Raw genomic sequence first — 56,731 nt, forward strand, 5'->3', positions numbered from 1 at the left:
TCTACAGCGAGGGCAAGGACAAGATCAGCCAGTCCAAGCTGGGTGAGAAGCTGAGCACCAACGGCAACGGCAACGGCACGCAGGATCTGACCGCCGCCGACAAGCCGTTCGCCGGCACGCCGGCCGCAGTCGGTGCCAAGGCGGGCAACAGCTCGTCCGGCACCACCTCGACGGGGCCGACCCCGAGCACTGCCGCCCGCCCCAAGCCGTCTGGCACGGGGACCAACGGCAGCACGCTCTGACCGACCGTACGACGACGGGCCGGCCGCCTTCGGGCGACCGGCCCGTCTGCTGTCCCTCAGGCTCAGTCCCGGCTGCTGCTGAACGCCGCGTCGAACGCGGCGGCCGGGGCGTCGAAGGCCAGTCGGCGGACGAACTGGAGCGCCTCGGGCGCCCCGACGAGGCGGTCCATCCCGGCGTCCTCCCACTCGATGGAGATGGGGCCGGCGTACCCGATGGCGTTCAGCGCGCGGAAGCAGTCCTCCCACGGCACGTCGCCGTGGCCGGTGGAGACGAAGTCCCAGCCCCGGCGCAGGTCCGCCCAGGGCAGGTGGGAGGCGAGCCGGCCGCGCCGGCCGTCGCCGGTACGCACCTTCGCGTCCTTGCAGTCGACGTGGTAGATCCGGTCGGCGAAGTCGAGGATGAAGTTCACCGGGTCCAGCTCCTGCCAGACGAAGTGCGACGGGTCCCAGTTCAGCCCGAACGCGGGCCGGTGCCCGATCGCCTCCAGGGCCCGCTTGGTCGTCCAGTAGTCGTACGCGATCTCGCTGGGGTGGACCTCGTGGGCGAACCGGACCCCCACCTCGTCGAAGACGTCGAGGATCGGGTTCCACCGGTCGGCGAAGTCCTGGTAACCGCGCTCGATCATGGCCGGCGGCACCGGCGGGAACATCGCCAGGGTGTGCCAGATCGACGAGCCGGTGAACCCGACGACCGTGTCCACGCCCAGCCTCGCCGCCGCCCGGGCGGTGTCCTTGATCTCCTCGGCGGCCCGTCGGCGGACCCCCTCGGGCTCGCCGTCGCCCCAGATCCGGGCGGGCAGGATGCCCTGGTGCCGCTCGTCGATCGGGTGGTCGCAGACGGCCTGGCCGACCAGGTGGTTGGAGATGGCGAAGACCTTCAGGTGGTGCTTCGCCAGGGTCTCCCGTTTCCGGTCGACGTACGAGTCGTCGGCGAGCGCTCTGTCGACCTCGAAGTGGTCGCCCCAGCAGGCGATCTCCAGCCCGTCGTAGCCCCACTCGGAGGCGAGCCGGCAGACCTCGTCGAACGGAAGATCGGCCCACTGGCCGGTGAAGAGCGTGATGGGTCGCGCCATTGTCCTACTCCCCTGAGGTGATGGGGGATTCCGCGTGCGGGACCGGGGCGAGGGCGACCGGCCGGGGCCGGTGCGTGGCGGACGTGGCGGGACGCCGGTGGGCGCGTGAAGGAGCGCCTGGGCCCAGCGGGTTGCGCCTCCCGTCGGGTCACCGGCCACCGCGCACGGTCGCCGCCCCCACTCTAGGACGGCCCTGACCGGTTAGGAAGGGGCCACTGCGTCATCCGCCCTCCTCCTCAGGAGGTGGGCAGCTCGGCGCGGACCGCGGATCCCCGCCGGGGCGGGGCCGGCGGCGCTCCTGGCGGTGGGAGGGGCCTCAGCCGATGGCCGGGGCCCCTCCCACCAGCTCACTTCGGCTAGGGCAGGGTCCACTTCTGGTTCGCGTTGGTGTGGCAGGTCCACAGGTGCACGGGGGTGCCGTCGGCGGAGGTGTTACCGGAGACGTCCAGGCACTTGCCCGACCCGACGTTACGCAGCGTCCCGTCGGCCTGCGCCGACCAGTTCTGCGCCCCCGAGCCGTTACACGCCCAGAGCTGGATCTTCGTACCGTCGGCGGTACCCGCCCCCGACACGTCCAGACACTTCCCCAACGCCTTCACCGTGCTGTTCGACGTCACCGCCCACACCTGCGCGGCACTGCCGTTGCAGGCGTAGATCTGGACCTGGGTCCCGTCGGCGGACGCGCCGCCACGCACGTCGAGACACTTGCCACCCAGGCCCCTGACCGGGCCGGTGCCGTTCGTGGGGGCTGGCGACCGGATCAGGGTCACGTCGTCGACGTCGAACAGGCCCGTCCCGGTGCCAGCGAAGGTGAGGTACAGGTTCTGGGTGCCGGCCGGCACCCCGGTCAGCGGGGCGCTGACGTCGGCGTACGTCGTCCAGCTCCCGGTGTTGGGCACCGCCACCTGGCCGAACACGGCGCCGGTGGCCGAGCCGGTGCGGAACTGGATGGTCCCGCCGGGGCCGCCGGAGACCACCCGGGCCCGCACCGAGGTCACCCCGGTCAGGTCCAAGCCGTGGTATCCCGCCCAGTCGCCCGGGTCGACGTACCCCAGGGTCTGGCCGCCGTTGGCCCCGACCTTGGGGTACGCGCTGACGCCGCTCGCGGCGCTGTACGCCTCGGCCTGGAAGGTGGTGTTCCCGGTCGTCGGGCCGCCCAGCTCCCTGATCCGGATGTTGCGGAACGCGGCGTCGTCGCCGGTGCCGTGGTTCTGGATGCCGATGTGGCCGGCGAGCGAGCGGGCCGGATCGGTGTTGGTGAAGTCGTTGATCTTCACCCCGTTGAGGAGGACCTGGAGCCGCTCCCCCTCGACCAGCAGCTCGTAGGTGTTCCACTCCCCCGGCGGGTTGAGCGCGGCGTCCCGGGCGGCCAGGTCGGCGGACTTGAAGGTGTAGACCGCGCCGGTGGTGCGGTCGGCGGCGTCGGTGGCGTCGATCTGCACCTCGTAGCCGTTGTTCACGGCGGAGTTCGGGTCGGTCGACGGCGGGAAGCCGACGAACACGCCGGAGTTGTCGTCCCCGGCCAGCTTCCAGTCCAGCTTGAGCGAGTAGTTGGTGAACTGCTTGGCGCTGTACCAGTACAGGCCCATCCCGCCGACCGAGGTGAGGGTGGCGTCGGCGTTGGTGAAGCTCCCCGGCCCGGCCTGGGACCAGCCGGCGACGGAGCCGTTGTAGAGGGGGGTGTAGCCGGTCTCGGGCCGGCAGTCGGCCTTCGCCCGGCCGGCCGCGTACCGGATGCCGCCGAGCAGGTGGGAGCGGAAGGCCGGCTCGGCGTACGACGACTGGGTGTGCCCGCCGCCGGTGTAGAAGGACCGGCCGCCGGTGTACGTCTTGCACCAGGCGTGCGGATGGTCGCCGCCCATCGACCCGCCGGAGTACGACGACTCGTCGAGGGTCGCCAGCACGCGCGCGGTGGAGCGGGCGTTGGTGCGGTAGTTGTACCACTCGTCGGTGCGCGGCCAGGACTGCGGAAGGTGGGCGGTGGCGGCGTGCGTCCGGTCCTCGACCTTGACGGTGGCCTGCTGGATGGCCGGGTGGGAGGCGAACCAGGCGCCGACGAGGTTGCCGTAGAACGGCCAGTCGTACTCGGTGTCGGCGGCGGCGTGCACGCCGACGTAGCCGCCGCCGGAGCCGATGTACGACTCGAAGGCGGCCTGCTGGTTCGCGTCGAGCACGTCGCCGGTGGTGTTGAGGAAGATCACCGCCTCGTACCTCGCGAGGTTGGCGGTGCTGAACGCGGCGGCGTCCTCGGTGGCGGTGACGGTGAAGCTGTTGGCCGCGCCGAGGTCACGGACGGCCTGGGTGCCGACCGCGATGGAGTCGTGCCGGAAGCCTGCGGTCTTGGAGAAGACCAGCACGTCGTAGGGGGCGTCGGCGGCCGAGGCGGGGATGGCGGGGATGGTGCAGGCGAGGACGGCGAGGGCCGTGCTGGCCGCGCCGAGGACGGGACGGAGGAGTCTGCGCATGTCGCTCTCCTGGGGCTTCGCGCTGCGGGAGGGTGGGGTCGACCGGGCCCCCTGCGCGACGGGATCCGTCGGCAGGGAGCCCTTCCTCGCACCCGGCTAGGGCAGGGTCCACTTCTGGTTCGCGTTGGTGTGGCAGGTCCACAGGTGCACGGGGGTGCCGTCGGTGGCGGTGTTGCCGGAGACGTCCAGGCACTTGCCCGACCCGACGTTGCGCACCGTCCCGTCGGCCTGCGCCGACCAGTTCTGCGCCCCCGAGCCGTTACACGCCCAGAGCTGGATCTTCGTACCGTCGGCGGTACCCGCCCCCGACACGTCCAGACACTTCCCCAACGCCTTCACCGTGCTGTTCGACGTCACCGCCCACACCTGCGCGGCACTGCCGTTGCAGGCGTAGATCTGGACCTGGGTCCCGTCGGCGGACGCGCCGCCCCGCACGTCGAGACACTTGCCACCCAGGCCCCTGACCGGGCCGGTCCGGGTGGTGACGGTGGTGGTGTCCAGGGTGAACGCGTCCAGGTCGTAGAGTGCCCCGGCCCCGCCGGCGAAGGTGAGGTACAGGGTGGTGGTGCCGGCGGGTGCCCCGGAGACCGCCCCGGTGACCGTGGTGAACGTGTCCCACGCCCCGGTGACCGGCACGGTGGCCGAGCCGAGCACCGTCCCGGTCGCCGAGCCGGCCCGCACCTGGAGGGTGCCGCCCGTCCCCGCCGAGGAGACCCGGGCGCTGAACGAGGTCACGTTCCCGAGCTGGTACGGCTGGAACGCGATCCAGTCCCCGTTCTCGATGTTGCCGACGGTCTTGCCGCCCTCGGCGGTGCCCTTGTCGAAGATGGCGATGCCGGCCGAGGTCTTGAAGTGCTCGGCCTGCCGGTGCCGGGGCTGGAGGGTGTGCTGGGTGTGCGTGGTCAGCCCGCCCCGGTCGGTGTACTCGGCGTCGAAGACGGCGAAGATGTTCGCCGCGTCGTCGTGCTCGCCGTCGACCGGGATGGCGATCGAGCCGGAGCAGCCGTTCGCCGAGGTGATCTGGTGGCCGTGCTGGTCGTGGCCGAGCACGTAGGTCATCTTGACCTTGGTGCAGTCGATCGCGCCGTCCTCGGGGTCGGTGACGGTGATGCTGAACGGCACGGTGTCGCCGAAGGAGAAGAGCTTGCCGTTGCCGGGGCTGTTCACGGTCACCGTCGGGGCGGTGTTGCCCACCGTGATGGTGACGCCGGCGCTGCCGGTGGCCCCCTGCGGGTCCCGCACGGTGAGCGTGGCGGTGTACGTCCCGTTCGCGGTGTACGTCTTGGCCGGGTTGGCGGCCGTGGAGGTGGTGCCGTCGCCGAACGCCCACGCGTAGGTCAGCGCCCCGCCGTCGGGGTCCGTCGACCCGGCCGAGGAGAAGCTCACGGCCAACGGGGCCACCCCGGACGTCCGGTCCGCGCCCGCCCGGGCGGTCGGGGCCCGGTTGCCGCTGCCGATGTGGTCGAAGCGGTAGAGGGCGGAGTTGGCGTCACCGTTGAAGTAGCCGGTGCCGTAGTCGAGCACGTAGTACGCGCCGTCCGGGCCGAAGGCCGAGTCGATCACCTGCTTGCCGGTCCACGGGAAGGCGTCGATGGTGCCGGGCGAGCCGTCGGCGTTGACGTGGATCGGCTTGATCCAGCCGCGGCCGAACTCGGTGGCGAAGAACTGCCCGTCGAAGGACTGCGGGAACTTCGTCGTCGAGGTGGAGGCGGCGTTGTACCGGTAGACCGGGCCGCCCATCGGGGACTCGGAGCCGCCGCCGAACTCGGGCGGGGTCCCGGCGTCGCCGCCGTACCGGATCCAGGCCGGCTTCGCGGCCGGCAGCTTGCCCAGGCCGGTGTTGCGGAACGAGTTGTTGGTCGGCCCGCCCGCGCAGTCGTACTTGGCCCCGCCGGTGCCGGCGGCGAAGTCCCACTCGTTGTACGTCTCGGTGGCGGTGTTGGTGCCGGTGCAGTACGGCCAGCCGTAGTTGCCGGGGCCGGTGACCCGGTCGAACTCGACCTGGCCGCTGGGGCCCCGGGTGGCGCTGGTGGTGCCGGCGTCCGGCCCGTAGTCGCCGACGTGGACGATCCCCGTGGCCCTGTCGACGCTGAGCCGGAACGGGTTGCGGAAGCCCATCGCGTAGATCTCGGGGCGGGTCTTCGCGGTGCCGGGCGCGAACAGGTTCCCGGCGGGGATCGAGTACGACCCGTCCGTGTTGACCTTGATCCGCAGGATCTTGCCGCGCAGGTCGTTGGTGTTGCCGGCGCTGCGCTGCGCGTCGTACGCGGGGTTGCGGTTGGTCCGCTCGTCGATCGGGGCGTACCCGGCGGAGTCGAACGGGTTGGTGTCGTCGCCGGTCGACAGGTACAGGTTGCCGGCGGCGTCGAAGTCGATGTCCCCGCCGACGTGGCAGCACATGCCCCGGTCGGCCGGGACGTCCAGCACGTCGACCTTGCTGGCCTGGTTGACGGTGAAGTCGGCGTTCAGGGCGAACCGGGACAGCCGGTTGACGCCCTGCCAGGCGGAGAAGTCGGTGCCGGTGGCGGGGGCGTCCCCGGCGGGGGTGGACAGCGGCGGCGCGTAGTAGAGATAGATGTGCCGGTTGGTGGCGAAGTTCGGGTCGACCCCGACGCCCTGCAACCCCTCCTCGTCGTGGTTGTAGACGGGCAGGGTTCCGACGACCGTGGTGGTGCCGGCGGAGTCGGTGCGGCGCAGCGTGCCGTTGCGGGCGGTGTGCAGGACCGACCGGTCCGGCAGCACGGCCAGTGACATCGGCTCGCCGGTCTCCGCGACGCCCCGGGCCAGCTCGACCTGTTGGAAGTCGCTGCCGCTGATCACGTGCGCGGCGGCCGGGGTGGGGCCGCCGAGGGCGGCCGGGCCGGCGCCGAGGCCGACCGCGCCGGCAGCGGCGACGAGCAGCAGCGCTGCGGCGGCGGTGGGCCATCGTCGGGGGTGGTGGGTCTGAAAGTCCTTGGTGGACATGGTTGTGCGGTCCCTTCCTGACTTCTGACTGCCAGGCGGGCGCGCGCCGTCGCGCCGAATGCCGTAGCCGGGGGGTGCGCTCGGGCCGTCGGGTGCCTGCCCGACCGCCGCGGCCTCCGGGCGGGACGGGTGCGCGCCCGGAGGTCACCAGTCGATGGGTCACCGCGCCGCCGGTTCACCTCGACGAGACATCATCGCGATACCCCAGACATTAAGGTCCGCGAATGAACCGTGTCCATACCTTCCGGCCACTCAACCTGAACTTTCGCTCACGTCAGCAAAAGTTCCGCCCGCGCCGCCCTCTTCGTCGCGAGTCGCGGGGGTTCGCCGGGGGTCGCGGGGGTCGCGGGACCGCTGGGTCGAGGGGTTCGCTGCGGCGTCAGGCGGGGACCGCGAGCGGCAGGTCGCGGCGTCGCCGTATCGGGCTGGCGAGGAGGACCACCACGGCAGCCACCAGCCCGACTGCCATGATCCACATGGTCGCACGGAGCCCCAGGCTGGTTCCGAGCACGCCCGCAAGCAGTGCCCCCAGGGGAATCGTCCCGTAGTTCAGCAGATGCATCGTCGCGACGACCCTGCCCAGCAACGCCGCCGGGGTGTAGCTCTGCCGAAAGCTGCCCTTGATGACATTCCCGCAGACGACGCCCACCCCCACCCCCACGCCACCGACAACCGCCACCCAGAGCCCCGCTCCGGGAGCTGACAACGGAATCAGCAGGGCGAAGGGAGCGCCCAGGCACTCGACGAGGAGAAGCCCGCGCGCCGTTCCGAACCTGCGGGCGACAAGCGGGGCCATCGACGCGCCGAGAACTCCGCCCACACTCATCGCGGAGATCAACAGCCCGGCCGTGGCGGCACTCGTGCCGACTTCACGGACCAGGAAGACCACGAGAATCGCCTGGTAGCCGGTGAGGGCGATGTTGCTCAGCGCACCGAAGAGCGTGAAGGTCCGGATGTATGGATCTCTGCGGACGAAGCCCAGCCCGACTCTGATCTCCTTCATCATGGACGCCCGGTGACCGCCGACGGCGTGCACCTCGTCCTTGGCTTTGATCAGGAGCAGACACCACGACGAGACCAGGAACGTGATCGCGTTGCCTCCGAGGCCGAACACCGCCCCCACCGCCTGCGTGATCGCCCCGGCCAGGCCCGGCCCCGCCACCTGGGCGACCGACTCGCTGCCCTGCAACGCGGCGTTCGCTGCGGGAAGCTGGCGATTGTCGTCCACCACCGAGGGAAGGAACACCTGGTAGCTCGTCTGGAAGAACACGCTCGCCGCGCCGGTGAGCAGCGCGACCACCAGGAGGTGCCCGATGGTGAGCACGCCTGCCCAGTAGGCGATCGGGGCGCTCAGGACGGTCGCGAGGGAAACGACGTTGCAGGCCAGCATCAGCGACCTGCGCGGGAGCCGATCCACCCAGGCACCGGCCGGAAGCCCGAGCAGGAGCCAGGGCAGCCAGGCCGTCGCGGTGAGCAGGCTGACCTGGAAGGTGCTGGCGTCCAGGGTGACGACCGCGATCAGCGGTAGCGCGACACGACTGACACTGGTCCCGAAGGCACTTGTCGTCTCGCCGATCCACAGCAGCCGGAAGCCGCGGTTGCGCAGCACGGACTTGGGCGCCTCCGGCACGACCGCAGCGTCCGCGTCCGTGACGTTCTGGCCCGTCACGGCTCTCCCGGCTGCCCGTAGGCGAAGACGAAGACGGGCCTACGCTCGTCGTCCTCGCCCGAAGGCGGGCGATTTGACCACCGATCCAGCACCGCGCCGAGCTCGCCGGACAGCTCGGCCAGCTCCTGCGGCGTCAGATGGAGCCAGTTGCTGATCGAGAACGCCGGGCCCGCCCAGTCTCCCCGGCTCTCACCGCTGCGCGACAACCAGGCGCGGACGATACGGACGTGGTGATCGAGGTTGAGCGACTCGGCCGCCTCGGCCACGGCCGCACCGGCGGGGTCCGTGGCGAAATCGAGGCTCGACCATCGCCGCCCCGTGGACGCCAGCTTCCACCACCGTTCGCGGCCGTCGCGAGCCAGCTCGGGCGCCGCCTCGACCAGTCCACTGCGGTGCAGCACGCGGAAGTGATGACTGACGTTCGCCACGGACTGCGCGGTCAGGCCCGCCACGGCACTGACGGTGCACGGCCCGTGGACCTTCAGCACGTCGAGCATGCGCCGACGCAACGGATGCGACATGGCCGCCAGAACACGGGAGTCGGTCACCTGGCGAATGTCGGCTGTGTCCACGCCTGCACGGTTTCAGGTAAGCGCATGTTGCGCAAGAGTTGTCGCACAACTTGGCCGCCCCATCGTTACGCCGCTGACAGGGCACCGGAACGCAACCGCCCCGCTCTCGACTCAGGCGTACCCGGCACGCCGCCGGGCCCGCCCCGACCAGAGGCCGAGTTCGGTGCCGGGCACGCCCCGCCCGACCGCCCGCCCGAGGGCGCGTCCGGCGACGAAGGCGGCGACGACGCCACCGGACGACCCCCGGGACGGACGGGACGGGCGGGGCTGGCAGGCAGGGCCGGTCGGCGTACCGTCCCTGCCTCCCCCGCGTCCGTGGTGCGTGGTGCCGTGGTGCCGTGGTGCGCGGCCTCCGGTGCGGCCGGGGAATCCCGGTCCGGCCGCACCGGACGACCGTCCTGCTCTCGTACGACGCGGGCCGCAGCCCGTCGTCGCACGCCCTCCGGAGCCGACCTCGTCCCCGCCACGGGGCGCAACCGCAGCGGGTCCCTCGCCGGTCGGTCCGGAAAGCCTCTCGGGCGGTGGCGACGGCACACGCCGCCACCGCGGTTCCTCCACCGGCCGACGGTCGTCGCCGGTGCGCTCGGCGTGGCGACCCGGGGCCGCCCCCGCCGAGGCGGGCTCAGGCGGGGACCGCCTCCAGCGTCGGTTCCACGTCGGTCCACGAGGAGCCCAGCTCCGCCGAGCGGATCACCGCGTCCAGCACCAACTGGACCTGCAACCCGTCGGCGAACGAGGGCGCCGGGTCGACACCGGTGGCGACCGCCTCGACGAAGTCCCGCATCTGGTGGGTGAAGGAGTGCTCGTAGCCGATGATGTGGCCGGGCGGCCACCACGCCGACATGTACGGGTGGTCCTCCTCCGTCATCAGGATGCGCGTGAAGCCCTGCTCGGCGGCCGGCCGGGTGGCGTCGTAGAACTCCAACTCGTTGAGGCGTTCCAGGTCGAAGGCCACGGTGCCGAGCGAGCCGTTGATCTCCACCCGGAGGGCGTTCTTGCGCCCGGTGGCGAACCGGCTCGCCTCGTACGTGGCCAGCGCCCCGCCGTCGAGCCGGGCGACGAAGACCGCCGCGTCGTCCACGGTCACCGTGCCGGTGGCCGGGCCGTGGCCGTCGACCGGACCGGTGCCGTTGGTGGCCTGCGCGGCCAGGCCGCTCGACGCCGCCGACAGCGGACGCTCCTTGACGAACGTCTCGGTGACCGCGCTGACCCCGGTGATCCGCTGACCGGTGACGAACTGGGTCAGGTCGATGATGTGCGCGCCGATGTCGCCCAGCGCGCCGGAGCCCGCCCTGTCCCGCTGCAACCGCCAGACCAGCGGGAACTGCGGGTCCACGATCCAGTCCTGGAGGTACGCCGCCCGGACGTGCCGGATGGTGCCGAGCCGGCCGTCGGCGATCAGCCGCCGCATCATGGCCACGGCGGGGACCCGGCGGTAGTTGAACCCGCACATGGACCGTACCCCCGACGCCCGCGCGGTTTCTGCGGCGGCGGCCATCGCCCGGGCCTCGGCCACCGTGTTGGCCAGCGGCTTCTCGCAGAGCACGTGCTTGCCTGCGGCCAGGGCGGCGAGCGCGATCTCGGCGTGGCTGTCGCCCGGTGTGCAGATGTCGACCACGTCGATCTCGTCGGACTCGACGAGGCGACGCCAGTCCGTGGTGTGCGCCTCCCAGCCGAGCCGGTCGGCGGCGGCGGACACCTTCGCGGTGTCCCGGCCGCAGACCAGCGACATCCGGACCCGCGCCGGCAGGTCGTACACCCGGTTCACGGTGCGCCACGCCTGTGAGTGCGCGGCGCCCATGAACGCGTAGCCGACCATGCCGACCCGCAGGTGACTGTGGTGAGTGGACAAGGTGGGTCTCCCCCCGTGTTTCAGAACCCGAGCTTGAGGTAGCTGCTCGCGTTCTCCTTGGTGATCGTCTCGGAGGCCAGCACGATCTCCTTGGGCACCTGGAGCTCCACCAGGTCGGACATCCCCCTGCCCTGGCCGATGAGCCGGGCCAGCGAGATCGCGGAGGACGCCATGGACGGGCTGTAGGTGACGGTGGCCTTCAGAACGGTGTTGTCGGCCTGGATGTCCTCCATCGCCTTCTTCGAGCCGGCGCCGCCGACCATGAAGAACTCCTTGCGGCCGGTCTGGTTGACCGCGGCGAGCACGCCGATGCCCTGGTCGTCGTCGTGGTTCCAGATCGCGTCGATCTTCGGCAGGGCCTGGAGCAGGCCGGTGGCCGCCTGCTGGCCGGAGTCGGCGGTGAACTCGGCCGGGCGGCGGTTGGCCACCTTGAACCCGGCGGCGGCGAGGGTGTCGGCGAAGCCCTTCGACCGTTGCTGGGTCAGCTCCAGCGAGTCGATGCCGGGGATCTCGCCGATGATCGGGCTGCTGACGCCCTTGGCCTTGAGCTGCGCGACGATGTAGTTGGCGGCGGCCACGCCCATGCCGTAGTTGTCGCCCATGATCTGTAGGCGGTAGGCCAGCGCGTCCGGAAACGCCCGGTCCAGGTTGACCATCGGGATGCCGGCCTTCATCGCCTCCAGGCCGGCGGCGTTGAGCTCCTTGCCGTCGTGCGGAAGCATGACGATGACGTCCGGCTTCTGGGCGATCAGCGTGGACAGCGCCGCCCGCTGGGCCGCCGCGTCCGCGCCGGCCTCGACGGTCTTGAAGTCCACGTCGGAGTACGCGCCGGCCTGGGCCTTGGCGTTGGCGGTGATGGCGGCGAGCCAGCCGTGGTCGGCGGCCGGGGCGGAGAAGCCGATGGTCACCTTCTTGCCGGGGGTGCTGTTGCCGCCGGCGGCGTTGTCGGCCGCCTTGGTCTGCGCCGCCGTGGGCGCCGCCTCGTTGCTGGTGCACCCGACGAGCAGTGCGCCGGCGCCGAGGGCGGCCCCGCCGAACAGCATCCGGCGGCGCGACAGGTCCCGACTGTGCTGGGTCATGACGACCTCCTGGGAAAGGGGTGGTGGTGGGTGGAAAAGGGTGTGCGGGGCCCGGCCGCCGTCGGTGCGACGGCGACCGCTGTGGTGCGGGATGGAATCCGGTGGTGGTGACCGGTCGTTGGATCAGCCGGTGGTGAGCCGGTTGCGGCTCAGGAACTGGGTGAGGCTGCGGAACTGGAACTGCTGGACCAGGACGGCGGCGACGATGATGCCGCCCTTGACCATGTTCTGGGCCTCGGTGGAGAGGCCGTTGATGGCGAACAGGTTGGTGATCGTGGAGAAGATGATCACCCCGAGCAGAGAGCCGACGATCGTGCCCCGCCCGCCGCTGAGCAGCGTGCCGCCGATGATCGCGGCGGCGATCGCGTCCAGTTCGTAGAGGTTCGCCATCGCCGCCTGGGCGGAGGTGGCCTGCGCGGTCAGCATGACCGCGGCGATCCCGCAGCAGAGGCCGGAGAGCGCGTAGAGCAGCACGGTGTGCCACCGGACGTTGATGCCGGCGAGCCGGGCGGCCTCCGGGTTTCCGCCGACGGCGACGGTGCGCCGGCCGAACGTCGTCCGGTTCAGCAGCACCCAGCCGGCGACCACCACGGCGGCGAGGATGTAGACCAGCAGCGGGATGCCGAGCAGGTCGGTGCTGGCGATACCGTTGATCGTCGCGTTGTCCGACACCTGGGTCTGCTTGCCGGAGATCTGGGCGGCCAGCCCTCGGGCGGCCACCATCATGGCCAGCGTCGCGATGAACGGCACCAGCTTCCCGTACGAGATGAGCAGGCCGTTGACCAGACCCACGCACAGCCCCACGAGGAGCGCGGTGAAGATCATGCCGCCCGCGCCGTAGCTCTGGGTGGCGAGCGTGGTGGACCAGACGCCGGCGAGCGCCACGATCGCGCCGACCGACAGGTCGATGCCGCCGCCGATGATCACGAAGGTCATGCCGACGGTGACCACGCCGACCACCGAGGCGAGCTTGAGGATGGTGAGGATGTTGTTCCACACCCAGCCGGAGTCGCCGTACAGGTCGGGCCGGGTGGCGATGCCGATCAGGATCAGCACCACCAGGACCCCGATCAGGGCCAGGTTGCGCCGGGCGCCCTCGCCGCCGTCGCCGCGCCACCAGGAGAGCCGGCCGGCTCCGCCGGATCCGTGGCCGGGCCCCTTGCCGACCGCCCCGGTCACGGCCGGGTCCACCGGCGGGGACTGGGCCGGCAGCGCCCCCGGCCGGTCCGGTGTGGCGGTGGGTGCGCTGTCGCTCATGCGGGTGCGCCTTCCATCAGGGACCCCGCCATGACGAGGTCGAGCACCGTGTTCTCGTCCAGTTCGTCGGCGGGCGCCTCGCGCACCGTCCGGCCCTCCCGCAGCACCAGCACCCGGTCGGCCAGGCCCAGCACCTCGGGCACCTCGCTGGAGACCAGCAGGACCCCGACGCCCCGGGCGGCCAACCCCCGGATCACCTGGTAAAGCTCGGCGCGGGCGCCGACGTCCACCCCGCGGGTGGGCTCGTCGAGCAGCAGCAGCCGGGTGTCACCGAGCAGCCAGCGCCCGACCACCACCTTCTGCTGGTTGCCCCCGGACAGGGTGCGCACCGGCCGGCGCACGTCGCGGGGACGCAACTCCAGGGAGTCCGCGATCCGGTCCGCCTCGGCCCGTTCCCGCCCTTCGTTCGTGAAGCCGAGGCGGGCGTACCGGCCGAAGGTGGCCAGGGTGACGTTGCGGTAGATCGGCTCGCCGAGCAGCAACGCCTGGCTCTTGCGTTCCTCGGGTGCCATTCCCATGCCGGCCCGTACCGCCGCGCCGACGCTGCCCGGGCGCAGCTCGCGCCCGCCCATCCGGACCGTCCCGGCGTGCGCGCGACGCGCCCCGTAGATGGTCTCCAGCAGCTCGGACCGGCCGGAGCCGACCAGCCCGGCGATGCCGACGATCTCGCCGGCCCGCACGCTGAGCGAGACGTCGGCGAACTCGCCGGACCGGGTCAGGCCGTCGACCCGGAGCAGCTCCGCGCCCGCCCCGGAGGCGGCCGGGCGGTCCGGGAAGACGTACTCGATGGTGCGGCCGGTCATCCGGGCGACCAGGTCGCGGGTCGGGGTATCGCGCGCCGGCAGGTTCGCCGCGGTGGTCCGGCCGTCCTTGAGTACGGTGACCCGGTCGCCGATCTCCCGGATCTCCTCCATCCGGTGGGAGATGTAGATGACCGCGATGCCCTGCGCGGTCAGCTCCCGGATGATCCGGAACAGGTTGCCCACCTCGTCGTGGGCCAGCACCGCGCTCGGCTCGTCCATGATGATCAGCCGGGCCTCGTGGGACAGCGCGCGGGCCATGCTGACGATCTGCTTGCCGGCCGCCGGCAGCGCCCGGACCATCCGCCCCGGCGGGATCTCGCCGTGGCCGAGCCGGCCGAGGATCTCCCGGGTCCGGCGGGCCATCCGACTCCGGCGGACGAAGCCCGCCCGGCGCGGCTCGTGGCCGAGGAAGGCGTTCTCCGCCACCGACAGGTCCTCGACGAGGTCGAGCTCCTGGTAGATGGTGGCGATGCCGGCGCGCATGGCGGCCTGCGGGTTGGCGAACTCGGCGGGCTGCCCGCGCCACTCGACCTGGCCGGAGTCGGGGCGGTGCACCCCGGCGAGGACCTTGATCAGGGTGGACTTGCCGGCCCCGTTCTGCCCGAGCAGGCAGTGCACCTCGCCGGCCCGCACCTCCAACTGCACCCCGTCCAGCGCCCGTACGCCCGGGAAGGTCTTCACCACGTCGGTGAGGCGCAGCACCACCTCGCCGGGCACGGCGTCGGCGGGCCCCTCGACCAGCGGGCCGGCGGGTGCCTCGACCAGCGGGCCCTCCGGGCCGGCGGCGTCGGCGGGCGTGGTCATGACGCCTCTCCGAAGGCCACGTCGCTGGCGAGCACGGCCGCGCCGGCCACCCCGGCACGCGGGCCCAGCTCCGACAGGACGACCGGCAGGTTGCCGGTGGCCAGCGGCAGCGAGCGGCGGTACACCACGCTGCGGATCTCGGCGAGCAGGATGTGGCCGAGCTGGGCCAGCCCGCCACCGATCACGATCATCGACGGGTTGGTGAAGCTGACCAGGCCGGCCAGCACGCCGCCGACCCGCCGGCCGCCTTCGCGGATGAGCTGGATGCAGGCCACGTCCCCCTCGACGGCACCCTCGGCGACGTCCCGGGCGGTGACCACGCCCCGGTTGGCGAGCCGGTCGGCCAGGGCCGGGGACGCCCCGCTGCGGGCGGCGACGTTCGCCTCCCGGGCCAGCGCGGCGCCGCTGAACAGCGCCTCCAGGCAGCCGGCGTTGCCGCAGGAACACATCGGACCGTGCGGGTCGACCTGGATGTGCCCGATGTCGCCGGCGCAGCCGTCGGTGCCCCGGTAGACGCCACCGCCGAGGTAGATCCCGCACCCTATGCCGGTGCCGATCTTGATGAACAGGAAGTCGTCCACCGAGTGGGCGACCCCGCCGTGCCGCTCGCCGATCGCCATGATGTTGACGTCGTTGTCGACCACCGCCGGGCAGCCGTGCTCGCGGGTCAGCAGCTCACGGACCGGGAACCGGTCCCAGCCGGGCATGATCGGCGGCGAGACCGGCACCCCGTCGCGGAAGCTCACCGGCCCGGGCACCCCGACGCCGACCGCGTGCAACCGGTCGTACGCCCCGTCGACCCGCGCCTTGTGCAGCAGCTCGTTGACCCGGTGCAGGATCACCTTGGGGCCTCTGCGGATGTCGGCCGGCTCCGCGTACGCGGCGACCGTCTCCAGCCTGCCGTTGACCACCTCGACGTCGATCGAGCTGGCCCCGAGGTCGACCGCCGCGAAGCGCAGTTCGGGGTGCAACTCCACCAGCGTGGACCGACGCCCACCCCGGGAGGCCGCGAGACCGGCCTCGGCGACGTAGCCGAGGCCGACGAGCCGTTCCAGCTCGGCGAGCAACCGGGGACGCGGCATCTGCAACCGGTCCCCGAGCTCCGCCCGGGACACCGCCCCCTCGTCGCGGAGCAACCGCAACAGCCGCAGGTGCAGGGGCTCCACCGTCCGCACCGGCACTCACCTCCACCTCGATTCAGATCGGCAAGTACGCCGATGTGTTGTGTCCGACACAGTAGGAGGCTTCCGTACCGCCTGTCCATAGCTTCGGCCAGCCTGGCTCCAACTTTTGTCCGTTCGAACAAAAGCCGGCAGTTGATCTGGGCAGGCCGACGGGTTCACGCAGCCGCCCCGCCTCGCGGGGCGAGACGGGGCGGCGGGCTCCGATGCGGCGGGCGACGGCCCTGGTGGGAGGGGGACCTCAGCGTCCGGCGGCGGAGTTGCGCTTCTTCTTCAACTTGCGGTCGTCGCGCAGCTCGACGTACGGCTCGACCTCGGCCGGGTGCCCGGCGGCGATCGCCCGGCTGCGCTCCAACTCCGCGTCGAACTCCGCGCCCAGCAGGATCGCGATGTTGCTCAGCCACAACCAGACCAGGAAGATGATCACACCGGCCAGCGCCCCGTACGTCTTGTTGTACGAGCCGAAGTTGCCGACGTACAGGGCGAACAGCCCGGAGACCAGCAGCCAGATCAGCACGGCCAGCACCCCGCCGGGGCTGACCCAGCGGAACCCGCCGTGCCGGGCGTTCGGCGACGCCCAGTAGAGGATCGCGAACATCAGGCTGACCAGCACCAGCAGCACCGGCCACTTCACGATGTTCCACACCGTCACCGCGGTGGAGCCGATCCCGATGGCGCTGCCCGCCTCCTCGGCGAGCCGGCCGGTGAAGACCACGATCACCGCGCTGGCCAGCAGCAGGACGCCGATCACGGCGGTCACCCCGACCCGGATCGGCAGGGTCTTCCAGATCGGCCGCCCCTCCGGGACGTCGTAGATGCTGTTGGAGGCGCGCATGAACGCGGCGACGTACCCGGAGGCGGACCAGAATGCGGCGAGCAGACCGATGATGGCGGCGACGCTGGCCAGCCCACCGGCACCGGACGCCTGGTCGATCGCGGCCGAGATGATCTGCCGGATGTTGCCCTCCGGCACCGCCTGGTTGACGGTGTCCCTGACCCCCTCGGTGGCGCTCGGTCCGAGCAGGCCGAGGATCGAGATGAGCACCAGCACGCCGGGGAAGATCGACAGCACCCCGTAGTAGGTCAACGCCGCCGCCCAGTCGGTCAGGCTGTCGTCCTGGAACTCCCGCACGGTGCGCTTCAGCGTCGCCAGCCAGCCGGTGCCCGACAGCTCCGTCGGGCTGTCCGGCCCCTCGTCCGGACCGACCGGCCGGTCCCGGACCGAGCCGCGCCGGTCGCGGTCGGCGTCCCGCTGGTCCCGGTCCGAGCCGCTGTGGTCCCGGCCCGAGCCGCTTCGGTCCCGGTCCGCGTCCCGCCGATCCCGGGCCGCGTCCTGCCGGTCCTGGTTGCGGCCGTTCCCCGCCTGATCAGCGTCGATCCGGCTGTCGGCGCCCGGCCGGGCCGCGCCCGCGGTGCGGGCGCCGTCCCGGTCGCGTCCGGCGCGGACGGAAGTCTCGTCGGAGGCCATCGCCCCTCCTCATGGTCGCGGTGTCCACTCGGACATGCCCCGGGAAGGAGGCCACTAACCGCTGACGGTGGAGCAGCCGTTCCATCCGGCGGGCCGCCACCACCAGCCCCGGCACGGTCGCCGCCGACAGGTACGCCACGTTCAGCGCCCAGGACGGCGTCAGCCGGCCGACCGGGGCACGGTGGCCAGCGTCCACACCGCGTACGCCCAGAGCAGCAGTCCGGCGCCGACGCCGACGACCAGGCCCGGCGCCACGGCCGAGGCGAGCCCGGTGACCAGGCCGGCGAGCGCGACCAGGCACATCGCGACGCCGAGCAGCCGCAGCCGGGGGTCGCGCAGCAGCGGGGTGAGTGGGAAGAAGTGGGCGCCGACGACGGCGCAGACCAGCACCGGGGCGTACGCCGAGCGCCCGAGCACCGCCAGCAGCGCCGCGCCGAGCCCCGCCGCGGCGAACTCGGCCACCACGATCAGCAGGTACCGGCGGTCCGACGCCCGGTCCCCGACGGCACCCGCCTCGGGGCGGCTGCGCACGGCGACCACGGCGCCGACCACCGCCGTGCCCAGGGCGGCCACGCTCGCGACGATCAGCAGCGTTCGCAGTGGCTGGCCGGCTGCCGGCACGCTGAACCAGATCGTCGCGAAGACGCCGAGGTAGAGGGCGGTGAGTCCGGCCTGGCGCCGGGGGACAGTGAGCACGAGGGGGCTCGTTTCTCGGTAGCGCCATGATCGTCTGTTGAAAACCGACACGACACGCCGTGCCGGTTCTCGCTCAACGACAGACGATCATGAACCCGACGGGGCAGGGCGGGGCGGGGCAGCTAGAGGTTGGTGGGGCTGGTGGCGGCGCGGGCGGCGGCGACCAGGCGGTCGGTCTCGGCGACCACCGGCTCGTCGTCGGCCGGGGTGCCGGGGTCGTAGCGGACCGTCCAGGTCAGGCCGTCCACGCCGGGCACCCGGCGGGCGGCGATCCGGCCGGAGCCGCCGGGCACCGGGTGCTGCTCGGTGTACGCGACCGAGTTGGTCACCCGCGCGCGCACCTGGTGCGGCAGCTCCCCCGGGTCGAGCAGCAGGTACGTCTCGGCCGGGCAGTCGGCCACCACCAGGTAGCCGTCCCGCTCGGCGACCCGCTCGGCGGACGTGACGGTCAACTCCCGGCCCGACCAGCCGGCCTTGAGGATGTCGTGCCAGCCCAGCCGGTGGCCCCGCCCCGGGAGCCAGAGCCCGAGGTTGCTGGCGACCACCACGCCGTCGCCCTCGCCGTCGCCGACCGCCGCCCAGGCGAGCACCCGCTCGTCGTCGACCAGCGGCGGGCGGGCCGCCGGGGGCAGCTTCGGCCTACGGTTGAACAGTCCCATCAGAGCCCTCCCGCAGCCTGCTCGCGCAGCGCCCGGGCGTGCTGCTCCAACGAGAGCAGCTCCCCGAACAGCGCGAAGTACTCGTCCTTGTCGCTGACCGGGTTGATCCGCTGGATCTTGGACTTGAGGTCCTTGATCCGGCCGGTCACCGAGCCCCACTGCAACCGTGCCATGGTCACCGAGACGTACCGCGGGTCGGGCTCGCCGTCGATCCGCAGCGGCTCGACGGCCAGCTCGCCGACCAGGGCCTGGGAGGCAAGGTCGGCGCACGCGTCGCGGACGGCCTCGACCCAGACGGCCCCGCCGGTGGCACCGGCGGCACCGCCGGCCGCCGCGACGGCCTCCCGCACGGCCACGTGCAGCGGGTGGCGGTACTCCGACGCCTCGACCGTGTCGAACATCGGGCCGGCCAGCACCGGCTCCTGGACGGCGAGCTTCAGCGCCTCCCGCTCGACCAGCGACAGCGGGCTGTCCACGGCGGGCACGCCCCGGGCCCCGCGGGCCTGGGGTGGCGACGCCTGCCCGGCGGGCTGACCCGAGGCGGCGGCGAGCACGGCCCGCTGCACCGGCTCGATCTCCATGCCGAGGTCACCGGCGAGCTTGCGCACGTACTCGGGGCGCTTCTCCCGGTCCTTGAGCTTCGCCACCAGGGGGGCGGCCCGGCGCATCGCCTCGACCCGGCCGTCGACGGTGTCCAGGTCGTACCGGTTGATCAGGTGCCGGAGCGCGAAGTCGACCAGCGGCTCGCGGCGGGCGACCAGGTCGCGGACCGCCAGGTCGCCCTTGGCCAGGCGCAGATCGCAGGGGTCCATGTTGTCGGGGCTGACCGCGATGAAGGTACGCCCGACGAAGCGCTGGTCGTCCTCGAAGGCGCGCAGCGCGGCCTTCTGCCCGGCGGCGTCCCCGTCGAAGGTGAAGATGACCTCGCCGGCCACGTCGTCGGTGTCCAGCAGCAGCCGGCGCAGCACCCCGATGTGGTCCGAGCCGAACGCGGTGCCGCAGGTCGCCACGGCCGTCGGCACGCCGGCTAGGTGGCAGGCCATCACGTCGGTGTAGCCCTCGACGACGACCACCTTGCCCTGTTTGGCGATCTCCCGCTTGGCCTGGTCGATGCCGTAGAGCACGTGCGACTTCTTGTAGATCGGCGTCTCGGGGGTGTTCAGGTACTTCGGGCCGTCGTCGTCGTCGAACAGCTTTCGGGCCCCGAAGCCGATCACGTCGCCGGTGATCTCCCGGATCGGCCACATCAGCCGACGGCGGAACCGGTCGATCAGCGTGCCGGACCGCGACGGACGCGACAGCCCGGCGGTGACCAGCTCGTCGTGGCTGAAGCCCTGCTGGCGCAGGTGCTTGGTGAGCAGATCCCAGGCGTCCGGGGCGAAGCCACAGCCGTACCGCTCGGCGGCGGCCCGGTCGAAGCCGCGCTGCGCCAGAAACTCCCGGGCCGCACGGGCGCCGGCGGTGCCGAGCTGGGCTCGGTAGAACTCGACGGCGGCGGCGTGGGCGGCCACCAGGCGCTGCCGCTGCCCCTGCTGCGGGCGGGCGCGCGGGGTGGTCTGGTCGTTCTCGACGTAGCGGAGCTGGATGCCGGCGCGGGCGCCGAGCCGCTCGACGGACTCGACGAAGCTGAGGTGCTCGGCGTCCATCAGGAACTTGATCGCGTCGCCGCCGGCCCCGCAGCCGAAGCAGTACCAGACGTTGCGGGCGGGCGAGACGTTGAACGAGGGGCTCTTCTCGTCGTGGAACGGGCAGAGCCCCTTGAGGTTGCCGCCGCCGGCCGATTTGAGGGTCACCGTGTCCGAGATGACCTCCGCGATCGAGGTGCGTTCCCGGACCAGCGCGATGTCCTCGTCCCGGATCCGCCCAGCCATCCGCCACCCCCTCGGCCCCACATCCTGCCCTGCGCCGACGACGACGTCCGCTCCGGGTGGCGCCGGAGTAGTCACCCGGTCAGTAGATGCAGCTCCCGTTGTCGGGGTTGACGCACTTCGCCCGGCCCCAGAGGGTGGTGAAGTTGGCCCGGTAGCCGGCCGAGACCGTCGAGTGTTCGATCTTGAGGAACGTCTCGTCGTGGTTCACGAGCGACGGGCCGGTCAGGTTGTGCGAGCCGGTGAAGACGATGGTCCGCCCCGACGCGCCGTTGTAGTTGCCCTTCACCACCAGGTACTTCGAGTGCACGGTGACCGTCCGGCCGTCGACGTTGCCCGTCTCGGCGTCCCAGTACTTCTTCAAGGACACGTTCGCCGAGCTGCGCAGGATGCCATACACCTGGTCGCCCATCTCGCCGTAGACCACCCGGACCTTGCAGCCGAGCCGGGCGATGCGCAGCAACTCGCTGGCGACCGCGGGGCGGGCGTCGGTGAACATCGCCTGGGCCACGTCGATCGCGCACCCGCTCTCGTACGTGGTGACGTAGCTCAGCACGTTGTCGACCGTGTCGCCGACGGCCCGCGGCGAGTGGTAGACGGTCACCGCCGTGGTGGGCGACTTGTAGTACCCGTCGGCGGCGGAGAAGAAGTTGTTGTTCTTCCGCTCGGCGCGCAGCTCGTTGAAGTAGCGGGTGAAGTGGTCGTACAGGTCGTAGTCGCCGTGCACGACCACGGCGTTGTTGAACAGGTTGTTCTGCGAGAACGTCAGGTTCTGCGAGGAGACCAGGACCACCCGCTTCATCGTCCCGGACGTGGAGAAGGTGAAGAACTTGTTGTGGTTGATCGAGTTGGCGTGGTTGGCGACGCACGCGCTCGACCCGGCCACCGCCGCCGACGAGGTGCCGCAGAAGACCAGGTCGTCCAGGCCGGCCCCGCGCAGGGTCGAGACGGCCGCGTTGGCCGGGTCGAGGTTGACGTTGCCGTCGCCCTCCCGGTCGACCGCCAGCCGGACCACCACGCCCCGGGCCGCCGCCCGCTTCAGCGCCTCGGCGACCACCGGCGAGGTCCAGCTGAACATCGCCCCCCGGATGTATCCCCCGGCCGGCGCGCCGTCGGCCAGCCGGACGATCTCGTCCTCGATGCTGCGGTCCCGGGTGCCGTCGTCGGCCGGCACGTTGAACACGGTGTACGCGTCGAACGCGGCCAGCGGCGCCGCCTCGCCGGCGAGGTCGCGAGCCACTCCGGCCGACGGGGCGGCGGCCGGGGAAGGGCTGGCGGCGGCGGGAGCGGGCGCCACGGCGAGGGCAGCGAGGGCGGCGAGGGCCAGCAGCCCGGCCCCCCGGTAGCGGTATCTCATGTTCGTGTGTCTATGTCATGACGGCGAATGAAACAAGCCCGGCCGGGGCCCGATTGATCAGCGGGAGCGGGTCGGTCAGGCGACGGTGGCCTCCTCCGCCTCCGTTTGGCGGTTCCAGTCGGCCTTCGTCGAGCGCCAGCCCTCGTCGTCCATGCCGCGCCGCCAGTAGCCGGAGATCGACAGCCGCTCCCGGGGCACGGCGTGCTCGACGCGCAGCAGCCGGCGTAGCTCGCGGACGAAGGTCGCCTCGCCGTGCACGAAGGCGTGCACGTCGCCGGGCGGGAAGTCCAGCGCCGTCACGGCCGCCACCAGCGCCTCGCCGACCGGCCGATCGCCCCGGTGCAGCCAGGTCAGCTCCACCGCGCCCGGGCTGGGCAGCGGCTGCTCGTCGGCGGCGTCGGCCACCTCGACGAAGACCTTCGCCGGGGCGTCGAGCGGCAGCCGGGCCAGGGCGGCGGCGATCGCCGGAAGGGCGCTCTCGTCACCCACCAGCAGGTGCCAGTCGGCCTCCGGGCTCGGCGCGTACGCCCCGCCGGGGCCGGTGAACAGCACCGGGTCGCCGGGGCGCAGCCGGGCCGCCCACGGACCGCCCACCCCCACGTCGCCGTGGTGCACGATGTCGATGGTCAGCTCGCCGGCCACCGGGTCCCAGGCCCGTAGGGTGTACGCCCGCAGCCGGGGCCACTGCTGCGAAGGCAGGTCCCGGCGGATGGCGGCGAGGTCGACCGGCTCCGGGTAGGTCACCCCGGGTGGCGGGAAGACCAGCTTGACGTAGTGGTCGGTGTACTCGCCCACCGGCAGGCCGGTCAGCTCCTCGCCGCCGAGCACCAGCCGGACCAGGTGCGGGGTGGGCCGCTCGGTCCGCAGGACCCGGGCAGCGGTGACCATCTTCGCGCGCTCCGTCATGCTGCTTAGGCTAGCCTAAGTAAGCCCCGGCCTCCTACTGGCAGCTCGGGCCCGTCGGCCAACCCGGGCGGCCGGCGGCTCAGTCGGCGAGCAGCCGCTCGTGCCAGGCCAGCGCGGCCGGGTCGGTGAGCGAGGCGACCTGGTCGATCACCACGCGCAGCCGGGCGCCGTCGTCCGGGGCGGCCCGCCACAACGGGGCGAAGACCTGGTCGAGCGCCTCCGGCGCCCGGTGGGTCAGGGCGGCGACCAGCTCGGCGAGGATCTGCCGCTGCCGCTCGTACCGGCACTGGGACCCAGGCCGGCGCATCACATAGCGCAGTGCGATTCCCTTGAGCAGCGCGCACTGCGCCCGGACCAGGCGCGGCACCACCAGGTCGGCGTCGTACCGGCGCAGCGGGCCGGGGCCGCGGCGCTCCCCGGTGGCGGCCAGCACGGTCGAGACGAAGCGGCCCGTCAGCACGCTGGTGGTGGCCTTCAGCGCGGCCTGGGCGCGGTGGCTGCCGTCGTACCCGAGGAGCGGGGCGAGCACCGGGTCGGCGAGCAGCTCGACCAGCACCTCACCCAGATCGGCCGGGGACTCCCCCGAGTAGGCGGTGGCCACATCGGCGCAGAGCGCGGCCCGCTCGTCGGGGTCGGCGAGCAGCGAGCGCAGGGCGACGTACCCGCCGTGGATGCCGTCCTCGACGTCGTGCACCGAGTAGGCCACGTCGTCGGCCCAGTCCATCACCTGCGCCTCCAGGCAGCGCCGCCCGCCGGCCGGGGCACCGGCGCGCAGCCAGTCGAAGACCGGCCGGTCGTCGGCGTACACCCCGAACTTGCGCTCGCCCGGGCGGCGCGGCCAGGGGTACTTGCCGGTGGCGTCGAGCGACGCCCGGGTCAGGTTGAGCCCGACGGAACGCCCGTCGGGGCCGAGCACCTTGGCCTCCAGCCGGGTGAGCACCCGCAGCGTCTGGGCGTTGCCCTCGAAGCCGCCGCAGGCCGCGGCGAGCCGGTCCAGCTCCGCCTCGCCGTTGTGCCCGAAAGGCGGGTGCCCGAGGTCGTGAGCCAGCCCGGCGGTGTCCACCACGTCGGGGTCGCAGCCGAGCCGGGCGCCCATCTCCCGGGCGATCTGCGCCACCTCCAGCGAGTGGGTCAGCCGGGTACGCAGGAAGTCGTCGGTGCCGGCCACGTGCACCTGGGTCTTCGCGGCGAGCCGGCGGAACGCCGCCGAGTGCAGCACCCGGGCCCGGTCCCGCTCGTACGGTGAGCGGCCGTGCGCGGCGTCCTTGGGCGGCTCGGCGACCCAGCGCGCGGAGTCGGCCGGCTCGCCGCCGGGGACGCCCTCGTGCCGATCGCTCACTCCACTACCCGCGCTGCCGCAGCACGCAGAACTCGTTGCCCTCCGGGTCGGCCAGCACCGTCCAGCCGACGTCGCCCTGGCCGACGTCGACGTGCCGGGCGCCCATGTCGACCAGCCGCTCGACCTCGGCCTCCTGGTCGGCCGGGCGCAGGTCGAGGTGCAGCCGGTTCTTGACCTGGCGGTCGTCGGGGACCGGCAGGAAGACGATGCCGGGGAGTTGGTCGGCGGACTGCCGGATCTCCACCTCGTCGGGCTGGTCGTTGACCACCTGGTAGCCCAGGACCTCGGCCCACCAACGGGCGAGCCGGGCCGGATCCCGCGCGTCGACGGTCAAGCTTTCCCAGACGCTGGCCATACGGTCCACCCTCCACCGGCGATACGACACACTCGCGCGCTCAGGTTACGCCGGAGCGGCCCGCTCGGCTCAGCGGGCAAGGTGAGGATTTTGCAACAGCCGATCAGTCGAGAGTTGTCGACCGATCGCCGACCGTCGCGGGGGTCGCGGGCCGCCATGGCGGCGGGTAGCGTTTCCGGAGCAGAACGTTACCGAAGATCCGCACATCTGAATGCACGACGGGAAGTGACGCTCGTGGACGCTGACGCGGTGCTGGGAACGGAGTTGTGGGGGCTGCGCCGACGCCGGCCGGAGGTCGCCGGCACGGTGCTCGCCGGCACTGACGGCCTGCTCATCTCCAGCGACCTGCCGACGACCGACGCCACCCACCTGGCGGCCCTGGCCGCGGCCAGCTTCGGCCTCGGCAACCGGGTCGCCGACACGGTGCGGCACGGCGAGTTCCAGGAATCGGTGGTACGCACCGCCCGGGGTTGCGTGGTGACCTATCCGGCCGGCCGGCACGCCCTGCTCACCCTGGTCACCTCAGGCGGCACCGACCTGGAGACGCTGCACACGGAGGCTCGGGAGGTGGCCGACCGGGCGGGTTCCGTCTTCGACCGGCAGCGCACGGCGGTCGTCCCCGGCCCGGTGCCGGACCCGCACGCGCCGCTGGCCGTGCGGACCCCGATGGCGACGCTGCCCGGCCGGGCCCCCAACGCGTCCCGCGTCACCGGCTGGCGGCGCCCACCGATCTGAGCCCGTCGGTCCCGGTGGGGGTGCGTGCGGCTCACCCACCGGGACCGGCGCCGATCGGCCGACGCCGCGGGCGGCGGCGCGGGTCAATCGACGCCGGTCGGTCGACGCCGGTCGTCAACGGCTGTCGGAGCCGTTGCTCTCCACCACGGCGCGACCCGCCTCGAGCCGGGCCACCGGGACCCGGAACGGCGAGCAGGAGACGTAGTCCAGCCCCACCTCGTGGAAGAAGTGGACCGACTCCGGGTCGCCGCCGTGCTCGCCGCAGACCCCGAGCTTCAGCCCCGGCCGGGCGGCCCGGCCCTCCTCGGCGGCGATCCGCACCAGCCGGCCGACGCCGTCGCGGTCGATCGACTCGAACGGAGAGATGCCGAAGATGCCCAGCTCCAGGTAGCGCCAGAAGAATGCGCCCTCGACGTCGTCGCGGGAGAAGCCCCAACCCATCTGGGTCAGGTCGTTGGTGCCGAAGGAGAAGAACTGCGCCGCCTCGGCGATCTGGCCGGCGGTCAGCGCCGCCCGGGGCACCTCGATCATCGTGCCGATCAGCACCTCGACCCCGCTGTCCCCGACCACCTCGGCGATGATCTTCTCGGCCTCGGCGCGTACCGTCTCCAGCTCCTGGACCGCGCCGACCAGCGGCACCATGATCTCCGGGCAGGCCACCCGGCCCTCGCGGGTGACCCGGACCGCGGCCTCCGTGATCGCCCGGACCTGCATGGCGAACAGGCCGGGGATGACCAGGCCGAGCCGGACCCCACGCAGCCCCAGCATGGGATTCTCCTCGTGCATCCGCCGGACGGCGGCGAGCAGCGCCTCCTCCTTGGCGACGTCCTCGCCGCGTTCCTGGGCGACGGCGACGTCCACGGCGAGCTGCTCCAGCGGGGGCAGGAACTCGTGCAGCGGCGGGTCGATCAGCCGGACGGTGACCGGCAGCCCGTCCATCTCGCGGAAGATCTCCACGAAGTCGTCGCGCTGCAAGGGCAGCAGCGCGGCCAGCGCGTCCTGCCGCTCGGTGTCGGTGCGGGCCAGGATCAGCCGCTCGACCAGCTCCCGCCGGTCGCCGAGGAACATGTGCTCGGTGCGGCACAGCCCGATGCCCTGCGCGCCGAAGCGCCGGGCCCGGGCGGCGTCCGCGGCAGTGTCGGCGTTCGTCCGCACCGCCAGCCGCCGCCGCCCGTCGGCGTGCGTCATGATCCGGTGTACGGCCCGGACCAGCGCGTTGTCGATGTGTTCCGGGTCGAGGCTGCCCTCGAAGTACTGCACCACCTCGGACGGCATGACCGGCACCTCGCCGAGGTACACCTTGCCGGTGGTGCCGTCGATGGAAACGACATCACCCTCGGAAACGGTGTGCCCGCTGACGGTGAATGTCCTCGCCGGCACGTTGACGTCGATCTCGTCGGCGCCGGAGACGCAGGTCTTGCCCATCCCCCGGGCCACCACGGCGGCGTGGCTGGTCTTGCCGCCCCGCGAGGTGAGGATGCCCTGGGAGGCGATCATGCCGTTCAGGTCGTCGGGGTTGGTCTCCCGGCGGACCAGGATCACCGCCTCCCCCGCGCCGGCCAGCTCGACCGCCCGGGCAGAGGTGAAGACCACCTTGCCGGACGCCGCGCCCGGCGACGCGCCGATGCCCTTGGCCACCGGCTCGAACTCGTGGTCGAGCTGGAACCGGGGAAACATGAGCTGGGCGAGCTGCGCGCCGTTGACCCGGTGCAGCGCCTCGTCCAGGTCGATCAGCCCTTCGTCGACGAGCTGCCCGGCGATGACGAACGCCGCCGCGGCGGTGCGCTTACCGACCCGGGTCTGGAGCATCCACAGCTTGCCGCGCTCGATGGTGAACTCGATGTCGCACAGGTCCCGGTAGTGCTCCTCCAGCCGGGCCATGATGCCGAGCAGCTCGTCGTAGGACTTCTTGTCCAGCCGCTCGAGCTCCTGCAACGGCACGGTGTTGCGGATTCCGGCGACCACGTCCTCGCCCTGGGCGTTGGCCAGGTAGTCGCCGTAGATGCCCTGCGCGCCGCTGGCCGGGTCGCGGGTGAACGCGACGCCGGTGCCCGAGTCCGGGCCGAGGTTGCCGAAGACCATGGCCACCACGTTGACCGCGGTGCCGAGGTCGGCCGGGATGCGCTCCTGGCGACGGTAGAGCACCGCGCGCTCGGCGTTCCACGACTCGAAGACCGCGCGGATGGCCAGGTCGAGCTGCTCGCGCGGCTCCTGCGGGAACTCCCGCCCGGTGTGCTTGGCGAAGATCTTCTTGTACGCGTCGACGAGCCCGCGCAGGTCGTCCGCGTCCAGATCGAGGTCGTTCTGCGTGCCCCGGGCGCGCTTGACGTCGTCGAGGGCCTGCTCGAACTCCTCGCCCGGCACCTCGCACACGGTCTTGCCGAACATCTGGATCAGCCGGCGGTAGGAGTCCCAGGCGAACCGGTTCGCGCCACCGGAGGTGGCCTGGCCCTCCCCGCCGCCCGCCTGGGCGCTGAGCCCGACGACGCTGCGGTCGTTGAGGCCGACATTGAGGACGGTTTCCATCATGCCCGGCATGGAGAACTTGGCGCCGGAGCGGACGGAGACCAGCAGCGGGTCGTCGGGGTCGCCGAGCCGCCGGCCCATCCCGCGCTCCAGCGACTCCAGGTGCGCCTCGATCTGGCCGGCCAGCCCGTCCGGCTCCCGGCCGGTCGCGAGGTACGCCTTGCAGGCCTCGGTGCTGATCGTGAAGCCGGGGGGCACGGGCAGGCCGAGGTTCGTCATCTCGGCGAGGTTGGCCCCCTTGCCACCGAGAAGCTCCTTGAGCTCCTTGTTGCCCTCGGAGAAGTCGTAGACGTACTTGCGATCGACCATCTCTTGCGCTGCCACCAGAGCCTCCCACGTGCGCCGGGACTGACACTTAACGAAGGTTCAGATCCTCAATACCCCGGGGCCGGCCACCGGCAATCCGATGTCGTCGCCGATCGGTGGGCGAAGGTTAAGCGAATATCGCCTGACCTGGGCCCGTTCGGTGACAATCGGCACAGCCTTCCCGACTATGCGTGTCCGTACCGGCTTTTGGGACCGCTTCCACGCGCACTATCACGCAATTTCCCACTCCTCTCGTACTCTTGACGCGGGTTCTGTCGAACCTCACCTTTGCCATATCACTCGCAAATACACCCGGGAGTCGACGCCGTGCCACCCGTCCCGCCCCGCGCCCCCGAGACCGGCCCCGACCCGCTTGCCCCGACCGACCTGGCCGGTCGCCAGCTGGCCGCCGGCGAGCTGGCCCGGGCCGCCGCCCGGGCGGCCGGCGACCGGCTCGCGCCGCCGGCCCCGGTCCGGCTGGGCGACGTGGTGCCCGCGCCGGAACGGGTCGAGCCCCACCCGGCGGCCGACTTCACGCTCCCGGCCGACGCGGTCGTGCGGGTCGACCCGGACCCGGCCGCCCGGGACGTCGCCGAGCAGCTCGCCGCCCTGCTCCGCCCGGCCACCGGCTACCCGGTCCCGGTCGCCGACACCGTCGCGGACCCGGCCGGCGGCCTGACCCTCACGCTGTCCGGTGCCGGTTACTACGCCACGGCACCGACCGACGCACCCGACACCGCCGGGCCAGCCACCGGGCCGGACACTGCTGGGCCAGCCACTGCCGGGCCGACCGCTGCCGGGCCGACCGCCGAAGCCGGCGCTGCCGGGGCCGCAGCCCTCGGCGCGGAGGGGTACCGACTCGACGTCCGGTCCGACGGGGTACGGCTCACCGCCGCCACCCCGGCCGGCCTGTTCCACGGCGTACAGACCCTGCGCCAGCTCCTGCCGGCCACAATCGAGAGCCCCACCCCGGTGACCGAACGCTGGACGCTGCCCGGCGGAACGATCGTCGACCGGCCCAGGTTCCCGTACCGGGGCGCGATGCTCGACGTCGCCCGGCACTTCTTCGCCGTCGCCGACGTGCTGCGGGTCGTCGACCACCTGGCCCGGTACAAGCTCAACCACCTGCACCTGCACCTGACCGACGACCAGGGCTGGCGGATCGCCGTCGATGCCCGGCCCCGGCTGGCCACCGTCGGCGGGGCGACTGAGGTCGGCGGGGGCCCCGGCGGCTGCTACACCGCGGCCGACTACCGGCGCATCGTCCGGTACGCCGTCCGCCGCCACGTCACGGTCGTCCCGGAGATCGACCTGCCCGGCCACACCAACGCGGCGCTGACCGCGTACCCGGAGCTGGCACCCGAGGGGGTCGCGCCGCCGCCGTACACCGGCACCGCGGTCGGCTTCAGCTACCTCGACCCAGCCGACGAGCGCACGTACGCCTTCGTCGCCGACGTGCTCCGCGAGGTCGCCGCCCATACCCCCGGGCCGTACCTGCACATCGGCGGGGACGAGACGTTCAAGGTCCCACCCGACGTGTACGCCCGCTTCGTGGAGCGCGTGCAGGGCATCGTCGCCGACACCGGGAAGACCGTGGTCGGCTGGCACCAGATCGCCCCGGCCGGGCACGCCGAGGGGCGGATCCTCCAGTGGTGGGGCACGCAGGGGAACGACCCCGTGGCCGCCGAGGCCGCCCGGCGCGGCGCCCGGCTGATCCTCTCCCCCGCCAACCACGCCTACCTCGACATGAGGTACGCCCCGGACACCCCGATCGGGCACGACTGGGCCGGGCTGATCGACGTGGCCCGCGCGTACGACTGGGACCCGGGGACACACCTGGACGGCGTGCCGGCCGAGGCGGTGCTCGGTGTGGAGGCCCCGCTCTGGACCGAGTTCGTCACCTCGCTGGCCGAGGTCGAGTTCATGCTGCTGCCCCGGCTCCCCGCCGTGGCGGAGCTGGCCTGGTCGCCCCGGCGTACGCACGACTGGTCCGCCTTCCGCGATCGCCTCGCCGGCCACGGCCCGCGCTGGAGCATCGCGGGCATCACCTTCCACCGCGCCCCGGAGATCCCCTGGCCGGCGGAGCCCCACGGCGCACCCCGCCTCCCCACCCAGGCCCGCCCGGACAGCACGCCCGGACCCACCACAGCCCAGACGGACACGAACCACGCCCCGGCCTGACCGCGTCGATCAAGAGGTTTGTGTCGGGATTCACCGCTTTGACGGACCACGCCCCGGTCCCACCCGGTTGATCAAGAGGTTTGTGTCGGGTGTGTGCCGTCCGGTTGACGTGTACCTCTTGATCGGCGGGGTGGTGGGTGGTTTGGGGTGGGGTATCCGGTGATCGGGGTCACTGTGGTGGTGGAATCGGTGGGGGGTCGGGGGCGTTGTACATGGTTCACCCGGGCGGGACCGGCCCGGGGCAGCTCTCGGGACCGGGGCCGTGTGCGGAATGCGGGGCCGGCCGGGATGGTTACACTCTCCGGACAACGCGAGCAGGTCAGTTCCCCCGAGCCGCCGTGGTTGTCCTTCCCGATCTGATTTCCCCCTTTTTCGCGGTTGCATGTCGCCCTTGGGCGGCTGTTGCCGCGTGTCCCCCGACCAGAGGAGCACGCCATCATGCGTACCGATCTGATCCGTAGGACCGCTCTTTCCGCTGGTGTTCTGGCTGCCACCGCTGGTGGTATCGCCGCTCCCGCCATCGCCGCGCAGGCGACCCCCGCCGAGAAGGCTGTGTCGGTGCAGGCCGACCGTAAGCCGGCCGGTGAGCGGCAGCTCGAGGTGCGGTACGAGGCGCAGCCGAACTTCTACTTCTGTGGGCCGGCCGCTGCCCGTAATGCGTTGTCGGTGCAGGGCAAGGCCATCAGCGTGGATGCCATGGCCGAGGAGATGGGCACGACCGAGGACGGCACCGACTCGATCAACGACATCACACCTGTCCTGAACAAGGAGACCGGTAAGGGCGACGCGTACCGCAGCGTCGAGATCACCACCGGTAAGGCTGATGATGGGCAGACCGACAAGCTGCGCGCCGACGTCGTCCGCACCGTCGACAGCGGCCGGGCTGTGGTGGCCAACATCGCCGGCACCGCCACGGACACCGACGGCGTCGTGCACTCCTTCGAGGGCGGCCACTACATCAGCGTCGTGGGTTACCGCGACGACGGCCGGACGGTGAAGATCGCCGACTCCGCGAACCCCGCCCAGGCCAGCTACGACATCACGGTCGACAACCTGGCCGACTGGATCGCCACCCGCGGCTACGCCACCTCCTGACCCAACCCGCAAACGACAAGGGCCGACCCCACCACGGGGTCGGCCCTTTTGGCCGTGGCGGTGGTGGTGGAGGACAGGCGTCGGCGTCAGCCGCCGGAGTCGGCCAGTTCCGCGCCCTCGGGCACGGTGTCGTCGTCCCGACTGGCCAGCCAGCCCTCGGGGAGGTAGACCTTGCCCGGGGAGTTCGTCCGGCCACGCGGCTGGCCGAGCGTCGCCACCGGGAACGGCTCCGCCGGGTCGAGCTTGCCGAGCAGGTCGTCGAGCTGGGCCAGGCTGTCGATCATGGCGAGGGAGCGGCGCAGCTCGCTGCCGACCGGGAAGCCCTTGAGGTACCAGGCGACGTGCTTGCGGAAGTCTGTGCAGCCGTCCCGCTCGCCCCTGGCCGGGTTCCGCGCCCCCGCCACGAACTGGTCGACCAACAGCTCGGCGTGCCGGCGCATGGTCACCGCCACCTCTCCGAGGGTGGGCAGCCGCCGCTCCGGCCGCCCGTCGAACGCGGCCTCCAGATCGGCGAAGAGCCACGGCCGGCCGAGGCAGCCACGGCCGATCACCACCCCGTCGACCCCGGTGTGGGCGACCATCCGCAGCGCGTCGTCGGCCTCCCAGATATCGCCGTTACCGAGCACCGGCACGTCGAGGGCCTGCTTGAGGGTGGCGATCGCGTCCCAGTCGGCGGTGCCCGAGTAGCGCTGGGCGGCCGTACGCCCGTGCAGGGCGACCGCCACGACTCCGGCGTCCTGGGCGGCGAGCCCCGCCTCGACGTACGTCAGGTGGTCGTCGTCGATGCCCTTGCGCATCTTCACGGTGACCGGCACCCCGGCGGGCGACGCGGCGTCCACCGCGGCCTTCACCAGCCGGGCGAAGAGCCGACGCCGCCAGGGCAGGGCCGACCCGCCGCCCCTGCGGGTGACCTTGGGGACCGGGCAGCCGAAGTTCAGGTCGATGTGGTCGGCGAGGTTGCGCTCCACCACGATCCGCACGGCGGCGGCGGTGATCTCCGGGTCGGTGCCGTAGAGCTGGAGGCTGCGGGGCCGCTCGTCGTCGCCGAAGGCGATCATGCGCAGGGTCTTCGGGTTCCGCTGGACCAGCGCGATCGTGGTGATCATCTCGCAGACGTAGATGCCGCCGCCCTGCTCCCGGCAGAGCCGGCGGAACCCGACGTTGGTGATCCCGGCCATCGGCGCGAGCACCACCGGCGGCCACACCTGGTGCCGCCCGAGGGTCAACGGACGCAGCGCGGGCAGGCTCGGGGCAGTCACCGGACAAGTGTACGGGGCCCCGACCGTGCTGGTCGGGGCCCCGTGAACGGTGCTCAGCAGCCGGGGAGGCGCTCGATCAGGTAACGCTCGACCTGGTCCAGGGAGACCCGCTCCTGGGCCATGGTGTCCCGGTTCCGCACGGTCACCGCGTCGTCGTCGAGGGTGTCGAAGTCGACCGTCACGCAGAACGGGGTGCCGATCTCGTCCTGGCGGCGGTACCGGCGGCCGATGGCCTGCGAGTCGTCGAACTCGACCACCCAGCGCTTGCGCAGGTCGGCGGCGAGGCCCTTGGCCTTCGGGGAGAGCGCCTCGTTGCGGGACAGCGGGAGGACCGCCACCTTGACCGGCGCGAGCCGGGGGTCGAAGCGCATGACGGTGCGCTTGTCCACGCCACCCTTGGTGTTCGGGGCCTCGTCCTCGTCGTACGCCTCGAGCAGGAACGCCAGCACCGCGCGGGTGAGGCCGGCGGCCGGCTCGATCACGTACGGCATCCAGCGCTCGCTCTTGCCCTGGTCGAAGTACGACAGGTCGACGCCGGAGTGCTTGCTGTGCGTGGACAGGTCGAAGTCGGTGCGGTTGGCGATGCCCTCCAACTCGGCGAACTCGCTGCCGCCGAACCGGAACCGGTACTCGATGTCGACGGTGCGCTTCGAGTAGTGGGAGAGCTTCTCCTTGGGGTGCTCGTAGAAGCGCAGGTTCTCCTCGGACAGGCCCAGGTCGAGGTACCAGTTCCAACGCTCGGAGAGCCAGTACTCGTGCCACTGCTCGTCGGAGCCCGGCTCGACGAAGAACTCCATCTCCATCTGCTCGAACTCGCGGGTGCGGAAGATGAAGTTGCCCGGGGTGATCTCGTTGCGGAACGACTTGCCGGTCTGCGCGATGCCGAACGGCGGCTTCTTGCGGGCGACCGTCTCCACGTTCTTGTAGTTGACGAAGATGCCCTGGGCGGTCTCCGGGCGCAGGTAGTGCATGCCCTCGTCGCTCTCCACCGGGCCGAGGTAGGTCTTCATCAGGCCGTTGAACATCTTCGGCTCGGTGAAGGTGCCCTTGTTGCCGCAGTTCGGGCAGTTCAGCTCCGACAGCGAGGCCAGCGGCTTGCCGTGCTTCTCGGCGTACGCCTCCTCCAGGTGGTCGGCCCGGAACCGCTTGTGGCAGGACTGGCACTCCGTCAGCGGGTCGACGAACTCGGCGATGTGGCCGCTGGCCTCCCAGACCTTGCGGGAGAGGATGACCGCGGAGTCCAGGCCGACGACGTCGTCGCGCTGCTGGACCATGGTCTTCCACCACTGCCGGCGGACGTTCTCCTTCAGTTCCACGCCGAGCGGACCGTAGTCCCACGCCGACCGGGTGCCCCCGTAGATCTCACTGGAGGGGAAGACGAAGCCCCGGCGCTTGGCGAGGCTGACGACGGCGTCGATACGGTCGGCTGGCATGTTTCCTCCTACGCCGGCTGGCGGTCGGCGGGGGCGAGATGTGGATGGATCGGTCGGTTCGGGGACAACGGTACGACCGTACGGGCCCCGGGCCCAGCAGAATACCGGGGGCGGGGCCGACCACCCCCGCGAGCCTCCGTTCGGCCACCGGGGCGGGTGGTCAGCTCACCCCGCAGACCTCCATGCCTCCGGTCTGCCCGTCGGCGGCGAGGGTGACCTCCTGGTCGCCCCGGTTGCCGCCGCTGAAGGTGACGGAGACCGGGACGGTAAGGGTGGTGGGGTCCACCTCGCCCACCCGGTACGAGTCGATCTGCGGCTCGGCGGCGGCCCGACGCTCGAACTCCGCCCGGGACTCGCGGCGCTGCGCGTCGTCGCAGAGCGTGTCGTACGACCTGCCGTACTTCCGCTCGACCAGCCCCTGGTAGTAGTCGTCGGTCACCGCGCGGCCCTGCTCCCGCACCGCCTGCACGTTGCTGATCACCAGGCCGACTATGGCCGCCCCGCCCCCGCCGCAGCAGAGCAGCACGGCCAGCGCCCCGACCCCGAGGCCGAGCCACAGCCGGGCGCTGCGCCCCTCGGTCGGGGGCGCCACGAACGGCGGGGCCACCCCGGGGCCGGCCGGGGGCGCGGGCACCCCGGGCTCCAGGTGCGGCGGCGGCTCGTCCGGGCCGGGCGCCATGGGGTACGAGGGCGGACCGGCCGGTCCGGGTGCGGTCATAGGTGCAGGGTAGTGCCCGGCGGCTCAGCGGTACGGGGCAGCGGCCCGATCACTGGGGTTCACCTCGACCGCCCCGCCGGGGGCCGCGACGGCCAGCGCCTCGTACGCGGACGGCTCGTCGAGCGACTCAGCCAGCAGCGGGGTGGCGTGCACCTTGACGTCGAACCCGCCCAGTGCCCGCCGGTAGGCCCCGACGGACTCCCACTCGGTGACGAGACACCAGTGGCGCGGGTCGTCCAACGCTCGGAGCAGTTCCCCGCGCAGGTAGCCGGGGCGGGCGGCGAGCGCGGCCAGGGCGGCGTGCGCGCGTTCGGTGAAGGTGGGTGCGACGTCCTCGTCGACCACGAACCGGTTGGTGACCAGCACCGGGTCCTCCTCGTAGAGTCTGTGGGATGCAGCGTACGCAGCGCACCTTGCTGGGCCGGTTGGCCCGGGCGAACCCGACGACGATCTTCCTGGTCACGCTGGCGCTGGTGCTGGTGGCGCTGTTCACCCCGGGCGTGGTCGGCGGGGTGCTGCTGCTGGCCCTCGCCGCCGCCCTGGTCGCGCTGCTGCTGACCACCTGGGCGGTGCAGGCGCCGGCCACCCGGGTGATCCGGCTGGTGATGCTCACCCTGCTGGTCACCGCGGCGCTGACGAAGTTGCTCTGATCACCGCGCTACGGTGAACCGGCCCGTCCGAACGGGGCATTATCAGACACCCCGCTCGCATGCAAGCATGCGTTTTTGACAATCAATTTCGTTGTCACGGAGAGTTGGGGCATGAAGCTCCGCCGCTCCACCGCACGTGCCCTGGCCGCAGCGACCGCCCTGATAGCCCTCGGCACCGTCACCGCCTGCGCGGAGGACGGCGCCGGCGCGGACCCGCAGCGGGTCGACGTGGCCGCCGCCTTCTACCCGCTCCAGTTCGTCGCCGAGCGGATCGGGGGCGACGCGGTCCGGGTGACGAACCTGACCAAGCCCGGCGCCGAGCCGCACGACCTGGAGCTCACCCCCCGCCAGGTCGGCGAGGTGAACCAGGCCGAGCTGATCATCTACCTCAAGGGCTTCCAGCCCGCGGTGGACGAGGCGGTCGAGCAGAACGGCGGCGACCGGGCCTTCGACGTCACCAGGGTGCAGCCGCTGCTGGCCGGGAACGCCGGCGGGCACGACCACCACGGTGAAGAGGCCGGACACGGGGGCGGGGAGGAGGGCGGCGGCCAGGACCCGCACCTGTGGCTCGACCCGACCCGGCTGGCCACCGTCGGCGACCGGCTCGCCGAGCGGCTCGGTCGGGTCGACCCGGACCGCGCCGCCGACTACACCGCCCGGGCGGGTGCGTTGCGCGCCGAGCTGGAGACGCTGGACGCCGAGTTCGCCGCCGGGCTGCGGACCTGCCAACGCCGCGAGCTCGTGGTGAGCCACACCGCGTTCGGTTACCTGACCGAGCGCTATCGGCTCGACCAGGTCGGCCTCACCGGGCTGGCCCCGGAGAACGAGCCCTCCCCGCAGCGCCTCGCCGAGGTCGCCCGGGAGGCCCGGGAGCACCAGGCCACCACGATCTTCTTCGAGACCCTGGTCAGCCCGAAGGTCGCCGAGACCATCGCCCGCGAGGTGGGGGCGAAGACCGCGGTGCTCGACCCGCTGGAAGGCCTGTCCGCCGATCACGGCGGGGACTACCTTTCGGTGATGCGCACCAACCTGGCGACCCTGCGCACGGCGTTGAGCTGCTCGTGAACGCTCCTGTCATCACCGTCACCCGGGGGGCGGTCGGCTACGACGGCCGCCCGGTGCTGCGCGACGTCTCGCTGACCGTCACCGCCGGCGAGGTGGTCGCCGTGCTCGGCGCCAACGGCTCCGGCAAGTCCACCCTGATCCGCGCGGTGCTCGGGCTGGTCCCGTTGCAGGCCGGGTCGATCGCGCTCTTCGGCGCCCCGCTGCGCCGGTTCCGGCAGTGGCAGCGGATCGGGTACGTCCCGCAGCGCCTCGGCGCCGGCGGCGGCGTCCCGGCCACCGTCCGCGAGGTGGTGGCCTCGGGCCGGCTCGCCCGCCGGGGCGTGCTGCGCCCGCCGGGCCGGGCCGACCGGGCGGCGGTCGATGCCGCGCTGGCCGCTGTCGGCCTGGCCGACCGGGCCGGCGACCCGGTGGCCACCCTCTCCGGCGGCCAGCAGCAGCGCACCCTGATCGCCCGGGCCCTGGCCGGCGAGCCGGAGCTGCTGGTCCTCGACGAGCCGACCGCCGGGGTCGACGCCGCCAGCCAGGAGGCGTTCGCCGGGGCGCTGCACGGTTTCGTCGACGGCGGCGGGACGGTGCTGCTGGTGGCCCACGAGCTGGGGCCGCTGCGACCGCTGATCACCCGGGCCGTGGTGGTGCACCACGGCGGGATCGCCCACGACGGCGCGGTCCCCGAGCCGGCCGGCCACCACGCCGACCCCGACCACGACCACGTGCACCCGCACGGACCCGACGAGCCCGCTGGGCTGTGGAGCAGTTGAGCATGGAGCTTTTCCAGTACCCGTACATGCAGCGCGCCCTGATCGGCGCGCTGGTCATCGGCCTGGCCGCCCCGGCGCTCGGCATCTACCTGGTGCAGCGCCGGCTGGCCCTGATCGGCGACGGGGTGGGCCACGTGGCGCTCACCGGCGTCGGCGCCGGGCTGTTGCTCAACCGTTCCCCGGTGCTGGTGGCCGTGGTCGTGGCGACGCTCGGCGCGATCACCATCGAACTGGTCCGGGCGCGTGGACGCACCTCGGGCGACCTCGCGCTGGCGCTGCTGTTCTACGGCGGGATCGCGGGCGGGGTGACGCTGGTCGGGCTCTCCGACGCCACCAGCGCGAAGCTCAACGCGTACCTGTTCGGGTCGCTGACCACCATCTCGCCGCAGGACCTGACCACCATCGTGGTGCTCGGCGTGGCGCTCCTGGTGACCATGTTGGCGCTGCGCCCGGCGCTGTTCGCGGTCTGCCACGACGAGGAGTACGCCCGGGTCGCCGGGCTGCCCGTGCGGGCGCTGAACATGCTGCTCGCGGTCGGCACCGCGGTCACCGTGACGATCGCCATGCGGGCCGTCGGGGTGCTGCTGATCAGCGCCCTGATGGTGGTCCCGGTGGCCACCGCCCAGCAGGTCACCCGGGGCTTCCGCAGCACGATGGCCGCGGCGATGACGCTCGGGCTGTTCGCCGCCGGCTCCGGGGTCTGGGTGGCCGCCAACGCCGACACCGCCCCCGGCGCGTCCGTGGTGCTGCTGGCGATCGCCTCGTTCCTCGTCGTCGCGGTCGCCGGCGCCGGCTGGCGGGCGGTGCGCCGACGCCGGACGACGGCCGGGACAGCGGTCGTCGAGCCGCCCGAAGTGGTGCTTCGGTGATCCTGCGCCCCGGCGGCCCGGTGGGATTGGTTACCGTTACAAGGTGACCGGCGGATCAGGATACGAGGCGTACGAGGACGCCGGTGAGCTGCTGCGCGCCCTCGCGGCCCCGATCCGGCTGGCGATCGTGAGCGAACTGGCGCAAGGTGAACGGTGCGTGCACGAACTGGTGGAGAAGCTCGGTGCGACGCAGCCGCTGGTCTCGCAACATTTGCGGGTGCTGCGGGGGGCCGGCGTGGTCCGCGGCTCCCGGCGCGGGCGGGAAATCGCGTACGCGCTGGTCGACGAGCACGTCGCGCACATCGTGGCCGACGCGGTCAGCCACGCAGGGGAGGCATCGTGACCGAGGGGAACCCCGTCCGGAACACCCGGCAGCGCTCGGCGGTGAGCGCACTGCTCGCCGAGGTCGAGGGGTTCCACAGCGCGCAGGACCTGCATGCCATGCTCCGCGAGCGCGGCGAGCGGGTGGGGCTGACCACCGTCTACCGCACCCTGCAGGGGCTCGCCGACGCGGGCGAGATCGACGTGATGCGCCCGCCCGGCGGCGAGCACCTCTACCGGCGGTGCAGCGAGGGCCACCACCACCATCTGGTCTGCCGGGCCTGCGGGCGCACCGTCGAGGTGGCCGGGCCGACCGTGGAGACCTGGGCGGAGCGGGTGGCGGCGCAACACGGGTACGCCGACGTCAGCCACACCCTGGAGATCTTCGGCACCTGCCCGGCCTGCGCCGGCTGACCCCGCCCAGCAGCCCGGCAGCCCTTCAGCCCCACGCAGTCCTTCAGCCCCACGGCCCCACGGCCCGGCCGCCGTACCGCGCCGGCCGGGTCGCGTCCGCGCCGGGCGCAAAAACCGACCCGTGCCGGGCGGGTCGGGCCGTGACACGCTGTCCGGCGTGAAGATCTACGCCGATCGCTTCCCGACCGCCGTCCGCCAGTTCCTGACCGACCTGCTCGTCGCCGTCTGGGTGTACGCCGCGATCCGCTTCGCGCTCTGGGTGCACGACCTGGTGCAGAAGCTCGCCGTACCCGGACAGAAGCTGGAGGGGGCCGGCGGCGGCCTCGCCGACAACCTGGCCGACGCCGGCGGCAAGATCCGCCGGGTGCCGCTGGTCGGCGACGAGCTGACCGCCCCGTTCGCGAAGGCCGCCGACGCCGCCCGGTCGATGGCCGAGGCGGGCCGGGACCAGCAGGAACTGGTCGGCCAGCTCGCCCTGGCGCTCAGCATCGCGGTGCTGGTGTTCCCGCTCGGCCTGGTGCTGTTCGGCTGGCTGCCGCTGCGGCTGCGTTGGATGCGACGGGCCGCCTCGGCCAAGGCACTGGCCGCCGTCCCGGCCGGGCGGGACCTGCTGGCCCTGCGGGCGCTGGCCGGTCAGCCGATCGGCAAGCTGACCCGGATCGCCCCGGACGTGGCCGACGCGTGGCGACGCGGCGACGACGCCACGGTCGAGGCGCTCGCCGCGCTGGAGCTGCGCGGGCTCGGGCTCCGAGGTGGCCGCTAGGGTGGTCCGGTGCTCTACTTCCTGATCGTCGTCGCCGTGCTGCTGCTGGTCTACGCCGTCGTGCTGGTCAGCTTCGTCCGCCGGGGCCGCAAGATACCGCCGGCGGCGTACCTGGTGCTGGCGGCGCTCAACGGGCTGATCCTGGCCGCCGTGCTGGCCTGGGCCATCGCCCGGTGAGCCCGCGCCGGCCCGGGGCGCTCCGCTGCGGACGGGCCCCCTGCCGTGCCACGGGCGTCGGCAGGGGACCCTCCCTCGTCACTCGGGGCGGGGGATGCGGCGGCGCACGTCCTGGGCGGTGGACGGGCCGGGGGTCCAGCTGGCCACCCAGGGCAGGTCGGCCGGCGGGGTGATCACCCCGTCCTCCAGGGCCGCGTACCGGCCGTCGAGAATCCGCTTCGCCGCCGCCACGTCGACGGAGTCGGTGTTCGCCCACAGGTCGGTGAACAGGGCGTCGATCCGCAGCCTGGCCTGGCGGCAGAAGAGGTCGGCCAGCTCGACGTTCTCCGGGCGGGTGTCCTTCTCCGCGTACGCCCGGACGCAGACCGCGGACATCGCGAACAGCTCCGCGCCGATGTCCACCACCCGGCCGAGGAACGCCTGCTTGCGCTCCATCTTGCCCTGCCAGCGGGACATCGCGTAGAACGTCGACCGGGCCAGCTTGCGGCTGTGCCGCTCGACCTGGCGCAGGTGGCCGGCGAGCGGGCCGAACTCGGCGTACGCCCTCGGTGCCTGGCCCCGGCCGACGGCGAGGGTGGGGAGCCACTTCGCGTAGAAGGCCCCGGCCCGCGCGCCGGCCTTCGCCTTGCGGCCGAGCCCGGCGTCGGGGTCGATGATGTCCCCGGCGACCGAGAGGTGGGCGTCGACCGCCTCGCGGGCGATGAGCAGGTGCATGATCTCGGTGGAGCCCTCGAAGATCCGGTTGATCCGCAGGTCGCGCAGCATCTGCTCGACCGCGGCCGGGCGCTCGCCCCGGGCGGCCAGGGAGTCGGCCGTCTCGTAGCCGCGCCCGCCCCGGATCTGGAGCAGCTCGTCGCCGATCTTCCAGGCCATCTCGCTGGCGTAGAGCTTGACCAGGGCCGCCTCGATCCGGATGTCGTTGCGGTCGTCGTCGGCGAGCAGGCAGCACAGGTCCAGCATGGTCTCCATGCCGTACGTGGTGGCGGCGACGAACGAGAGCTTCTGCGCGACGGCCTCGTGCGCGCCCACCGGCCGGCCCCACTGGACCCGGTCGGCGGCCCAGTCCCGGGCCACGTTCAGCGACCACTTCCCCGCGCCGACGCACATCGCCGGCAGCGACAGCCGCCCGGTGTTCAGCGTGGTCAGGGCGATCTTCAGCCCCTTGCCCTCGCCGCCGATGACGTTCTCGTTCGGCACGAACACGTCGTGGAACCGGGTGAGGCTGTTCTCCAGGCCGCGCAGGCCGGTGAACTCGTTGCGCCGCTCCACCGTGATGCCCTCGGCGTCGCCGTCGACGACGAAGGCGGTGATCCCGCCGCGCCGCCCCTCGCCGGCCGGCACCCGGGCCATCACCACCAGCAGGGTGGCCACGGTGCCGTTGGTGGCCCACAGCTTCACCCCGTTGAGCCGGTACCCGGCGCCGTCGGCGGTCGGCTCGGCCGTGGTGGCCAGCCGTGCCGGGTCGGAGCCGACGTCCGGCTCGGTGAGCAGGAACGCCGACACCTCGCCGGCGGCGAGCCGGGGCAGGAAGCGCTGCTTCTGCTCGTCGGTGCCGAACATCTTCAGCGGCTGCGGGACGCCGATCGACTGGTGGGCCGACAGCAGCGCGCCGATCGCCGGGCTGACCGACCCCGCCAGCATCAACGCCCGGCAGTAGTGCAGGTTGCTCAGCCCGAGCCCGCCGTGGGACCGGTCGATCTTCATGCCGAACGCGCCGAGCCGGGCCAGCCCGTGGAACACCTCGTCGGGGATGCGGGCGTCGCGCTCGATGGCCGCCCCGTCCACCTCGGACTCCAGGTACGCCCGCAGCCTGCCGAGGAACTCCCCGGCCCGGGCGTCCTCGGCCGGGTCGGTACGCGGCCAGGGGTGGATCAGGTCGATCCGGAGCCGGCCGAGGAACAACTCCTTGCCGAAGCTCGGCCGGTCCCACGCGGACTCGCGGGCCGCCTCGGCGACCTGCCGGGCCTCCTTCTCCGACACCTGACCGGCCTCCGCCGGCAGCGCCCCCGCGCCTCCGGCGGCGTCGACGGCGACAGCGTCGGCGGTGGCCTCGGCGGTGGGTGCGGCGTCGTTGGCGTCGGCGTCGGCGGTGGCCTCGGCGGTGGGTGCGGCGTCGTTGGCGTTGGCGTCGGTGGTGGCCTCGCTGACGTCGGCGGCGGGGCCCGGGACGGCCGGGGCCGGATCGTCGATCGGCGCGACCCGGCCGGTGGGGCCGCCCGCCGGGGCTCCCCCCGCCGGGTCGGGCGCGGGTCGGCTGTTCTGCGTCGTGGTCACGGCGGCCCCCTCGAACCTCGGTCCGGATGCGTCAACGTGCTCGACAAAGCAACGCTACCCCCGGCTGTTACCCAGGGGTAGCGTTGCGTGCACCTCGGATTTTCCCCAGCGTCCGCGCTGGTCGGCGGGATCAGCTGCCGGGCAGCACCTGCGGATCGTCATCGTCGTCGTCGATGTCGTCGTCGCCCCAGTTGCGGCGGGCGAACGGCAGGACCACCCAGAAGGCCAGGAACCAGACCGCCGTGATCCCGGTGAGCACGAAGGCGATGCCCCGGTCCAGCACGAAGTCGGTGATCAGCAGGACCGCGCTGACCATCGCGACGAGCATGAAGGCGAGCCCGCCGCTGGCCATCCGGTGGGCGAACCGGACCAGCTCCGGCTTGCGCCCCTGCCGGAACAGCGCCCGGTGGAAGGCGACCGGGGAGATGATCATGGCGGTGGCACCGGCCGCCGACAGCAACGCGACGATGTAGACGTCTCTCTGGAACTCGCTGGTGTGCGTGAAGCCGTTGCTGAACGGCAGGGTCAGCAGGAACGCGAACAGGATCTGCACGCCGGTCTGGGCGACCCGCAACTCCTGGAGCAGGTCGGCGAAGTTGCGCTGCCAGCGCTGCTTCTCAGTTTCCTTCGACACGCGCTACCTCCGGGGTGACGGTACTGCCGGCGGGATCCACCCCGCCGGCAGCAACGGCTTTGCCCCGTCGGGCGGATGGCGAAACCGACTCACGACCACACCCCGCCCGGCGCGGTCAGGACCCCCGGCGGATACGGCCGGCGTACCGGGCCTCCAGCTCGTTGTTGTGCTCGTCGCCGCCGGCGATGTTCGCCGACAGGTAGACCGGGGGCCGTTCCCCCGCCGCGAGCAGCCGGGACACCACCTCGACCGTGAGCTGCTGCGCCAGCAGGGCGGCGGTGATGGAGGAGACCGCGCCGACCGCGCCACCGCCAGGCAGCGGCAGGGTCGCGTCGCCGTACGGGGCGCCGTTGTCCAGCACCACGTCGGCGAACTCGGCCAGCTTCCGGCCGGACGGGTGGCGGGACGTCATCCGTGCCGAGTGCTGCGCCGAGGTGATCGCGACGAGGCCGTGGCCGCGCTCCTTCACCAGAGCGGCGAACTCCACGATGGCCCCGTTGACGCCGGAGTTGGAGGCGACCACGAAGACGTCCGACGGGCGGACCGGGGCCAGCTCGTAGAGGCGGTGGGCCACCGCCGGGTCGCGCTCCAGCAGCGGGCCCAGGACGTCGGCCGGTGCCCCGCCGTGCAGTACGAGATCGCGCAGCGCGATCCGGTTGGTCGGCACCAGGCCGCCGGCCCGGCCGGCGATCTCCATGGCGAGGGCCTCGGAGTGGCCGGTGCCGAACGCGTGGACCACCCCGTCGGCGCGCAGCGCGTCGGCGACCAGGTCGGCCGCCCGGCCCACCGCCTCCCGTTGGCTGCCCGACACCCGGCCGATCGTCTCCGTCACCACCGCGAGGTAGTCCTCGGCGCTCACCGTCATGCTTTCTCCTCCGTCCGTCGGTTGCGGGCCAGCCAGTCCACCGCGAAGTCGACCGCCGCCCGCTGGCGCATCGACCTGCCCGTCCCGTCGCCGACCGGGCCGATCCGGACCGCGCCGGTCGACTCCAGGTCCGCCCCGAGCCGGGGGAAGTCGGCCGAGTCGACCGCCACGTCCTCCCACCATGCCCAGTGCTGGCCGCCGTCACGGGTGCGCACCGCCGCGCCCACCCGTTCCCTCGGCGGGGCGGCCTGCCGGTACTCCGCCAGGTGCAGCGACGTGTTGCAGCCGTGGTCGACGCCGAGCAGCAGCACGTCGGCGTCCAGGTCGTACAGCCGGCCCAGCGGCGAACCGGAGCCGAGCATGTCGGTCAGCGGATGCCCGGCCACGATCTCCTCGGCGGCGGGCCCGAGCGCGGCGAACGAGACGTGCGGGTGGTCGCTGCGCCGGGCCCTCGGCCAGCCCCGGACGGTCTCGGCCAGCGCCCCCATGAACCGGCTCGGGGTGACCGCCGGGTCGAAGCCGGGAGTCTCCGCGCGGATCACCGGCCACCAGTCCGCGGGCACCGGCGGGTTGCTCCACCCGGCCGGGTCGCTGTTCTCCGGCGTGTGGGTCGGCACCACCAGCGTGCCCTCGGGGCCGAGCACGTCGAGCAGGGCGAGGGCCACCGCCTGCGGGCCGCCGCAGACGAACCCGAGGGCCCGCAGTCCGGCGTGCACGAGCACGATGCCGCCGGGGCGTACCCCCAGGTCGTGGAGCTGCGCGGCGAGCGACGCGCGGGTGTGCGGCCGGGCCGCCGCGACGCCGCCGCCCGCCGCGCCCGACGGACCCGGGGCGGGGGTCACCGCGCGGCGCCCGTGCGGGCCAGGATCGCCTCGGCGAGCGGACCGGGCGCCTCGTCGGGAATCCAGTGCGAGACGCCGGGCAGCTCGACGAGGCGGTAGTCCCCGGTGACGTGGGCGGCGCACGCCTCGGCGGCGGTGCGGCCGATCGCGATGTCCCTGCTGCTCCACACGAACGCGGTCGGCACCGGCACCGGCCCGACCGCCGCGAGGTCGGCCCGCGACATCGCCCGGTACCAGTTCAACGCGGCGGTCAGCGCGCCCGGCTCGCGCATCGGCTCGGCGTACCGGGCCACCCGGGCGGCGTCGCCGACCCCGCCGAGCAGCTTGCGCAGGGCGGCGGCCCGGAACGTCAGCAGCACCTTCTCCGCCTTGCCCGGCTTGCGGAACAGGGCGATGTACGACGAGCGGGCCTTCTGCTCGGTGTCCGTGGCCAGCGCGTGCGCCATCGCGGCGGGGTGCGGGACGGACACGGCGGTGAGGGTGCGTACCCGGTCGGGGTGGCTCGCGGCCAGCCCCCAGGCCACGATCGCGCCCCAGTCGTGCCCCACCACGTGCGCCGCGTCGACGCCCAGCGCGTCGAGCAGGGCCACCGCGTCGGCGACCAGCTCGGGCAGCCGGTACGCCTCGACCGCCCCGGGCCGGGCGAGCGGCGAGTAGCCCCGCTGGTCCGGCGCGTACGTGCGCAGCCCGGCGGCGTGCAGCGCCGGCGTCACCTCGTCCCACTCGCCGCCGTGCTGCGGGAAGCCGTGCAGCAGCAACACCGGATCGCCGTCGGCCGGCCCACCGGTGCGGGTCTCGAACGTCAGCCCCCGCGCCTCCACCTGCATGATCGGCAGCCTACCCAGCGGGGCCCGGCCTCACTCGTACTGGTTTCGCGGGACGGGATCGGGGGTGAGCTGCGTTCGGATCACATTGCCCGGCGATCTTCCGAGGTGTTAGCGTCGGCGAGACAACTTCATATCCGACAGGGGAGCGCACAGCGCTGAGAGTGCGGGCACCGCCCGCAGACCCTCGAACCTGATCTGGGTAATGCCAGCGCAGGGAGTTCGGTCGACCTCCAGCCGCGCCGCCGTCCGGTAGCCCGGGCGCGGCGTGCGTCTTCTCCTGGTTCACTCAGAACTGGGAGCCATCACATGAGCCACATCGACAGCAACCGCTGGCGCACGATCGACATCGTGGTCGCCTCGGTGATCGCGGTCGCCTTCGGCGTCATCTTCTGGGCCTGGGGCCTGGTCTGGAGCGCCACCGAGGGGGCGTTCGCGTTCTTCCCGCCCGCGCAGACCCTGCTCTACGGGGTCTGGCTGATGCCGGCCGTGGTCGGCGGCCTGGTGATTCGCAAGCCGGGCGCGGCCCTGTACTGCGAGACCGTCGCCGCCGTCCTGTCCGCCCTGCTGGGCAGCCAGTGGGCCGGCACGGTGATCCCGCAGGGCATGGTCCAGGGCATCGGCGCCGAACTGGCCTTCGCCGCGTTCCGGTACCGCTCGTTCCGGCTGCCGACCGCGCTGCTCGCCGGGGCGCTCACCGGCCTCAGCGCCGCCCTGTTCGACTTCCTCGTCTGGAACGCCGAGTACGACCTGGCCAGCTACCGATTCCCGTACGCCCTGCTCACCATCGTCAGCGCCACGGTCGTCTCCGGCGCCGGCGGCTGGGCCCTCACCCGCGCCCTGGCCGGCACGGGCGTCCTGGACCGCTTCCCCGCCGCCCGCGACTACCGCGCCCCCGTCTGACCGTGTTGATCAAGAGGTTTGCGTCGGCCGAACCCGTTTCCCGGACGCAAACCTCTTGATCAACCAGGCTGTTCGGGTGGGGGTTGAGGGGGTTGGTGTGGGTGGGGTCGGGGTGCGGGGGTTCGGGTGGCGGCACGCCGGGCGGCGGGCCTGGGCGGTGCGTGGGGTGGACCTGCACGTCGAGCGTGGCGAGCGGGTGCTGCTGCTCGGGCCGTCGGGGGCGGGCAAGAGCACGCTGCTGGCCGCGCTGGCCGGGCTCCTGCCCGAGGACTCGGGCGAGCAGGAGGGCACCGTCGAGGTCGACGGGGTCGACCCGCGCGCGAACCGGGAACGGGTCGGCATCGTCTTCCAGGACCCGGAGACCCAGCTCGTCATGGCCCGCTGCGGCGACGACGTGGCCTTCGGGCTGGAGAACCGGGGCGCACCGGCCGACGAGATCTGGCCCCGGGTGGACGAGGCGCTGCGCCGGGTCGGCTTCCCGTACCACCGGGACCGGCCGACCGCCGCCCTCTCCGGCGGGGAGCAGCAGCGGCTCGCCCTGGCCGGGACGCTCGCCCTGCGGCCGGGTCTGCTGCTGCTCGACGAGCCGACCGCGAACCTCGACCCGGCCGGGGCGGCGCTGGTCCGCCGCGCGGTGGCCGACGCGATGGACGGCGACACCACGCTGATCCTGGTCGAGCACCGGGTCGCCGAGGCGTTGCCACTGGTCGACCGGGTGGTGGTGCTGGAACCCGGCGGCGGGGTACGCGCCGACGGGCCGCCGGAGGCGGTCTTCGCCGCCCACGGCGACGCCCTCGCCGCCGAGGGGGTCTGGGTGCCCGGCCGGACCGTGCCGCCCCGGCGCGCCGCCGCGGCTCCGGGTGACCTGCTGATCACCGCCGACCGGGTCGCCGTGCCGCCCCGCCTCGCCCCGATCGACCTCGCGGTACGCGCCGGCGAGGCGCTGGCCGTCCTCGGCCCCAACGGCGCCGGCAAGTCCACCCTGGCACTGCTGCTGGGCGGCCTGCTCCGGCCGGGGACCGGCCGGGTGGCGGCGACCGGGGAGCTGGCCGGCAGGGACGCACGGACTCCCCCGTACCGCTGGCGGGCCCCCGCCCTGGCGGGCCGGATCGGGTCGGTCTTCCAGGACCCGGAGCACCAGTTCGTCACCGGAACGGTCTTCGACGAGCTGGCCCTCGGGCCGCGCCGCACCGGCCGGCCCGAGACCGCCGTCCGGGCCACCGTGGACGGACTGCTGGATCGGCTGCGCCTGGCGTCGCTGGCCCGCGCGAACCCGTACACCCTCTCGGGTGGGGAGGCACGGCGGCTGAGCGTGGCGACCGCCCTGGCCACCGCGCCCCGGCTGCTGCTCTGCGACGAACCCACCTTCGGCCAGGACCGACGGACCTGGCTGGAGCTGGTCGACCTCTTCGCCGAGCTGCGCGACGCCGGGCACGGCGTGGTCACCGTCACCCACGACCCGGACTTCGTCGCGGCCCTGGCCGACCGGCAGATCACCGTGACCCGCGAGCCGACGGCGGCGACGTGACCGACATGAACGGCGACCCGGCGGGCGACGTGACCGACAGGGACGGCGGCGTGACGGGCGGCGGCGTGACCGGCGCGTCCGGCGGGGTGGTGGAGGCCACGTGATCAGCATCGAACCGGTGGCGACGCCAGGCGCGCCGCTGGCCCGACGCAACCCGGTGGCGAAGGTCGCGGCGGCGTTGGTCTTCTCGTTCACCCTGCTCGCCACCCTGGACCCGGTCGCCCCGGCGATCGCCCTCGTCATCGAGCTGGCCGTGCTGCCGCTGTTCGGCATCCGGTACCGGGTGCTTGCCCGGCGGGCCGCTCCGCTGCTGCTCGGCGCGGTCGGCATCGTGGCCACCCTGGTCCTCTTCGCCGCCGATCGCTCCGGCCGGGTGCTGGTCGACGCGGGGCCGGTGCTGGTCACCACCGGGGTGCTGCTGACCGCGCTCGGGCTGGCGCTGCGCATGCTGGCCGTGGCGCTGCCCGGCGTGATCGTCTTCGCCACCACGGACCCGACCGACCTGGCCGATGCGCTGATCCAGAACGCGAAGGCACCGGCCCGGTTCGCGATCGGTGCGCTGGCGGCGTTCCGGCTGGTGCCGTTGCTCGGCCAGGAGTGGCAGATGATCAGCATGGCCCGGCGGGCACGCGGGGTCGACGCCGGGCGTAATCCCCTGGCCCGGATGCGGCTGTTCGTCTCGACCGCGTTCGCGCTGCTGGTGGGGGCGATCCGGCGCGGCACCCGGCTCGCGGTGGCGATGGACGCCCGCGGTTTCGACGCGGGCACCCCACGCACCGCCGCCCGGCGGCAGCGGTTCCGGGCCGCCGACGGCCTGCTGATCGCCGGGGCGGCGGCCCTGGCCGGAACGGCGCTGGCGGTCAGCGTCGCGCTGGGCGCGTTCCGCCCACTGATCGGCTGACCGCCCCGCTGACCGGCCGACCGGCTTACTGAGCTGCTCCGGTGCCGGGGCCGGGCGGCCTCCCGGGAACCGCCGACGACCGGCCAGACGTGCAAGATCGTGCTCGAACTTGGAAAGTGGGGCCTCGTTACGGGTAGGAGGCCCCACTTTCCGTGATCGAGCACGATCTTGTTCACTTAGCCAGCGCAATCGCTTGCGCTGCGATCGCGTCCATTCGTACGGATCCGGCCACGCCAAGGATCCGACCAGGGCCCCGCAGGGAGTAAGCCCAAACGCCCGGAGCGGGCCGGCCCCGACAGCCCCACCCCACTCTCACCCGAGCCGAGCCGAGGTAGACCGACCTCGACCCAGGCTCTAGCCGGGAGGTGTGCGGATCAGCTGCGGCGGAAGGCGTATTGGCGGGTCTGGCCGGCGCGCTGGGTGCGGCCGGCAGGGAATTTGGCCCCACCGGCCGGCGGGCCGGTCCTCGGCGGGGGCGGCGTCTCCACCAGGGGCGCCACGTCCAAGGGCGCCACCGGCGGCGACACGCGGAGCGGATCCCCCGCAGGCGACAGGATTGGAGCTGCCGTCCCCGGCTGCGGAAAAACGGCGGCTGCGACGCCGAGGTCCGACGCCGTCACCTCCGGCGGAGACGAACTCGGCGACGGCTTGCGGGGCTTGCGGGGCTTGCGGGAACTGGGCTTGGCTGGCATACCCGGCCTCCTGACTGCTGGTGCCGGCCCCACGGCGAGCTGCTGACACCGACTGCGCGGTGCGGAGCTGCCGCCGGGCGACGGCGGGGCGAACGGAACGGGGAGCGCCCGGGCGTCCGGCCACAACAGGCACCGCGTGGAACGGCGGCGGTGGGAATGCGGACGCCCAGAACGCCGGACCCGCGGCGAGAACGGCGGGTCGGCTTCCAAAAGAGGGGCGTCAGTTACGCATGTACGTGACTGTAGTCGGCCGTCCCGCCCGCCGCACCCGAATTACCGGTCGCGGGCCGCCGCCGGCCCGGACGCACCACATCGTGACACCGCGTCCGCCACCGGGCCCCGCCGCCCGCCCACCGCGATACGGTCGCAGCACCACGGGCGACGCGAGAGGTGGCGGAAACAGATGACGCAGCAGGCGAGGGCGCAGATCGGCGTGACCGGGCTGGCGGTGATGGGCCGGAACCTGGCCCGGAACCTGGCCCGCAACGGGTTCACGGTGGCGGTGCACAACCGGTCCCCGGAGCGCACCCGCAGCCTGGTCGCCGAGCACGGCGACGAGGGCACGTTCGTGCCGTCGGAGTCCCTCGCGGACTTCGTGGCGTCGCTGGAGCGCCCCCGCGCGGTGATCGTGATGGTCAAGGCCGGCGCCCCGACGGACGCGGTGATCGACGATCTGGTCCCGCTGCTGGAGGAGGGCGACATCGTCGTCGACTGCGGCAACGCCCACTTCGCCGACACCCGGCGACGGGAGGAGGCGCTGCGCGGGCACGGGCTGCACTTCTCCGGCACCGGAGTGTCGGGTGGCGAGGAGGGTGCGCTGCGCGGGCCGAGCATCATGCCGGGCGGCTCCGCCGAGTCGTACGCGAAGCTCGGCCCGATGTTCGAGAAGATCGCCGCCCAGGTCGACGGCACGCCGTGCTGCCGGCACATCGGCCCGGACGGCGCGGGCCACTTCGTGAAGATGGTGCACAACGGCATCGAGTACGCCGACATGCAGCTCATCGCGGAGGCGTACGACCTGCTGCGGGCCGGGCTGTCGGCGAGCCCGGCGGAGATCGCGGACATCTTCCGGGAGTGGAACGCCGGCGAGCTGGAGTCGTTCCTCATCGAGATCACCGCCGAGGTGCTGGGGCACACCGACGCGGCGACCGGACGGGCATTCGTCGACGTCGTGCGGGACCAGGCCGAACAGAAGGGCACCGGCCGCTGGACGGTGCAGAGCGCGCTGGACCTGGGCATCCCGATCACCGGCATCGCCGAGGCCACCTTCGCCCGGTCGCTGTCCGGGCACGCCGACCAGCGCGAGGCCGCCCGCAGGGCGTTCGGCGACGCCGGGGAGAAGTGGCAGGTCGAGGACCGGGACGCCTTCGTCGAGGACGTGCGGCGCGCACTGCTGGCCAGCAAGATCGTCGCGTACGCGCAGGGCTTCGACCACATCCGCGCCGGCAGCCGGGAGTACGACTGGGACATCGACCTGGGCGGCACCGCGACGATCTGGCGGGGCGGCTGCATCATCCGGGCCCGCTTCCTGGACCGGATCAAGGAGGCGTACGACGCCGAGCCGGAGCTGCCGTCGCTGCTGGTGGCGCCGTGGTTCGCCGAGGCGGTCAGCGCCGGCGTGCCGAGCTGGCGACGGGTGGTGGTCGACGCGGCCCGCGCCGGCGTGCCGACTCCGGCGTTCTCCTCGTCGCTGGCGTACTTCGACGGGCTGCGCGCCCAGCGGCTGCCCGCCGCGCTGCTCCAGGGGCTGCGGGACAACTTCGGCGCGCACACCTACCAGCGGGTGGACCGGGAGGGGTCGTTCCACACGCTGTGGGGCGGCGACCGTTCCGAGGTGCGGGCCTGACGCGCGCGCCGGCGGAGACGCGTCAGCGCCGCCCCCGGTACGGGGGCGGCGCTGACGGACGGCTCACCAGAACCGGCGGCGCTTCGCCTTCTGTGGGCGCAGCAGATCGGCGCCCTTGCTGAGCACCCGGCTCACGCCGGTCGGGCCGCGCCGGGCCTCCAGGGTGTGGCTGAGCCGGCGAGCTCCGGCCGCGGCCAGCGGCACGGCGACCGCCATGACCGCCCACTGCCCTATCCGCTTCTGAATCATGTGGGTTCACCTCCGTGTCGTGGCTGCTGAGAAGGTGATACCCAGCCGGGCGCGCCGGTAAGCCTGGCTCAGGTCGACGGGGCGACCGGGTTGGGCAGCGCCCCGCCGAAGCGCCGGTCCCGCTGGGCGTACAGCTCGCAGGCGTACCAGAGGTGGCGGCGGTCGAAGTCCGGCCAGAGGGTGTCGAGGAACACCAGCTCCGCGTACGCGGTCTGCCAGAGCAGGAAGTTGGAGATCCGTTCCTCGCCGGACGGGCGGAGGAACAGGTCCACCTCGGGGATCTCCGGGTGGTAGAGGTACTTCGCGATCAGCTTCTCGTTGACCTTGTCCGGGTCGAGCCGGCCGGCCGCCACGTCGCGGGCGATCGCGGCGGCGGCGTCGGCGATCTCCGCCTGCCCGCCGTAGTTGACGCAGAACTGGAGGGTCAACGTCGAGTTCCCCCGGGACATCTCCTCGGCGGTCTGCAACTCGGAGATGACGCTCTTCCACAGCCGCCCGGCCCGGCCGGACCAGACCACCCGGACGCCGAGGTCGACGAGCTGGTCGCGGCGGCGGCGGATGACGTCCCGGTTGAAGCCCATCAGGAACCGGACCTCGTCGGGCGAACGCCGCCAGTTCTCCGTGGAGAACGCGTACGCCGAGAGGTAGGGCACGCCCAGCTCGATCGCGCCCTCGATGGTGTCGAAGAGGCTGAACTCCCCCGCCTCGTGGCCCTTGGTGCGGGGCAGCCCGCGCTCCTTGGCCCACCGGCCGTTGCCGTCCATCACCACGGCGACGTGCCGGGGCACCGCCGCCGGGGGCAGCGCCGGGGGCCGGGCGCCCGACGGGTGCGGAGTCGGCGGCACCGGCTCGCGCCGGCCGGCCCTCATCGATCGGATCACTCGGCTCTCTCCCTGCTCGCGTCCGGCACCCCCGGCCCGGCGACCGGAGCACCCCGGTCGACCAGCGGCAGCGAGCGTAGCGCGCGCTCCAGGTGCCACTGCAGGTGCGCCGCGACCAGGCCGCTGCACTCCCGGCGTACGCCGGTCTCGGTGGCGTCGGCGAGCACCCAGTCGCCGGTGGTCAGCGCGGACATCAGGTCGACGGTGGCCGGGGCGGGGTGCGCCGCGCCGGGGGGCCGGCAGTCCGGGCAGACCGCGCCGCCCGCCGGCACGGAGAACGCCCGGTGCCGCCCCGGGGTGCCGCAGACCGCGCACGCGGTCAGCGCGGGGGCCCACCCCGCGAGGGTCATCCCGCGCAGCAGGTACGCGTCGAGCACCAGCGTGGTGGCGTGGTCGCCCCGGGAGAGGGACTTCAGCGCGCCGAGGGTGAGCTGGAACAGCCGCAGCGAGGGCTCCCGCTCGACGGGGGTGAGCCGCTCGGCCGTCTCGGCGATCGCGCTGGCCGCCGTGTAGCGCGGGTAGTCGCCGAGGAACCGCTTGCCGAACAGGTCGATCCCCTCGACCTGGCTGACGCTGTGCAGCGAGCTGCCGGTGTTGCCCTTCGGGTCGCCGGCGAGCTGCACGTCGACGTGGCCGAACGGCTCCAGCCGGGCGCCGAACTTGCTGGTGGTGCGGCGGACCCCCCGGGCCACCGCGCGGAGCCGGCCGTGCCGGCGGGTGAGCAGGGTGATGATCCGGTCGGACTCGCCGAGCTTCTGCACGCGCAGCACCACCGCGTCGTCGCGGTAGAGCTGTCGGCGGTACCCGGGCATCCGGTCATTCTCCTCGGGGTGCGAAATCAGGGTCGGTTCGGGGTAGCCGGCACGCGATCCCGGATGCGCCCCGGGCCGGCCCGGCCGTAGCGTGCCGGCATGGCTCCGCATCCCACCGCCGCGCCCACCCGGGCCGCCACGCCCCGCCGCGCCGCCGTCGCCGTCCGCCGGCCGGTGACGCGCACCGCCGTCGCCGCCAGCGCCGCTGCCGCGCTGATCCTCGTCGCCGGGTGCGACACCCTGTCGATGCGCCAGCTCGACTTCGACACCACCGAGACCGCCACCGTGGCCCGGGTCGTCGTCCGCCAGGGTTCGGGCGACGTGACGGTACGCGGAACCGGCCCGACCGGCGAGGTACGCGTCAGGCGGGTGCTGCGCTACCACGGTGCCCAGCCCGACACCCGGCACGAGGTGCACGGCGACGAGCTGGTGCTGGACACCGACTGCGGCCGTCGCTGCTCGGTGTCGTACGACGTGACCGTGCCCCCGGGGACGGCGGTGCGTGGCGAGGGCGGCTCGGGCGACATCAACCTGTCCAAGGTCGGCGCGGTCGAGCTGCGGCTCGGCTCGGGCAACATGTACATCGACGGGGCCGCCGGCCCGGTACGGGCCGAGACCGGTTCCGGCAACGTGGAGGTGGACGACGTGCCCGGCCCGGCCATCCTGCGGGCCGGCTCCGGCAACATCACGGGGCGGGGCCTCAGCGGTCAGGTCGACGCCGAGACCGGCTCGGGCGACGTCGACGTGGAGCTGTCCGCCCCCGCCTCGGCGCGGGCCCACGCCGACAGCGGGAACGTGGACCTGGTCGTGCCCGCCGGCCGGTACCGGGTGCGGTCGAGCGTCGGGTCGGGCGATACCGACCTGGGCGTCCCGGACGACCCGGCCGCGACACTGCTGATCGACGTCGCCGCCGGCAGCGGGAACGTGACGGTCACCGCACGCTGATCCTGAGGGTGTGTTCCTCGGCGGCCCGGGGCGCCGGCACCACCGCCCGCCCCGCCGGAGCGGGACTGACCGGCACGACGGAACCGCCGGCCGGGGCGGCCCGCCCCGGCACGGCACCACCGGCATCCCCGGGCCACCCGGGGCGGGCCGCCGTCGCAGCGCCGGGGCGGGCCGCCGGGCGGGGTCGGCCGCCCGGGAGCAGCTCCGGGGGCCGGCGGGCCGCCACGTCCTCCACCCAGCCGACCAGTGCGATGGCCACGCCGACCAGCGCGAAGACCAGCGCCACCCGGATCGCCAGCCCCACCGGGTCCTGGTGGGACCAGCCGACGACGTCGACCAGCGGGGTGAGCGCCACCACGAACGGCATGTGCCAGAGGTAGCAGGTCAGCGCCCGCCGGTTCAGCACGGTCACCGCGCGGCCGAGCAGCGCGTTGCGGTCCACCCAGGCCGCCGACGCCGGGGCCCGGCCGATCGCCACCAGGATGAACGCCGCCGACCAGAGCGCGTTGCCCAGCGGCATGTCGTTCAGGTCGTACCCCCGGGGGCCGGGGTGGGTGACGATCCAGGCCGCCCCGGCGGCGCCGAGGGCGAGCGCGGTGGGGACCAGCACCCGGTTGGCCATGCGGCGCAGCAGGCCGTCGTGGTGGGCGAAGCCGAGCAGCCAGGCCCCGAAGTACAGGCCGAAGTCCCGCAGCACCGCCGGCGCGTTCGGCAGCATGCCGACCTCGATCGCGGCCAGCAGGGCGTACGGGGCGAGCAGGGTGGGCCACGGTGCCCGCCGGAACAGCCAGAGCGCGAGGGGCGAGGCGAACACGAACCAGAGGTAGTCGCGCAGGTACCAGATCGGGCTGAGCGCCAGCGCCCCCCAGTAGTTGGCCGGCGGGTCGGTGACCGGGAACGCCCAGAGCAGCACCTTCGGCGTCAGCGGCAGCCCGGTGAGCAGCATGGCGGGTACGAAGATCGCGGCCACCACCCACAGCGACGGCAGCAGACGGCGCAGCCGCCGGCCCACCGCCGGCGCCCCGGACCTGTCCAGCGACGCCGCCATGAGCGATCCGGCAAGCGCGAACATCACCGACATGGCCGGGAAGAGCAGCGTCAGCGTGCCCCATCCGGTCACGTGGTAGACCACGACTCGGATGATCGCCAGGAAGCGCAGCAGGTCCAGGTATCGGTTTCGCATCAGCCTGCTTCAATGTCAGGGGGCAGGACGCAAACGTTCCCTACCCTCCGACCGAACGCCGGCAAACGCCCACCATCGCGGGTTCAAAGTGAAAAAACCCATACTCCCGGGCCTGACCCGGGAGCGCGCCGGGGGTGGATCAGCGCGACGGCGGGGCGGCGACGAAGCAGCGCCAGCCCCCCGGGGTGAACGCGAGCACCGGGCCGGCGACGTCCTTGCTGTCGCGCACCAGGACCCGGCCCGGCAGGTTGTCGGCCACCTCGACGCAGTCACCGCCGTTCGCGCTCGACCGGGTCGACGTGCGCCAGCGTGGATCGGTCATCGCTCGTCCACCAGCTTCCTGATCAGGTCGCGCGACTGGGCGCGCGGCAGGGCCTCGGCCCGGACAGCCTCCCATGTCCGCTCCAGCGCGGCAACGTGCTCCGAGTCCAGCACCACCCGGCCCGCGAGCTGGTCGTCGAGGTAGCCGACCGGGTCACCGTCGGGCAGGCTGGCCAGCACGAACGCGCCGGACTGGCCGAGGTGGAGCCCGGCCGTCGCGGGCACGACGTGGATCAGGACGCGGGGCCGCTCGCTCATCGCCAGCAGGTGCGCCAACTGCGGGCGCAGCACCTCCGCCGGCCCCCGGCGCAGCACCGTCTCGTCGATGACGAAGGTGGTCAGCGGGGGCGAGTCGCGGTCGAACACCAGCGCCGGGCGGCCCATCCGCAGCTCCAGCGTCCGGGCCTGCTCCTCGGGCGGGGCCAGCCCGGTCGCCAGGATCGCCCGGGCGTACTCCTCGGTCTGCAACAGCCCCGGGATCACCAGCGGCTGGTACGAGCGCAGCGCGGTCGCCCGCGCCTCGTACTCCAGCCAGGGCACCAGCCACGACGGGGCGGTGTCCAGGCTGACCAGGCGCAGCAGCCCCTGGTAGAGCCGTCCGGTGCCGGCCGCCTCGTCCACCCGCCGGCAGTAGTCCGCGCGGGGCGGCCGGTGCCCGGTCTCCACCGCCGAGACGTGCGAGTCCGAGAAGTGGATGGCCCGACCGAAGTCGATCTGGGTCAGGCCCATCCGCTGCCGGACCGCGCGCAGCTCGTGACTGAGGAACTGTGTCGGGTTCATGCACGGACAGTAAGAAGACCTGGCCACGGTCCGCAATCCCCGACACTCCCAGAAATTCCCCAGATCCGCCCCGCAGGCCCGGCGACCCGGCGCGGGGCGGCTCCGGGTCAGAAGCCGAGCTTGCGGAGCTGGTTGGGGTCGCGCTGCCACTCCTTCGCCACCCGGACGTGCAGGTCCAGGTAGACCCGGGTGCCGAGCAGCTCCTCGATCTGCCGGCGGGCGGTGATGCCGACCTGCTTGAGCCGGCTGGCCTGGTGACCGAGCACGATCGCCTTCTGGCTGGACCGCTCGACGTAGAGGTCGGCGTAGATCTTCATGAGCTGACCCTCGGGGATCATCTCCTCCACCACCACGGCGATGGAGTGCGGCAGC

At 73.0% G+C, this 56,731-nt stretch carries 52 protein-coding genes and 1 riboswitch (2 of these 53 running past the window's edge); of the genes, 17 read left to right on the top strand and 35 right to left on the bottom strand.

Annotated elements, in window-relative coordinates; all coding sequences use genetic code 11:
- Positions 1–242 carry the 3' portion of a hypothetical protein gene (locus ACQPZO_RS23560; RefSeq protein ID WP_433344033.1) on the top strand. 166 nt of this gene lie to the left of the window's left edge, so 242 of the gene's 408 nt are visible here — the last part of the coding sequence; its start codon lies beyond the left edge, outside the window; the stop codon is at positions 240–242.
- A 62-nt stretch (positions 243–304) separates the two neighbouring features.
- Here ACQPZO_RS23560 and ACQPZO_RS23565 read toward each other — a convergent pair whose 3' ends face one another.
- The 18 genes from ACQPZO_RS23565 to ACQPZO_RS23650 form a co-directional block, all read right to left on the bottom strand.
- Complete coding sequence (locus ACQPZO_RS23565) at positions 305–1,315, bottom strand: sugar phosphate isomerase/epimerase family protein (protein ID WP_433344035.1); 1,011 nt, start codon at positions 1,313–1,315, stop codon at positions 305–307.
- 356 nt (positions 1,316–1,671) lie between these two features.
- Positions 1,672–3,780: a ThuA domain-containing protein gene (locus ACQPZO_RS23570; RefSeq protein ID WP_433344036.1), complete on the bottom strand. Its 2,109-nt coding sequence runs from the start codon at positions 3,778–3,780 to the stop codon at positions 1,672–1,674.
- 96 nt (positions 3,781–3,876) lie between these two features.
- Positions 3,877–6,744: an RICIN domain-containing protein gene (locus tag ACQPZO_RS23575; protein ID WP_433344038.1), complete on the bottom strand. Its 2,868-nt coding sequence runs from the start codon at positions 6,742–6,744 to the stop codon at positions 3,877–3,879.
- 379 nt (positions 6,745–7,123) lie between these two features.
- Positions 7,124–8,374 (bottom strand): MFS transporter, encoded by a 1,251-nt coding sequence (locus ACQPZO_RS23580; RefSeq protein WP_433344040.1) that lies wholly within the window; start codon positions 8,372–8,374, stop codon positions 7,124–7,126.
- Positions 8,375–8,409: 35 nt separating this feature from the next.
- Positions 8,410–8,985, bottom strand: a complete 576-nt coding sequence (locus ACQPZO_RS23585; protein ID WP_433344042.1) for an ArsR/SmtB family transcription factor — start codon at positions 8,983–8,985, stop codon at positions 8,410–8,412.
- A gap of 622 nt (positions 8,986–9,607) precedes the next feature.
- Positions 9,608–10,804, bottom strand: a complete 1,197-nt coding sequence (locus ACQPZO_RS23590) for a Gfo/Idh/MocA family protein (protein WP_433351184.1) — start codon at positions 10,802–10,804, stop codon at positions 9,608–9,610.
- 53 nt (positions 10,805–10,857) lie between these two features.
- The gene (locus ACQPZO_RS23595; RefSeq protein WP_433344043.1) at positions 10,858–11,916 is read right to left on the bottom strand and encodes a substrate-binding domain-containing protein; all 1,059 of its coding nucleotides are present in this window, start codon (positions 11,914–11,916) and stop codon (positions 10,858–10,860) included.
- A gap of 123 nt (positions 11,917–12,039) precedes the next feature.
- Positions 12,040–13,173, bottom strand: a complete 1,134-nt coding sequence (locus tag ACQPZO_RS23600; protein ID WP_433344044.1) for an ABC transporter permease — start codon at positions 13,171–13,173, stop codon at positions 12,040–12,042.
- Complete coding sequence (locus ACQPZO_RS23605; protein ID WP_433344045.1) at positions 13,170–14,780, bottom strand: sugar ABC transporter ATP-binding protein; 1,611 nt, start codon at positions 14,778–14,780, stop codon at positions 13,170–13,172. Before ACQPZO_RS23605 ends, ACQPZO_RS23600 begins: the two co-directional genes overlap by 4 nt.
- Positions 14,777–15,955: an ROK family protein gene (locus tag ACQPZO_RS23610; protein ID WP_433344047.1), complete on the bottom strand. Its 1,179-nt coding sequence runs from the start codon at positions 15,953–15,955 to the stop codon at positions 14,777–14,779. Before ACQPZO_RS23610 ends, ACQPZO_RS23605 begins: the two co-directional genes overlap by 4 nt.
- A gap of 247 nt (positions 15,956–16,202) precedes the next feature.
- Entirely contained in the window at positions 16,203–17,429 is a 1,227-nt protein-coding gene (locus ACQPZO_RS23615) for a YihY/virulence factor BrkB family protein (RefSeq protein ID WP_433344048.1), read from the bottom strand.
- A gap of 159 nt (positions 17,430–17,588) precedes the next feature.
- Positions 17,589–18,125, bottom strand: coding sequence for a hypothetical protein (locus tag ACQPZO_RS23620; protein WP_433344050.1), 537 nt, complete (start codon positions 18,123–18,125; stop codon positions 17,589–17,591).
- Positions 18,126–18,247: 122 nt separating this feature from the next.
- Positions 18,248–18,784 carry a hypothetical protein gene (locus ACQPZO_RS23625; protein WP_433344051.1) on the bottom strand — a complete coding sequence of 179 codons (537 nt, stop codon included), beginning with the start codon at positions 18,782–18,784 and terminating at the stop codon, positions 18,248–18,250.
- Positions 18,784–20,655 (bottom strand): DNA primase, encoded by a 1,872-nt coding sequence (dnaG, locus tag ACQPZO_RS23630; RefSeq protein ID WP_433344052.1) that lies wholly within the window; start codon positions 20,653–20,655, stop codon positions 18,784–18,786. Before dnaG ends, ACQPZO_RS23625 begins: the two co-directional genes overlap by 1 nt.
- Positions 20,656–20,734: 79 nt before the next feature.
- A complete protein-coding gene (locus ACQPZO_RS23635) occupies positions 20,735–22,009 on the bottom strand; it encodes a phospholipase D-like domain-containing protein (RefSeq protein ID WP_433344053.1) in 1,275 nt (424 codons plus the stop codon).
- Positions 22,010–22,084: 75 nt separating this feature from the next.
- On the bottom strand, positions 22,085–22,915 hold the full coding sequence (locus ACQPZO_RS23640) for a siderophore-interacting protein (protein ID WP_433344055.1): 831 nt from the start codon (positions 22,913–22,915) through the stop codon (positions 22,085–22,087).
- Positions 22,916–22,994: 79 nt separating this feature from the next.
- Complete coding sequence (locus ACQPZO_RS23645; RefSeq protein ID WP_433344057.1) at positions 22,995–24,254, bottom strand: deoxyguanosinetriphosphate triphosphohydrolase; 1,260 nt, start codon at positions 24,252–24,254, stop codon at positions 22,995–22,997.
- 4 nt (positions 24,255–24,258) lie between these two features.
- Positions 24,259–24,609: a VOC family protein gene (locus ACQPZO_RS23650; protein WP_433344059.1), complete on the bottom strand. Its 351-nt coding sequence runs from the start codon at positions 24,607–24,609 to the stop codon at positions 24,259–24,261.
- 234 nt (positions 24,610–24,843) lie between these two features.
- Here ACQPZO_RS23650 and ACQPZO_RS23655 point away from each other — a divergent pair, with 234 nt between their 5' ends.
- On the top strand, positions 24,844–25,344 hold the full coding sequence (locus tag ACQPZO_RS23655) for a roadblock/LC7 domain-containing protein (protein WP_433344060.1): 501 nt from the start codon (positions 24,844–24,846) through the stop codon (positions 25,342–25,344).
- Between the two features lie 114 nt (positions 25,345–25,458).
- On the opposite strand, the gene ppdK is transcribed toward ACQPZO_RS23655, so the two are convergent.
- Positions 25,459–28,194 (bottom strand): pyruvate, phosphate dikinase, encoded by a 2,736-nt coding sequence (gene ppdK, locus ACQPZO_RS23660; protein ID WP_433344062.1) that lies wholly within the window; start codon positions 28,192–28,194, stop codon positions 25,459–25,461.
- A gap of 369 nt (positions 28,195–28,563) precedes the next feature.
- On the opposite strand from ppdK, the gene ACQPZO_RS23665 reads away from it, so the two are divergent.
- Both ACQPZO_RS23665 and ACQPZO_RS23670 read left to right on the top strand, forming a co-directional pair.
- The gene (locus tag ACQPZO_RS23665) at positions 28,564–30,357 is read left to right on the top strand and encodes a family 20 glycosylhydrolase (protein ID WP_433351186.1); all 1,794 of its coding nucleotides are present in this window, start codon (positions 28,564–28,566) and stop codon (positions 30,355–30,357) included.
- A 438-nt stretch (positions 30,358–30,795) separates the two neighbouring features.
- Positions 30,796–31,452, top strand: a complete 657-nt coding sequence (locus ACQPZO_RS23670; RefSeq protein ID WP_433344064.1) for a C39 family peptidase — start codon at positions 30,796–30,798, stop codon at positions 31,450–31,452.
- A gap of 86 nt (positions 31,453–31,538) precedes the next feature.
- Here the strand turns inward: ACQPZO_RS23670 and dusB are convergent, their stop codons facing one another.
- From dusB to ACQPZO_RS23690, 4 genes are all read right to left on the bottom strand, one after another.
- Entirely contained in the window at positions 31,539–32,630 is a 1,092-nt protein-coding gene (dusB, locus tag ACQPZO_RS23675) for a tRNA dihydrouridine synthase DusB (protein WP_433351188.1), read from the bottom strand.
- 134 nt (positions 32,631–32,764) lie between these two features.
- Positions 32,765–34,144 (bottom strand): glycine--tRNA ligase, encoded by a 1,380-nt coding sequence (locus ACQPZO_RS23680; protein WP_433344066.1) that lies wholly within the window; start codon positions 34,142–34,144, stop codon positions 32,765–32,767.
- A 160-nt stretch (positions 34,145–34,304) separates the two neighbouring features.
- Entirely contained in the window at positions 34,305–34,778 is a 474-nt protein-coding gene (locus ACQPZO_RS23685; protein ID WP_433351190.1) for a hypothetical protein, read from the bottom strand.
- Between the two features lie 108 nt (positions 34,779–34,886).
- Complete coding sequence (locus tag ACQPZO_RS23690; RefSeq protein WP_433344067.1) at positions 34,887–35,228, bottom strand: antibiotic biosynthesis monooxygenase family protein; 342 nt, start codon at positions 35,226–35,228, stop codon at positions 34,887–34,889.
- A gap of 26 nt (positions 35,229–35,254) precedes the next feature.
- On the opposite strand from ACQPZO_RS23690, the gene ACQPZO_RS23695 reads away from it, so the two are divergent.
- The 8 genes from ACQPZO_RS23695 (at position 35,255) to ACQPZO_RS23730 (ending at position 39,879) form a co-directional block, all read left to right on the top strand.
- Positions 35,255–35,512, top strand: a complete 258-nt coding sequence (locus tag ACQPZO_RS23695; protein ID WP_350887290.1) for a hypothetical protein — start codon at positions 35,255–35,257, stop codon at positions 35,510–35,512.
- A gap of 111 nt (positions 35,513–35,623) precedes the next feature.
- The gene (locus ACQPZO_RS23700) at positions 35,624–36,577 is read left to right on the top strand and encodes a metal ABC transporter substrate-binding protein (protein ID WP_433344069.1); all 954 of its coding nucleotides are present in this window, start codon (positions 35,624–35,626) and stop codon (positions 36,575–36,577) included.
- Positions 36,574–37,335 (top strand): metal ABC transporter ATP-binding protein, encoded by a 762-nt coding sequence (locus tag ACQPZO_RS23705; protein WP_433344071.1) that lies wholly within the window; start codon positions 36,574–36,576, stop codon positions 37,333–37,335. The genes ACQPZO_RS23700 and ACQPZO_RS23705 overlap by 4 nt, the downstream gene beginning before the upstream one ends.
- A gap of 2 nt (positions 37,336–37,337) precedes the next feature.
- Positions 37,338–38,204, top strand: a complete 867-nt coding sequence (locus ACQPZO_RS23710) for a metal ABC transporter permease (RefSeq protein ID WP_433344073.1) — start codon at positions 37,338–37,340, stop codon at positions 38,202–38,204.
- Positions 38,205–38,247: 43 nt separating this feature from the next.
- A complete protein-coding gene (locus ACQPZO_RS23715; RefSeq protein WP_161691876.1) occupies positions 38,248–38,547 on the top strand; it encodes an ArsR/SmtB family transcription factor in 300 nt (99 codons plus the stop codon).
- Complete coding sequence (locus tag ACQPZO_RS23720) at positions 38,544–38,939, top strand: Fur family transcriptional regulator (RefSeq protein WP_433344075.1); 396 nt, start codon at positions 38,544–38,546, stop codon at positions 38,937–38,939. The genes ACQPZO_RS23715 and ACQPZO_RS23720 overlap by 4 nt, the downstream gene beginning before the upstream one ends.
- A 157-nt stretch (positions 38,940–39,096) precedes the next feature.
- On the top strand, positions 39,097–39,702 hold the full coding sequence (locus ACQPZO_RS23725; protein WP_387024989.1) for a hypothetical protein: 606 nt from the start codon (positions 39,097–39,099) through the stop codon (positions 39,700–39,702).
- A 9-nt stretch (positions 39,703–39,711) separates the two neighbouring features.
- Positions 39,712–39,879, top strand: coding sequence for a hypothetical protein (locus ACQPZO_RS23730; RefSeq protein ID WP_201754299.1), 168 nt, complete (start codon positions 39,712–39,714; stop codon positions 39,877–39,879).
- A gap of 78 nt (positions 39,880–39,957) precedes the next feature.
- On the opposite strand, the gene ACQPZO_RS23735 is transcribed toward ACQPZO_RS23730, so the two are convergent.
- The 5 genes from ACQPZO_RS23735 to ACQPZO_RS23755 all read right to left on the bottom strand — a co-directional run bounded on the left by ACQPZO_RS23735 (position 39,958) and on the right by ACQPZO_RS23755 (position 45,321).
- Entirely contained in the window at positions 39,958–42,153 is a 2,196-nt protein-coding gene (locus ACQPZO_RS23735) for an acyl-CoA dehydrogenase family protein (RefSeq protein ID WP_433344077.1), read from the bottom strand.
- 130 nt (positions 42,154–42,283) lie between these two features.
- Positions 42,284–42,787: a DUF6328 family protein gene (locus ACQPZO_RS23740; protein WP_433344079.1), complete on the bottom strand. Its 504-nt coding sequence runs from the start codon at positions 42,785–42,787 to the stop codon at positions 42,284–42,286.
- A gap of 115 nt (positions 42,788–42,902) precedes the next feature.
- On the bottom strand, positions 42,903–43,652 hold the full coding sequence (locus ACQPZO_RS23745) for a sugar isomerase domain-containing protein (protein WP_433344081.1): 750 nt from the start codon (positions 43,650–43,652) through the stop codon (positions 42,903–42,905).
- Positions 43,649–44,494: an aminoglycoside N(3)-acetyltransferase gene (locus ACQPZO_RS23750; protein WP_433344083.1), complete on the bottom strand. Its 846-nt coding sequence runs from the start codon at positions 44,492–44,494 to the stop codon at positions 43,649–43,651. The genes ACQPZO_RS23745 and ACQPZO_RS23750 overlap by 4 nt, the downstream gene beginning before the upstream one ends.
- Entirely contained in the window at positions 44,491–45,321 is an 831-nt protein-coding gene (locus ACQPZO_RS23755) for an alpha/beta fold hydrolase (protein WP_433344084.1), read from the bottom strand. Before ACQPZO_RS23755 ends, ACQPZO_RS23750 begins: the two co-directional genes overlap by 4 nt.
- Before the next feature lie 129 nt (positions 45,322–45,450).
- Positions 45,451–45,556: riboswitch (TPP riboswitch) on the top strand.
- Between the two features lie 71 nt (positions 45,557–45,627).
- On the opposite strand from ACQPZO_RS23755, the gene ACQPZO_RS23760 reads away from it, so the two are divergent.
- From ACQPZO_RS23760 to gndA, 4 genes are all read left to right on the top strand, one after another.
- On the top strand, positions 45,628–46,221 hold the full coding sequence (locus ACQPZO_RS23760; RefSeq protein WP_433344086.1) for an ECF transporter S component: 594 nt from the start codon (positions 45,628–45,630) through the stop codon (positions 46,219–46,221).
- 97 nt (positions 46,222–46,318) lie between these two features.
- Positions 46,319–47,749, top strand: coding sequence for an ABC transporter ATP-binding protein (locus ACQPZO_RS23765; RefSeq protein ID WP_433351192.1), 1,431 nt, complete (start codon positions 46,319–46,321; stop codon positions 47,747–47,749).
- Positions 47,750–47,849: 100 nt separating this feature from the next.
- Entirely contained in the window at positions 47,850–48,650 is an 801-nt protein-coding gene (locus ACQPZO_RS23770; RefSeq protein WP_433344088.1) for an energy-coupling factor transporter transmembrane component T family protein, read from the top strand.
- A gap of 1,095 nt (positions 48,651–49,745) precedes the next feature.
- Positions 49,746–51,188 (top strand): NADP-dependent phosphogluconate dehydrogenase, encoded by a 1,443-nt coding sequence (gene gndA, locus ACQPZO_RS23775; protein ID WP_433344089.1) that lies wholly within the window; start codon positions 49,746–49,748, stop codon positions 51,186–51,188.
- 63 nt (positions 51,189–51,251) lie between these two features.
- Here gndA and ACQPZO_RS23780 read toward each other — a convergent pair whose 3' ends face one another.
- The 3 genes from ACQPZO_RS23780 to recO form a co-directional block, all read right to left on the bottom strand.
- Complete coding sequence (locus ACQPZO_RS23780) at positions 51,252–51,437, bottom strand: hypothetical protein (RefSeq protein WP_350887253.1); 186 nt, start codon at positions 51,435–51,437, stop codon at positions 51,252–51,254.
- 68 nt (positions 51,438–51,505) lie between these two features.
- Positions 51,506–52,306, bottom strand: coding sequence for an isoprenyl transferase (locus tag ACQPZO_RS23785; RefSeq protein WP_433351193.1), 801 nt, complete (start codon positions 52,304–52,306; stop codon positions 51,506–51,508).
- A gap of 8 nt (positions 52,307–52,314) precedes the next feature.
- The gene (recO, locus tag ACQPZO_RS23790) at positions 52,315–53,130 is read right to left on the bottom strand and encodes a DNA repair protein RecO (RefSeq protein WP_433344092.1); all 816 of its coding nucleotides are present in this window, start codon (positions 53,128–53,130) and stop codon (positions 52,315–52,317) included.
- A 99-nt stretch (positions 53,131–53,229) separates the two neighbouring features.
- Between recO and ACQPZO_RS23795 the strand changes: the two genes are divergently transcribed.
- Positions 53,230–54,075 carry a DUF4097 family beta strand repeat-containing protein gene (locus ACQPZO_RS23795; protein ID WP_433344094.1) on the top strand — a complete coding sequence of 282 codons (846 nt, stop codon included), beginning with the start codon at positions 53,230–53,232 and terminating at the stop codon, positions 54,073–54,075.
- On the opposite strand, the gene ACQPZO_RS23800 is transcribed toward ACQPZO_RS23795, so the two are convergent.
- The 4 genes from ACQPZO_RS23800 to era form a co-directional block, all read right to left on the bottom strand.
- Positions 54,062–55,258 carry an acyltransferase family protein gene (locus ACQPZO_RS23800; RefSeq protein WP_433344096.1) on the bottom strand — a complete coding sequence of 399 codons (1,197 nt, stop codon included), beginning with the start codon at positions 55,256–55,258 and terminating at the stop codon, positions 54,062–54,064. The two genes, ACQPZO_RS23795 and ACQPZO_RS23800, sit on opposite strands and share 14 nt — an antisense overlap.
- A 139-nt stretch (positions 55,259–55,397) precedes the next feature.
- The gene (locus ACQPZO_RS23805) at positions 55,398–55,580 is read right to left on the bottom strand and encodes a DUF397 domain-containing protein (RefSeq protein WP_433344098.1); all 183 of its coding nucleotides are present in this window, start codon (positions 55,578–55,580) and stop codon (positions 55,398–55,400) included.
- Positions 55,577–56,359, bottom strand: a complete 783-nt coding sequence (locus ACQPZO_RS23810; protein WP_433344099.1) for a Scr1 family TA system antitoxin-like transcriptional regulator — start codon at positions 56,357–56,359, stop codon at positions 55,577–55,579. Before ACQPZO_RS23810 ends, ACQPZO_RS23805 begins: the two co-directional genes overlap by 4 nt.
- A gap of 107 nt (positions 56,360–56,466) precedes the next feature.
- On the bottom strand, positions 56,467–56,731 hold the 3' portion of the coding sequence (gene era / locus ACQPZO_RS23815) for a GTPase Era (RefSeq protein ID WP_433351195.1). Its footprint extends 584 nt past the window's final position; 265 of the gene's 849 nt are visible here — the last part of the coding sequence; its start codon lies off the right edge, out of view — the gene reads right to left on this strand; it ends in the stop codon at positions 56,467–56,469.

This window comes from Micromonospora sp. CA-111912, assembly GCF_050948415.1.
Lineage (GTDB): Bacteria > Actinomycetota > Actinomycetes > Mycobacteriales > Micromonosporaceae > Micromonospora.

Coding starts and splice junctions, on each gene's coding strand:
- ACQPZO_RS23680 (WP_433344066.1), bottom strand. CDS start 34,144: ATGCCAGCCGACCGTATCGACGCCGTCGTCAGCCTCGCCAAGCGCCGG.
- ACQPZO_RS23670 (WP_433344064.1), top strand. CDS start 30,796: ATGCGTACCGATCTGATCCGTAGGACCGCTCTTTCCGCTGGTGTTCTG.
- ACQPZO_RS23570 (WP_433344036.1), bottom strand. CDS start 3,780: ATGCGCAGACTCCTCCGTCCCGTCCTCGGCGCGGCCAGCACGGCCCTC.
- ACQPZO_RS23760 (WP_433344086.1), top strand. CDS start 45,628: ATGAGCCACATCGACAGCAACCGCTGGCGCACGATCGACATCGTGGTC.
- ACQPZO_RS23805 (WP_433344098.1), bottom strand. CDS start 55,580: ATGACCGATCCACGCTGGCGCACGTCGACCCGGTCGAGCGCGAACGGC.
- dusB (WP_433351188.1), bottom strand. CDS start 32,630: ATGGCCGGGATCACCAACGTCGGGTTCCGCCGGCTCTGCCGGGAGCAG.
- ACQPZO_RS23810 (WP_433344099.1), bottom strand. CDS start 56,359: ATGAACCCGACACAGTTCCTCAGTCACGAGCTGCGCGCGGTCCGGCAG.
- ACQPZO_RS23695 (WP_350887290.1), top strand. CDS start 35,255: ATGCAGCGTACGCAGCGCACCTTGCTGGGCCGGTTGGCCCGGGCGAAC.
- ACQPZO_RS23650 (WP_433344059.1), bottom strand. CDS start 24,609: ATGGCCAGCGTCTGGGAAAGCTTGACCGTCGACGCGCGGGATCCGGCC.
- recO (WP_433344092.1), bottom strand. CDS start 53,130: ATGCCCGGGTACCGCCGACAGCTCTACCGCGACGACGCGGTGGTGCTG.
- dnaG (WP_433344052.1), bottom strand. CDS start 20,655: ATGGCTGGGCGGATCCGGGACGAGGACATCGCGCTGGTCCGGGAACGC.
- gndA (WP_433344089.1), top strand. CDS start 49,746: ATGACGCAGCAGGCGAGGGCGCAGATCGGCGTGACCGGGCTGGCGGTG.
- ACQPZO_RS23625 (WP_433344051.1), bottom strand. CDS start 18,784: ATGGGACTGTTCAACCGTAGGCCGAAGCTGCCCCCGGCGGCCCGCCCG.
- ACQPZO_RS23595 (WP_433344043.1), bottom strand. CDS start 11,916: ATGACCCAGCACAGTCGGGACCTGTCGCGCCGCCGGATGCTGTTCGGC.
- ACQPZO_RS23795 (WP_433344094.1), top strand. CDS start 53,230: ATGGCTCCGCATCCCACCGCCGCGCCCACCCGGGCCGCCACGCCCCGC.
- ACQPZO_RS23605 (WP_433344045.1), bottom strand. CDS start 14,780: ATGACCACGCCCGCCGACGCCGCCGGCCCGGAGGGCCCGCTGGTCGAG.
- ACQPZO_RS23565 (WP_433344035.1), bottom strand. CDS start 1,315: ATGGCGCGACCCATCACGCTCTTCACCGGCCAGTGGGCCGATCTTCCG.
- ACQPZO_RS23615 (WP_433344048.1), bottom strand. CDS start 17,429: ATGGCCTCCGACGAGACTTCCGTCCGCGCCGGACGCGACCGGGACGGC.
- ACQPZO_RS23710 (WP_433344073.1), top strand. CDS start 37,338: ATGGAGCTTTTCCAGTACCCGTACATGCAGCGCGCCCTGATCGGCGCG.
- ACQPZO_RS23635 (WP_433344053.1), bottom strand. CDS start 22,009: ATGAGATACCGCTACCGGGGGGCCGGGCTGCTGGCCCTCGCCGCCCTC.
- ACQPZO_RS23745 (WP_433344081.1), bottom strand. CDS start 43,652: ATGACGGTGAGCGCCGAGGACTACCTCGCGGTGGTGACGGAGACGATC.
- ACQPZO_RS23700 (WP_433344069.1), top strand. CDS start 35,624: ATGAAGCTCCGCCGCTCCACCGCACGTGCCCTGGCCGCAGCGACCGCC.
- ACQPZO_RS23640 (WP_433344055.1), bottom strand. CDS start 22,915: ATGACGGAGCGCGCGAAGATGGTCACCGCTGCCCGGGTCCTGCGGACC.
- ACQPZO_RS23755 (WP_433344084.1), bottom strand. CDS start 45,321: ATGCAGGTGGAGGCGCGGGGGCTGACGTTCGAGACCCGCACCGGTGGG.
- ACQPZO_RS23780 (WP_350887253.1), bottom strand. CDS start 51,437: ATGATTCAGAAGCGGATAGGGCAGTGGGCGGTCATGGCGGTCGCCGTG.
- ACQPZO_RS23785 (WP_433351193.1), bottom strand. CDS start 52,306: ATGAGGGCCGGCCGGCGCGAGCCGGTGCCGCCGACTCCGCACCCGTCG.
- ACQPZO_RS23575 (WP_433344038.1), bottom strand. CDS start 6,744: ATGTCCACCAAGGACTTTCAGACCCACCACCCCCGACGATGGCCCACC.
- ACQPZO_RS23590 (WP_433351184.1), bottom strand. CDS start 10,804: ATGGTCGGCTACGCGTTCATGGGCGCCGCGCACTCACAGGCGTGGCGC.
- ACQPZO_RS23800 (WP_433344096.1), bottom strand. CDS start 55,258: ATGCGAAACCGATACCTGGACCTGCTGCGCTTCCTGGCGATCATCCGA.
- ACQPZO_RS23600 (WP_433344044.1), bottom strand. CDS start 13,173: ATGAGCGACAGCGCACCCACCGCCACACCGGACCGGCCGGGGGCGCTG.